Below are 57,671 nucleotides of genomic sequence, written 5' to 3'. Positions count from 1 at the left end.
CCTGGTGCAGCACTCTGGATCGCCAGCCGGCCGATCAGCCGACGCCCGGTCATCAGCCGCATGCGTGCCATGCTCCGGCCGATACGCGGCACGTTTTCACGATCCGGCTCGGCCGGCTCCGCAGAAAGGGTCTTGGTCAGGACGTCGCTCATCACAGGACCATAACAGAGCCGATTCGAAAATTGAATATGCCGATGTCATTAATGTGCCATTGACAACTATATGCCGTTAGCACATAAAAGCATATCAACCCGGAACGATGCCTCCCATGGACATGCAACTCGCGCCTGCGCCGCTCGTGACGGATCCTCGTCGCCGGCTTATCCTCTTCCTTTTCCTGATGACCGCCATGTTCATGGCGACGCTTGATAATCAGATCGTCTCCACGGCTCTGCCGACGATCGTCGGTGAATTCGGCCATCTCGAGCGTTTCGGCTGGATCGGCTCCGCCTATCTCCTGTCGCTGAGCGCCGTCATGCCGCTCTACGGCAAGCTCGGCGACTTGTTCGGCCGCAAATATGTGATGATGACGGCGATCATGATCTTCACCGTCGGCTCGGCGGTCTGCGGCCTTGCGGTCTCGATGAATACGCTGATCGCCGCCCGCGTGCTGCAGGGCCTTGGCGGCGGCGGCATCATGGTGTCGATCTTCGCCGTCAACGCCGATCTGTTCGAACCGCGCGAGCGGGCTCGCTACCAGAGCTATTCCAGCCTCGTGCTGATGGCATCGGGCGCGATCGGCCCTGTGCTTGGCGGCACGATGAGCGATCTCTTCGGCTGGCGCTCGATCTTCCTCGTCAACGTGCCGATCGGCTTCATCGTGCTCACCGGCCTTGCCTTCATGCTGCCGTATCGCAAACCGCATCGCCGCCCCAAGATCGATTATGCCGGTGCGCTCCTGCTTGCCATGACGACGACAAGCATCGTGCTTGCCACCGACAGCAGCGAGCTGTTCGGCGCATTGATCTCGCCGCAGAGCATCGGCATCGTCGCCTTCGGCGTCATCTGCGCCGTCACCTGGGTATTCACAGAGCGCCGCGCGCCGGAGCCGATCGTTCCCCTGCAGCTGTTTCGCAATTCCACCTTCAGCCTGCTCCTGGTCATCTCGATCATGGGCGGCGCCATCGCCATCGGCATGGTCAATTATCTCGCCCTCTTCCTGCAGACCACGACCGGCCTTTCGCCGTCGGCCGCCGGCCTGCTCTTCATCCTCCTGACCGGCGGCCTCGTCTGCGGATCGCTGACAGCAGGCCGGATCATCTCGAAGACGGGGCGCTACAAGCCCTTCGCCATCGCAAGCCTCACCTGCAGCGCCACTGCCTTTGCGTTGATGTCGCAGATCCACGCCGGAACGCCGATCGTCTTCATCGGCGCGATCATGATGCTGCACGGCATCGGCATCGGCCTTGCCCAGCAGGTTCCCGTCATCGGCGTACAGAATGCAGCACCGGCCCGCGACGTCGGCGCCGCCACCGGCTCGGTGACGCTGTCGCGCATGGGCGGCGCCTCGATCGCTATTTCCATCTACGGCGCCATCATCGCCTCTGAGCTCGGCAAGGTCGGCGTCTCCATTCCCGGCGTCGCCGATATCGAGCAGCTGACGCCGAAAATGATGGCCGCCCTTCCCGAAGCGAGCCGCCAGGCCGTTGCCGATACCTATGCCGCCGCCTTCTCACCGCTCTTCATGACTTCCTGCGCCATTGCGCTGATCGGCCTTGCGGCCGCCATCATGCTGAAGCCGGTGCAATTGCCCCGCGCCGGCGAAACGACGAGGCCGCAACCGGCGACAGCGGAAGCTGCCGAATAGTCGAATCGCCCCGCGGAAATGCCTTACCAAGAGGCGTCTCCTCACCAAGAACATATTTCTGGTTGCAATTTTCACGCATGGCTGTCGCTATCGGGCTGGTTAATTCAATCGGCCCGTTCTTTTTCCGCGCTGTCGACGAATCTCCGCTTTGTGACGGAACTTTCGCCATAATTTCATCCGAGCGAAGGGAGGCCTTAATGCCTGAGGCTTGCCAAAATGCAACGGCGCCACATTTAAGCAGAGTCTCGCTATGCAACCGATGCGTAAATCAGCTACAGCAAAGACTTGTATCGGCCGATTGTGCAGCGCGAGATCAGGGGTGCGCACCTGTTGAATTCCCTTTGCCATGGTCGGTCCGAATCTCAGGCAAACCGGCAAAACAGCGACATGATGCGGAGAAACAGACTGGACAGCTTGACGACGTGGAAATCGCCCGCGCTTTCCAGTGATGCCATCTCCGCGCCGCGGCGCTTCGCGCGTCGCCTGATGCTGCTTTCGGCCGTCGCAATGGCGCTGAATGGCTGCCAAACGCTGATCGACCAATCCTATCAGCCGAGTGTCTCACCTTCTTCCAATCCACAGATCGTCGACGAGGTGCAGAAGAACGACCCGCGCGCGGCGATGGGCGCTCGTGAGCATCCGCGCATCGTGGCAAGCTATGGCGGCGAATACAAGGACGCCAAAACCGAGCGCCTCGTCGCCCGCATCGCCGGCGCGCTGACGGCGGTGTCGGAAAATCCGAGCCAGTCCTACCGCATCACCATCCTGAATTCGCCGGCGATCAACGCCTTTGCGCTGCCGGGCGGTTATCTCTACGTCACCCGCGGCCTGCTCGCCCTTGCCAACGACGCTTCGGAAGTTGCCGCCGTGCTGTCGCACGAAATGGGCCATGTGACGGCAAACCACGGCATCGAGCGGCAGAAGCGCGAAGAGGCTGAGGTCATCGCCAGCCGCGTCGTCGCCGAAGTCCTTTCCAGCGACATCGCCGGCAAGCAGGCGCTTGCCCGCGGCAAGCTGCGGCTCGCCGCCTTCTCCCGCCAGCAGGAGCTGCAGGCCGATGTCATCGGTGTGCGCATGCTCGGCGAAGCCGGCTACGACCCCTATGCCGCTGCCCGTTTCCTCGATTCCATGGCCGCTTACAGCCGCTTCATGTCGGTTGATCCCGAAGCCGACCAGAGCCTCGACTTCCTGTCGAGCCATCCGAATTCGGCGCAGCGCATAGAGCTTGCCCGCACCCACGCCCGCGCCTTCGGCCAGGAAGGCTCTGTCGGCGACAAGGGCCGCGATTATTATCTCGACGGCATAGACGGACTGCTCTACGGCGACAGCCCGGAAGAAGGCTATGTGCGCGGCCAGACCTTCCTGCATGGCGGCCTCGGCATCCGCTTCGACGTGCCGCCGGATTTCCACATCGACAACAAGGTCGAGGCGGTGATGGCCACCGGTCCGAACGACATCGCCGTCCGTTTCGACGGCGTCGCCGACAATCAGAACCAGAGCCTCACCAACTATATCTCCAGCGGCTGGGTAACCGGCCTCGACCCGTCAACCATCCAGCCGATCACCATCAACGGCATGGAAGCAGCCACCGCGCGCGCCAGCGCCGACCGCTGGGATTTCGATGTCACCGTGATCCGCAACAATTCGCAGATCTTCCGTTTCCTGACGGCCGTACCGAAAGGCAGCGACGCCCTTGAGCCAACGGCCAATGTGCTACGCGCCAGTTTCCGGCGCATGACGCCGGCAGAGGCGGCATCGCTGAAGCCGCTGCGCATCCGCGTCGTCACCGTCCGGCCGGGTGAGAACATCTCGACGCTCGCCGCCCGCATGATGGGCACCGACCGCAAGCTCGATCTCTTCAAGCTCATCAACGCCCTGCCCACGGGTGCGGCCGTTTCAACGGGCGATCGCGTCAAGATCATTGCCGAATAAAAAAGGCCCGGCTTACGCCGGGCCAGTCTGTGCTGCTGGAGGGGACAAGCATGTCGCGCAAAAGTGGGCAGCGGTTTTGCGATAACGACATGCGTAAAAAAACACCTAAAGCACGACCGGCGAATCTGAAAGATCGCGACGCGCTTTCGGTTCAAGCGTAGGCCGCCATATGCGGATCGGCGCTGACGAGGGCGCTGCGGAGTTTTTCCATCGCCCGGCTTTCGATCTGACGCACACGTTCCTTGGAAATGCCGAGATCGGCACCGAGTTCTTCGAGCGTGGCACCGTCTTCCGCCAGACGCCGGGCGCTGATGATCTTCATCTCGCGTTCGTTGAGATGTTTCAGCGCCGAAGCGAGCCAGACGCGGCGACGCTCCCCGTCGATCATGTTGGAAACCTGCTCGTCCGGCAGGGGATCGTCGCTGACGAGGAAGTCCATCTTCTCCGCGCTCTCGGCATCGCCGGAGACCGAAGGCGCCTGCAGCGAAGCGTCGTTACCGGAAAGCCTGGCATCCATCGTCTGCACATCGGCGAGGCTCACGCCGAGGGCCGCGGCGATTTCCTGGTGAATGGATTGCAGCGTCAGCTGTGTGTCACCCTTGGCGAGCTTGGCGCGCAGACGACGCAGATTGAAGAACAGCGCCTTTTGCGCTGAACTCGTGCCACCACGCACGATCGACCAGTTGCGCAGGATATAATCCTGGATCGAAGCCCGGATCCACCAGCTTGCATAGGTCGAAAAGCGCACGTCGCGTTCCGGCTCGAAGCGTGCGGCGGCCTCCAGCAGGCCGACATAGCCCTCCTGCACGAGATCGCTCATCGGCAGGCCGAAATTGCGGAACTTGCCGGCCATGGATATGACGAGGCGCATATGGGCCATGGCGATCTGGTTGCGCGCGCCGCGGTCGTCGTGATCCTTCCAGCGGGTGGCAAGATCATGCTCTTCCTGACGGGCAAGATAGGGGGCGGCCATCGCGATTTTGATCATGCGCCGATCTGCAGACATGTTCTTCATTTCGATCTCCCAAAGCAGGCCTCTCGCCCTGAAATGAACAATAAAACTCATGTTCCGGAACATCGCTGTCCGGATTGAATGGGTTCTGAATGCATAAAAGCCTCGCCCCTGGACTTTTCAGGGGGAGGCCCTATTTCTCATCATGTGCCGGTAAGACGGCTGGGCTGGACCTGTTTCTTCACTTTGCCGGATGGGCAATATAGAAAAGGCATGATCCGCTCCTCATCGAACATTGACGGAATAGCAGTTCGCTCGTTGAGGCCATTGCCTGACGAGCAGTCCGCAATTACGTGTGATAAACGCGGCAGTCGGGAAAAAGTTCCAATAAAAAAACCCGGCACGAAGGCCGGGTTTTTTGACAGAAAAACGGGGTCGCTTTATGCGGCTTCGTCCTGCGAATCGTCTTCTTCAATCGTCTTGCCGCGCTTCGGACCCTTGTTGAGATTGGTCTCGACGAGACGGACGGCTTCGGTTTCCGACATCTTGTTGACAGCGGCGATTTCGCGCGCCATGCGGTCGAGCGCAGCCTCATAGAGCTGGCGCTCGGAATAGGACTGTTCGGGCTGGTTCTCGGCACGATAGAGATCGCGCACAACTTCAGCGATGGAAATCAGGTCGCCGGAATTGATCTTGGCATCATATTCCTGGGCGCGGCGGGACCACATGGTGCGCTTGACGCGCGCCTTGCCCTGCACGACCTTCAATGCACGCTCGACGAAATCCGTTTCCGAAAGCTTGCGCATACCGATGCTCATGGCCTTCGCAACCGGAACCTTCAGACGCATCTTGTCCTTCTCGAAATCGATAACGAAAAGTTCGAGCTTCATGCCGGCAACTTCTTGCTCTTCGATAGCGGTGATGGTACCGACGCCATGAGCGGGGTAGACGATCGATTCACCGGTCTTGAAGCCGTGACGTGCTGTAGAAGGCTTTTTCTGCTGAGTCGTCATTCTATTCAAAAACTCCCTGTTACGCTTCCGGCGGCGGCCGGAGCCGGGTCAGTCAGGCCCGGGTGAGACGGTAGTATCCGTCGGGTGACTTCACTCTGGTCCCATCGGGCAAAAGCAAAGACTTCTTGCGCGCGATCTTGGGACCCGGCGCTCAAAGCGTTGATATGTCACGGAAACCGCGTACGGATTGGTTTTGCTTTCGTGATGGTTTTGGGCATGCGTCATGCCACAAATGGAACAGTAACCGAAACCTATCATAAAAATATGAGGAAATCAATAATTTGCTTCGCTTGAGTCATGCGGGCAACACATGTCACCCATATGCCTCACGCAGCTTTTACAACGTTTCGGCCCGCGGTCGCCCGAATCCGGCGACCGAATGTGGACACTGTTTCAATCGCCGGAACCAGGCTTCTCGGAAAAATATTTCTCGAATTTTCCGGCCTCGCCATCCATTTCCTTGGCCTCAGGCAACGGCTCCTTCTTGACCGTAATATTCGGCCAGATCGTCGCATATTCGGTGTTGATCTTCAGCCATTTGTCGAGGCCCGGCTCGGTATCGGGCTTAATCGCCTCGGCGGGACATTCCGGTTCGCAGACGCCGCAATCGATGCATTCGTCGGGATGGATGACGAGGAAATTCTCGCCCTCATAGAAGCAGTCGACAGGGCAGACTTCCACGCAATCGGTGTATTTGCACTTGATGCAATTGTCGGTCACGACATAGGTCATGAAGAACTCCAGGATTTCCATGCGGATGGGGCCGGGCAACCTGGAACGTCGCGCCTATCCCCGTGCCGGAGGAAAAGCGTGAGCAGGCTTGGGAGGCAAGCACGCTTCCGGCAGGTTGTCAGTGACGTATCGGCTTTATCGCCGGATTTCAAGGATAAACGATCTGCAAAAGCCGCCGCCGCAGACAGAGTTTTCTAATCCTCGTCCGACATCAGCCTGTCGATTGCACGTCTTTCCTTTTTGGTCGGACGGCCGGTGCCGGTCGCCCGGATTGCCTGCTCGTAGGGCGTGAGACGTTTTGCCTCATCGGGCGGCGGGGATTGGTCGTCGTAAAGCAGGCGCGCCTGCTCGTAAGGCCCCCGCCGCTCGCCGGCAAGGCGCACGACGAGAACGACGTCGCGCCGCTCCAGCGTCAGCTCGATACGGTCACCCGGCTTGACCATCTGGCTCGGCTGGCTGCAGCGCTCGCCGTTGATGCGCACATGGCCTGATTGGATATGGCTCTGCGCCACCGAGCGTGACTTCGCCATGCGCGCGAAGAACAGCCACTTGTCGATGCGCTGGCGCGAACCGCTTGTCGGCTGTGTCTCCCCGCTCATGACTACTTCTTCATCTGCTCCTTGAGGGCCGCGAGCTTGGCGAAAGGCGAATCCGGATCGATCGGCTTCTCCTTGCGCGGCGGCTTGGCCTCAAAGCGCAGCGGCTGCGAGCCGCCGCGATTGTTGTTGCGGTCGTTACGATCGTTGCGGTCACCGCGATCCTTGCGATCGCCACGGTCCTGCCGGTCGCCGCGCGGCTGGTCGCCCCGTGGTTGGTTGTTGCGGTCGCCCCTTGCCTGCTGCGGCCGGCCGCCATCGCGACCGCCGCCTTCCTTGCCGCGGTTCTGGCGATTGTTGTCACGGCCGTCGCCGCCGCGATTGGCCTCGCCGCCTTCACCGCCGCCGGGCCGGCGATTGCGGTCGCCGCGTTCCTGGTTCTGACCGCGCTCCTGGCCCTGGCCGCCACGGCGATCGCCATGCCCGCCGCGCGCCTGGCGCTGATTGTCGTTGCGGCCGCCGAGACGCCACAGAAGAACCGGCTTCGGTTCCACCGGCTCGCTGGCTTCCCCAACTGCAGGTACTGCTTCCCCAGCAGCAGGTGCTGCTTCCTCGGGAACGGACACCGCTTCCCCAGACGCTTCCGCCGGAGCCGATGTCTCGATCGCTTCGACAGGAGCGGGGGTCTGGACCGCTTCGGCTACGGGCGCGTCAGCAACCGCCGGAGCCGTCTCGGTTGCAGACGCTTCGGCAGCAGTCTCTTCCGCCGCTCCGTCGGCATCGTCGTGATCAGCCTTTTCGGCTGTCTCTTCCGCAGGCGTTTCCGCAGTGGCAGCAGGCACTGAGGCCGCATCCTGCGTCGCAAGATGTACTGATGCCTCCTCCGCCTTCACGGCATCGGCGCGATAGCCGAGACCCTTGAGGATTTCTTCCATGTCCTCGAGCGTCGCACCGAGGATCGACAGCATCGCCGTCGTCGTCGTGAAGCGGCGGCCGTCATAGGCGCCCTCCGGACGGTTGTTTTGACCGGGCTTCCATTGCAGCAGCGGCCGGATGATATCGGCAAGCCTTTCCAGAATGTCGATGCGCACGGCACGCTTACCGAGGAAACGGAAGCCGGCGAGCTTGTAGAACATCCGCTCGAAGCTCGGATCGGTGACGACGGAGGTGCGGCCGGCGGCAAGCACCGGAATGAGATCGCCATAACCCGGCTTGTCGAGACCGTCATTCTTCAGCGCCCAGAGCAGCGTGATGAGCTCGGCCGGCGCCGGCTTCAGAAGTGCCGGAACGAAGATATGATAGGCGCCGAAACGCACGCCGTAACGGCGCATGGAGGCACGGGCCTCCTGGTCCAGCGACTTCACCTCCTCGGTCACGTCGCGACGGAAGAGCACACCGAGATTCTCGACGAGCTGGAAGGCAAGCCCCTTGGCGAGGCCCTGCAGGTCCTCGGCGCGCGACAGATCATCGAGCGGCTTCAGCACCGTGCTGATATGATGATTGACGAAGCGCTCGATGCGGGCGGCGACGTGATCACGGGCATTGCCCGTCAATTGTTCGTCGGCCAGCAGGATCACGCGCGGACGCATGATGTGATCGCTGCCCGAAAGCCGCGCCACCGGGTCGCCCAGCCAACGGATCAAACCGTCCGAACCGATCACCAGATCGCTGTTGCCGGCGGCATGCATCCGGGCCGCGCGGGCTTCGAACTCGAGCCCGAGCGCCTTCTGCGACGCAGCCTGAACCGCCTTGGCATCCGGTCCGTCCGTTCCCGCCACCGGCGTGAAACGGAATCCGCTCAACTGCCCTACATGATGTCCTTCAACGAAGACATCGCCATTCACACTGATTTCAGCTTCCAGCATCGCATTCTCTCTCAGGCGCTTCATGAGCACAGATGTCCTGCGATCAACAAAGCGTTTCGTCAACCTTTCATGTAACGCGTCGGACAATCGATCTTCGATTTCCCGCGTCTTTTCCTGCCAGTGTGTCGGATCGGCAAGCCAACCGGGCCGATTCGAAACGTAGGTCCAGGTCCTTATCTGCGCGATTCGCGCCGAAAGCGTGTCAATTTCCCCATCTGTTCGATCGGAGCGATGAACCTGCTCCGCCAGAAACTGCTCGTTCACCGTGCCATAGCGGACGAGATCGGAAAAGAGGGTCGCGATAAGATCGGCATGTTGTGCTGGGGTGATACGCCGATAGTCGGGAAGCGCGCAAGCCTCCCAGAGTTTTTCGACGCGCGCCGGCCTGTCGGCGAGATCGATGACCTCGGGATAGCGCGAAAGCTGTTCCAGCGCCTGCTGGTCGACCGCAGGCAGCGCCCGCGTCAGCCCCGGTACGCGCGGTCCCACCTCAAGGCTGGCGCGCAGCGATGCGATTGAGGAGAAGTCCATCTCCGTCGTCCGCCACTGCAAAACCTTGACGTTGTCGAACTCGTGCCCCTCGATGCGCTGCACCAGCTCATCGTCGAAGGGCGAGACCTGTCCGGTGACGCCGAAGGTCCCGTCCCGCACGTGTCGCCCGGCGCGCCCGGCGACCTGGCCGAGTTCGCCAGGATTGAGATTGCGGAACTGGTAACCGTCGAATTTCCGGTCCTGGGCAAAGGCAACGTGATCGACATCGAGGTTGAGGCCCATGCCGATCGCATCGGTCGCCACCAGATACTCGACGTCGCCCGCCTGATAGAGCGCCACCTGCGCATTGCGGGTGCGCGGGCTAAGCGCGCCAAGCACGACCGCGGCGCCGCCGCGCTGCCGGCGGATGAGCTCGGCGATGGCATAGACCTCGTCGGCAGAGAAGGCGACGATGGCCGAACGCTGCGGCAGCCGGGTGATCTTCTTCTGCCCGGCGTAGAAAAGATGCGAAAGCCGCGGCCGCTCGACGATATTGATGCCGGGCAGGAGCTGCAGCAGGATCGGCCGCATCGTCGCCGCACCGAGCAGCAGCGTCTCCTCGCGGCCGCGAAGATGCAGGATGCGGTCGGTGAAGATATGGCCGCGCTCGAGATCGCCGGCGAGCTGCACCTCGTCGATCGCGACGAAGGCGGCCTTGGTCTCGCGCGGCATCGCTTCGACGGTGCAGACGGAAAAACGCGCATTGGGCGGCGAAATCTTTTCCTCGCCGGTGACCAGCGCCACATTCTGCACGCCGACCTTCTCCACCACCCGCGTATAGACCTCGCGCGCTAGCAGCCGGAGCGGCAGGCCGATCACGCCCGTCCCATGCGCAACCATGCGCTCGATGGCATAATGGGTCTTGCCGGTATTGGTCGGCCCGAGCACCGCGGTCACACCGCGCCCACTCAGAATCATCGGCTGCGAAGTCAGAGTCATGAGTCCATGCAAATGAGGCGGGTGGCCCCAGGAAAATCTCGGCTCCTCGATGGAAGCCAGTGAACACATGGACAGCTGCCGCCGCAAACGCAAGGGCAGATTTCAAAATGCCTCGGGGATTACGACCTTTGCGAGTCCCGTGGAGCGTCCGAATTGCCGATTCGGAACAGCGTGAGAACGAATCAGCGACGAATCGGTGACTCCAGCTGATTCAGCTTTTGTTCACGGCTAAGTATTGATTTTGAATCACTTTTTCCCACTAGATGCTGAATCATGAGACTCTCTCTTGTTCGTATTTTCGCTATCGTGAGTGACCGATTCCCGCCTGATCTTGAACAGGCGAAAATCCGCCCGAAATTAACCTCTCGACCAAAGCCGGAACGAATCGGAGACGAATCGCTGACTCCGTCGTTTTCGCCTTTCGTTCACGGCCACATCTGGTAGCAGCTTCAGGTCCGGGCGCTAGATGCGGATCGGCGGCAGGGGCCTTCGTTCCACCTCATCGCACCGGCATTAATCTTTCGGGAGCCGGATTCAGATCGCGTTAAACTGCGGCAGCCGATACGGGTGCCGAGTGCAGGCGTTGATCAAAGAGGGAACGAATCGCTGACGAATCGGCGACATCACGATTTTCCCGCTTTGTTCACCGCAACATATTGTATTTAAAGGAGTTTTTAACCATACGGGTGATTTCCCGGAATGGTCGAATTCGACCGATGCTGCCGACCGTTCGTGAAAGCGGCCATGCTCCTCAGAAAACCGCAAACAAGGTTTCGTCACATTTCGAGAGCTTAGCCGGGAACAAAAATCGCCAATAAGTGTTTCTCGTCCATTCGAATTGCAGATGAAATGAAGGGAACACACTATGCTCGGCACGATACTTCTTGTTATCCTTATTCTGCTTCTGATCGGAGCCCTGCCGAATTGGGGTTACAGCCGTGGCTGGGGCTATGGACCTTCTGGCGGTTTGGGGCTAGTTCTCGTCATTATCATTATCCTTGTACTCATGGGCCGCGTCTAAAGGCCTACAAACCTGGGGAGTTACGACATGATGAAGAAGATTGTTCTTATTGGTGCGCTCGTCGGCGCTCTGGCATCCTGCACGGCGACCGAGCAAGGTACGGCGATCGGCGCCGGCACCGGTGCGGTCATTGGCGGTGTCGTCACCAACAGCTGGGGCGGCGCAGCCGTCGGCGCCGTTGCAGGCGGTCTGACCGGTGCTCTGATCGGTCATTCGGTCGAACGCCGCGGCTACTGCGTCTATCGCGACCGCTACGGCCGCCGCTACGAGGCTCGTTGCCGCTAATCGGCAAAGGCATATCGGACTCCCGACGGGCGCTTCGGCGCCCGTTTTCTTTGCCGCTCACACCCGTCAACGAGTCGTTGACACTCGGTTGCGAAAGTCAAATCTACCGCCGCCCGACGGGCAGGCCCATATCTCCTTCACGAGCGCAACGGACAGGCAGAGCCGCCCGGCGCACCGGAAAGGAACGTTTCCATGATCCAGATTTTCCTGAATTCCCTCGTCGCCGCTCTCATCGCATCGGCTTTCCTGACGACCGCGATATCAGCCCTCAGCAGCGGAGACCGCTCGCTCGCCAAAGTCCCAGCCAGAGTTCGGAAACAGCGACATCCAAACACCGACCGCCGGTCTTGATCCAGCAAATGAAATAAGCGATGGCGCGTCTCCCGGCGCGTCATCGCTTTGAATCTGCCGATAATCCGTATTACCGACTCGAGGAATGGAATTGCCTAGGCGAAGTATTGCCCACCATTGGCCGTCAGCGTCGAACCGGTGATGAAGCCGGCATCGTCGGAGACGAGGAAGGTGACGCAGCGCGCGATCTCTTCCGGTTCGCCGAGACGGCCGACGGGGATCTGCGGAATAATGCGTTCATTCAGCACCTTCTCCGGCACGGCAAGCACCATTTCCGTTCCGATGTAACCGGGGCAAATGGCGTTGACGGTGATGTTCTTGTTTGCCCCTTCCTGCGCCAGCGCCTTGGTGAAGCCGAGATCGCCCGCCTTGGCCGCCGAATAATTCACCTGGCCCATCTGGCCCTTCTGCCCGTTGATCGACGATATATTGACGATACGGCCGAAGTTGCGGTCACGCATGCCGGTCCAGACCTGATGCGTCATGTTGAACAGGCCGGTGAGGTTGGTATTGATCACCTCGTGCCACTGCTGCTGCGTCATCTTGTGGAACATCGCGTCGCGGGTGATGCCGGCATTGTTGACGAGGATTTCGACAGGCCCGATCTCGCTTTCGATCCTGGCAATTCCCTCGCCGCAGGCGAGGTAATCCGAAACATCCCATTTGAACACCGGAACGCCGGTGACATCATGGAAGGCTTTGGCCTTCTCGTCGTTGCCCGCATAGCTGGCCGCGACCCTGTATCCGGCGTTTTTCAGTGCCATGGATATTGCCGCGCCGATGCCGCGTGTACCCCCAGTGACCACAGCCACTCTGCTCATGTTCCGCTCCCCTTTTGTTTTTCGCCCCGCCGCGTGGCGGGATCTTCAATCAAACATGGATCGTATGCTATTTAAAGCGCTTCAAAGCACATGGCCACACCCATGCCGCCCCCGATGCAAAGCGTGGCAAGACCTTTCTTCGCACCGCGGCGCTTCATTTCGAACAGCAGCGTGTTGAGAACGCGCGCGCCGGAGGCGCCGATCGGGTGGCCGATCGCGATCGCCCCGCCGTTGACGTTGACGATCGACGGATCCCACCCGAGATCCTTGGTGACGGCGCAGGCTTGCGCCGCGAAGGCCTCGTTGGCTTCAACGAGATCGAGATCGTTCACCGACCAGCCGGCCTTCTCGAGCGCCTTGCGCGAAGCCGGGATCGGTCCGGTGCCCATGATCTGCGGATCAACACCTGCCGTTGCCCAGGAAACGATGCGAGCGAGCGGCTGGATGCCGCGCCGGACTGCCTCCGCTTCACTCATCAGCACCGCCACAGCGGCACCATCGTTGAGGCCGGACGCGTTCGCGGCCGTAACCGTGCCGTCCTTGTCGAAGGCCGGGCGCAATTTCCCCATCGCCTCGAGCGTGGCGCCGTGACGGATATATTCGTCAGCATCGACCGTAACGTCGCCCTTACGTGTCTTGATGACGTAAGGGATGATCTCGTCGACAAAGCGGCCGGCCTTCTGCGCTGCCTCCGCCTTGTTCTGCGAGCTGACGGCGAATTGATCCTGGTCGTCGCGCGAAAGCTGCCACTGGCGCGCAACATTCTCGGCGGTGATGCCCATGTGGTAGCCGTGGAAAGCGTCGGTCAAGCCGTCCTTGATCATCGTGTCGATCATCTTCATGTCGCCCATCTTGACGCCGCCGCGCAGATGCGCGGCATGCGGGGCCATCGACATGGATTCTTGGCCGCCGGCAACGATGATCTTGGCGTCGCCGGTGGCGATCTGCTGCATGCCGAGCGCAACCGCGCGCAGCCCCGAGCCGCAAAGCTGATTGACGCCCCAAGCGGTCGCCTCCTTCGGAATGCCGGCCTTCATCGCCGCCTGGCGGGCCGGGTTCTGGCCCTCGCCGGCGGAGAGCACCTGGCCGAGGATCACCTCGTCCACCTCGCCGGGATCGACGCCGGCGCGCTCGAGCGCGCCCTTGACGACGGCCGCCCCGAGCTCATGCGCGAGAACCGTCGCGAAAGCGCCGTTGAAAGCGCCGACTGCTGTTCGCCCTGCACTGGCGATGACGATGGATGGATTGCTCATGGGGACGCTCCTCGTTTTCGTCTCACTTACATAAGTGGAAACTGGCAAAGCTTGGAGCACAAGTCAAACGCGAAGACCGGCTGCCGTCATTTTTCGGCAGCAGCCCGCGAAAGCCCGATTCATCTGCTCTGTGAAAGGTTTGCCGCATCGCACAAAGAGATTGTCACCGGCCTTCTTTTGCGTTTACAGTCTCAACTGGAGGAATATCCATAAATCAGACGGGGGTTCAGGAGACTGATATGGCGAAGCATGAGGGTCAGATTGTTATCAAGAAATACGCCAATCGCCGCCTATACAACACGGGCACCAGCACTTACGTGACGCTGGAAGACCTGGCGGAGATGGTGAAGAAGGGCGAAGAATTTACCGTACAAGATGCAAAAAGCGGAGATGACATCACCCATTCGGTGCTGACCCAGATCATCTTCGAACAGGAATCAAAGACCGGAAACACACTGCTCCCCATCTCCTTCCTGCGCCAGCTCATCACCTATTATGGCGACCAGATGCAGATGGTCGTGCCGAGCTTTCTCGAACATTCGATGCGCTCCTTCACCGAACAACAAGCCCAGATGCGCGAGCAGGTGACCCGCGCTTTCGGCGAAACGCCGCTCGGCAAGAACCTGCAGTTGCCGATGCAGATGGTCGAGGACCATGTTCGCCGCAACACCGAGCTGTTTCAGCAGGCGATGCAGATGTTCTCGCCCTTCATGACGCCGCCTGCCAAGGAAAGCCGCAAGGCCGAGGCCAAGGATATCGACGAGCTGAAGGAACAGCTCCGCGCCCTTCAGAACAAGCTCGACAACCTATAGTCCGATCGAGACATCCCGCCCGGCGCTTCGGATCGACACGGCAAAACCGCCGATGACATCGATCAGAGCGATCGTCATCAAAATGAAGAATACCTGCGTCGCAGCATCCCGGACGAGCAAAAACTCGACCAGGAAGGCGATGAAGACCAGCATCGACAACATGTGGTTGACGAGATTGCCGGGACCGGTCCTGGTCGCTTTGAGGATTTCGAAGAACAGCACGACAAGTGCGATGACGATGAAAAGATCGCCGAGCGCCATGCTCCAGATCGCGCCCGAGATCATCGACAGCACGATGATATCATGCTGCAGTGCCGGAATGCCGCCATCGCCCATCAGGCCCAGCATCGCCAGATTGTAAAGAATAAACGGGATAATCATCAGGGGCATGGCGGCTATCATCGGCAATCTCCCAGCGCATCATGCTTTCCGAAAATCGGATGCGATTTTCGGAAAGCATGATGCGTAGCTTCAAAGTGCTACAGCGTCCTTTGCGCGTCTGAAAAGACGCGCGGCACAGTAGCGCGCAAGAAGAATACTGCCGCAAACCGTTGTCTGACTGCAAGTCATTGCAAATATTATATTGTCGAAATGCAAAAGGCCGGCATGACGCCGGCCTTGAAACTTCGATCGGACAAGCCGGATCGGGAAATTATGCGCTTTCCTTCGGCGTCAGGACCTGGCGGCCGCGATACATGCCGGTCTTCAGGTCGATATGATGCGGGCGGCGCAGTTCGCCGGAATTCTTGTCTTCGACGTAGGTCGGAGCCTTCAGTGCGTCTGCCGAACGGCGCATACCGCGCTTGGACGGGCTTGTTTTTCTCTTCGGTACAGCCATTTCACTTACTCCACTTGCGGGCAAAACATTCCCACGGCCAGACTGGCGGCCGAAACGGACATGTCGCGATTTCGGAATTTGGCGCGCTTATACATGCAAGGGGTGGCCTTGACCAGTCCCCATGCGTATTTTTTGCGAAGCCGATGATTCCAGGCTCAGACTTCGTCTTCCGGCACGATCCAAGGCTCGGCGCGGGCCGCCTCTTCCCATTTCCGCCAGGCCGGATGCGCCTTCATGGTCTCCATATAGGCCAGGATATCGTTTCGGCTGACGAGATCATAGATGTCGAACCGGTTGACGACAGGCGCAAACATCGCATCCGCCCCGCTGAACGCACCAAACAGAAACGGTCCGCCGGATTGCTGCAGCAGGTCGCGCCAGATCGTCTCGATACGGCTGATATCGGCGTCGACACCATCCGGCAGCGCGATCTTGCCCTTCGGCCGGCGGATATTCATCGGGCAGGCGCTACGCAGCGCCCGGAAGCTCGAGAGCATTTCCATCGAAACCGAACGGGCGAGCGCCCGCTCGGCACGATCCCTCGGCAGAAGGCCGGCGTCCGGATAAAGCTCGGCGACATACTCGACGATCGCCAGCGATTCCCAGATCTTCAATGCGCCGTGCTGCAGGATCGGCACCCGCCCGGTCGGCGAAATCGCCTTGATATTGGGATTGCCACTGGGATAGTCGAAGGGGATCAGGACTTCCTCGAAATCGACGCCGGCGCCCGTCAGCGCCATCCAGGGCCGGAACGACCAGGAAGAGTAGTTCTTGTTGGCAATGTACAGCGTCGGTTTATCCATGGGCCTCTCCCGTTCAGGCTTCGAAATCGAAAATCAGCAATTCGTGGAAATGGTTCATATCCTCGAACACGCAGAATGCCGGCGGGGTCAGCTCGAGAACAGGGGCCTTGCGGCGGATATCGTCGGCCACCTCATCGAGCATCGCCTGCCAGCGCGGCAAGGCTTCATCCTCCAGCCGTTCGATCGCATAGCCAAAGGTCATGTGGAACTTGTATTCCTCATGGCTCGGCTGGCGATAGCCCAGAAGATCAGCCAGCGCATTACGCCAGGCGCGCATGACCCTGCGGTCGTTCTCCGTCGCCCCGTCGACGAGCAGGCCCGACGGGCGAGCGTCGACGATGGCGACCTTGAAGGGATCGAACATCGAGAAACCTTCGAGCCTGGCCGCCATCAGCGCGGTCATGTCTTCGATCGGCGTATCGAGTGGGAGGTCGCCCGGCCAGGAATCCTGCCGGCGCCTGGTCTCGATGACACCTTCGAAAAGCGTCATGTGAATGCTTGATATCGGCGTGAAGAGGAACTGCGGGGCCTCGGGCATCGCCAGATATTTCTCACGCGCCTCGATCAGCGCCGTCTGCGTCTGCGAGCCCTTCTCGAGATGGCAGACGATGGTGTTGCCGGCTTCCGGCAGAAAGCCGCCGACCTTGCGATAGCGGCTGCCGAGATGGGCGGGCGGGGTCGGATTATGCCTCTCCGAATAAAGGAGAAGCTCGGGCGAAAACGTCGTGGTGGTCATGGGCGACTCGGGGGCTCTGGTTGGACTGCATTCGCCCATATGGCAGAACCAAGAATGTCAGATGACACTTGCCGCTTCTAGAGCATGATGCCGAAAAGTGTGAGCGGTTTTTGGACGATATCATGCGCTAACTATATAATTTAGAACAGGATTCAGATTTCAGGCAGAACCCGGACTGAAATCTGAATCCTGCTCTAACGACAAGTTCTGATGTCAATCATAAATGCACCTGATGTAATCGCCTGAACCTTGCGCGCGTCTCTCGATGACGCCGGCGAGCCGGCGAAGGCCTCGTCCGGGCTTGCCGGCATTGCGGTCGATCGGGTTTGGCAGCGAGACGGCAAGCAGCGATGCCTGGCGCCGCGTCAGCTTCGAGGCCGGCACCTTGAAATGATGCTGGGCCGCGGCCTCGATGCCGTAGATGCCGGGACCCCATTCAGCAATGTTGAGATAGATTTCCATCAACCGCCGTTTCGACAGGACGAAATCCGTGGTCACCGCGAGCGGAAGTTCCAGCGCCTTGCGCACGAAGGAGCGGCTGTTCCAGAGGAAGAGGTTCTTCGCCGTCTGCATCGGAATGGTACTGCCGCCGCGTGTCGCCTGACCTTTCAGCGTATCCTCGACCAGCATGCGCATTTCCGCCCAGTCGACGCCGCCGTGAAAGCAATATTGCCCGTCCTCCGACATCATCACCGACTGCACCACAACCGGGGCGATATTATCAAGCGACACCCATTGCCTGTCGTAACCACGCAGCAGCACGAGATCACGCAACATCAGCGTCGAGACGGGGTGAATGAAGGGCAGCAGATAGAAAAAGATCAGTGCATAGGGAAGGATCAGCAAGATCAGCACGGCAAGAACAATGCGTTTCAACACACGCCGGTCTTCGAACCATCGCCGACGAGCCGGCATGTCGACGCTGTCCTCTCTCTCTGGCGCTATATCCAATGTCCCCAAGTCCGATTTCGCTCCTGTCGTTCTCATAACGCCTGTGCAGAGCTTATGCCAGAGTGCGCGGCGAATCTTGCTGCCGCCATCGACAATTCCGTTGCAAGCCCGTGGGCGCTCATGCCAAACAGCGCCCATGGACGCGAACCGGAACACTTTCGAGACGAGGCTGAAGAACAACGCCCACGAGATCGAGGCGCTGCTCGACCTATTGCTCTCGCCGAGCACTCTTTCCGATGAAATCGCCAGGCCCGAGACGCTGCGCGATGCCATGCATTATGCCGTGCTGAACGGCGGCAAGCGGCTGCGCCCGTTTCTCGTCGTCGAAAGTGCAGCCCTTCTCGGCGGCGACGCAGAGGCGGCACTTCGCGTCGGCGCCGCCCTTGAATGTGTCCACTGCTATTCTCTCGTGCATGACGACCTGCCGGCCATGGACGATGACGACCTGCGCCGCGGCAAACCGACGGTACACATCAAGTTCGACGAAGCGACGGCAATCCTCGCAGGCGACAGCCTGCTGACCTACGCCTTCGACATCATCGCTGCGCCGGAAACGACCCTTCCCGATACCAGCAAGGCATCGCTGGTGCTGGCCCTTGCCCGCGCAGCCGGTCTCGGCGGCATGGCCGGCGGCCAGGCGCTCGATCTCGCGGCAGAAAAGCAGGCCCCCGACGAAGCCGGCATCATCCGCCTGCAGGCGATGAAAACCGGTGCGCTGATCCGCTTCGCCTGTGAAGCCGGCGCCGTCATCTCGGCAAGCCCGCCGGAAGATCGCCGCCGCCTGCGCGCCTTCGGCGAAAAGATCGGTCTTGCCTTCCAGCTTGCAGACGACATTCTCGACCTGACCTCGGACACCGCGACCATGGGCAAGGCAACCGGCAAGGATGCGGCCCGCGGCAAGGGAACACTTGTAGCTCTTCGCGGCATGGAATGGGCCGAAGCCCAGCTCCGTGAGCATGTCCGCGATGCCGAGGCGCTGCTTGCCCCCTACGGCCCTCGCGCCTCGATCCTCACCGCCGCGGCGCATTTCATCGCCGACCGGAAGAGCTGACATCCCCAGGCCCGCCTCCGGCGTTGGGGAGCTTTGACTGTTCCCCGACGCCGATGATCCGATCGTTCAGGCGCCGGCTAAAACAGGCGCCTGAACCGCAGCGGTTCGCCGCCCCAGGATCGCAACGATCATCAGACCGCCGACGACGCTCAGATGCTCGATCGCAAACAGCATCTCGAGAAAGGCGGCTTGGCCGCTCATCGACCAGAAGGCGTGCGCGATCGGGATCGTCAGCACGGTAAAGACGCCGAGAGCGCCCGCCCCGAGCCAGATATGCCGACCGGAGATGACAAGGGCGGAGCCGGCTAGCTGCACGAATATGACGGCAATCGCAGTCGGCGCAGCAGGCGCAAGGCCGTAGTGCTCCATCTCTGCGATCGCGGTCGGGAAGTCGAAGAGCTTCGCAAGCCCGCTCGACCAGAAGACCAGCGTCAGCAGAATGCGGGCAAAGATCCGAAAGCTGCTCGATGCCAGCAGGCGATCGACATGATGCATTCTCATTGTTGATTCCTCGATAGTCGAAAGGATTGGGATCGGCGTCGCAGCGCTTGCTCCCCGGGGCCGCGGGCTCACGCCTGCGGCGGCGGCGGAATGTCGATGCCGAAACGGGCGGCCGTCGCGACGATCTTCGGAACGTCGGGCGCGCTCATCGGCGGAAAGGCTGTCGTGCCGGGTGCGACCGGCTCGCCGATCGCCATGAAGAACTCCTCATGCAGATCGCCGGGGAAATTGATCAAAAGCAGCATCGAGGGCGTCTCGGCAATATTCCGGAAGGAATGCAGCGTGCCCGGAGAGACGTGGACGAAATCGCCGGGGCCGCAATGCTTGGTCTCGTCGCCGACGACGATCTCGTAACGGCCTTCGAGGATGAGAAAGGCTTCCTGATCCGTCTGCGTGTGCGGCGGCGGGCCGGCGTTCGGAGCCGTATAGGCTTCGATGACGGTGAAGCTGCCTTTGGTATCCGCGTAGCGGGCACGAAAGGTGAGGATATTGCCAAGAAAATGGACGGTCATCGGCGCAGCGGCGTCGGACCGGCCGGAAAGGGGAGCGGAATTCATCGACTTGTGCCTTGATTTGATTGTGATACACTTAACTCTTAATGAGACATCAATCTCATAACGAGGCATGAATGGACAGTCAAGAAAAAAGATTCGAGAGGGTCAATCAAAAGCGTCGCACGCGTGTCGAGTTGCTGCGTGCCGCGCGCGAGATCATAGAGAAAGGCGGCCACCCCTCGGTCGCCGAAGTGGCCGATCTCGCTGGCATTTCGCGCGCGACGGCCTACCGATATTTCTCGACGCCGGATGAAATCATCCGCGAGGCGGTCCTCGATGGCGTTGCGGATGTGATCAAGATCCCGCCAGCGCGGAACGACATGGGCGATGCGGAGGTCGGCCATCGGCTCGACGACCTGGTCTCGCAGATCTTCAAGATGGTCATCGACAATGAGGGCGTCTTTCGCGCGCTTCTCGGCAGCTCGGCTGTCGGCCAAGCGCAGGTCCGCCGCGGTGGCCGCCGCATCGCATGGCTGAAAGAGGCGATGTCACCGCTGCAGGCAACCATGCCGCCGAAGAATTTTCAGCGCCTCGTCCACGCACTGTCGCTGGCGGTTGGCATAGAGGCACTGGTGGTGATGCGTGACATCTGCGAGCTGGAGCCCAAGGAAGCGGAGAAGGTTCTGCGCTGGACCGCAAAGACCTTGCTTGCCGGCGCCATGGCCGAAAGCTGAGGAAATCGGTGGGCTGCTCAGGCCGCCAGCATGTCCTTGAGAGCGGAAACCAGGCGCGCGCACTCCTCGTCCGCGCCGATGCTGATGCGCAGGAAATCCGAAATACGTGGCTTGGCGAAATGCCGGACGAGAATGTTCCGCTCCCGCAAGCCGGCTTGAAGCGCTACACCCGATTGTCTCTCGTGCCTGGCAAAAACGAAATTGGCCTGGGACGGCAGGACCTAGAAGTGCAGCGTTTCGAGTTCGGAGACGAGGCTTTCCCGGCTGGCGATGATTTTCCTCCGGCATGTCTGGAACCACGCCTCATCCTTGATCGCCGCCGTCGCGGCGAGCTGCGCCAGACGATCGAGCGGATAGGAATTGAAACTGTCCTTGACCCGCTCCAGCGCCTCGAACAGCGGCCGCTGTCCCGGCGCGAAGCCGACGCGCAGACCTGCAGGCGAACGGGATTTCGACAGGGTCTGAATGACAAGCAGATTGGGATGCGTGGATATCAGCGGGATGGCGCTTTTACCGCCGAAATCGATATAGGCCTCGTCCATGACGACGACTGCATCCGGATGGGCGGCAAGAAGTGCCTCGATGCCGGCTAGCGGCAGGCCGATCCCGTCGGCGCATTCGGATTGGGGATGATGATTGCGCCGCATGGCCTGTCGTAATCCGCCAGCCGGACCTGGAACCTGCCGTCGACCGGCACCTCGATCGCCCCGACACAGTATAGCAGGCGCTGACGATTGGCGACCAGTACTGGCTCATCCGAACCTATGGGCGCTCATTCCGCCGCCGTCCGCTGGCCGAACCGTTTCTCGATATAGTCGACAACCAGCGCCTCGAAGTCGGCGGCGATATTGGGACCGCGCAGCGTCAGCGCCTTCCGCCCGTCGATGAAGACCGGGGCCGCCGGCGTCTCGCCGGTGCCGGGAAGCGAAATGCCGATATCGGCATGTTTGCTTTCGCCCGGCCCGTTGACGATGCAGCCCATGACGGCGACGTTCAGCGCCTCGACGCCAGGATATTTTTCGCGCCAAACCGGCATGTTCTTGCGGATGTCGTTCTGGATGTTCTGGGCAAGCTCCTGGAACACGGTCGACGTCGTGCGTCCGCACCCCGGACAGGCCGCAACCACGGGTATGAACTGGCGGAAGCCCATGACCTGCAGGATTTCCTGCGCCACCTGGACTTCGCGCGTGCGGTCGCCGTTCGGCTCGGGTGTCAGCGACACGCGGATCGTATCGCCGATGCCGTGCTGCAGCACGAAGCCCATCGCCGCCGACGAGGCGACGATGCCCTTGGTGCCCATGCCGGCTTCGGTCAGGCCGAGATGCAGCGCATGATTGGAGCGTTCGGCGAGCATGGAATTGACGGCGATCAGGTCCTGCACCTGGCTGACCTTGGCCGACAGGATGATGCGGTTGCGCGGCAGGCCGATTTCTTCGGCAAGGGCTGCAGAAAGCAGCGCCGACTGCACGATCGCCTCGCGCATCACCTGCCGGGCCGAAAGCGGCGATCCGGCTTCGGCATTCTGGTCCATCAGCGCCGTCAGCAGATCCTGGTCGAGCGAACCCCAATTCACGCCGATGCGCACCGGCTTGTCATAGCGGATCGCCATCTCGATAATCTCGGCGAACTGCTTGTCCTTCTTGTCCTTGAAGCCGACATTGCCGGGGTTGATGCGGTATTTCGCCAGCGCCGCGGCACAATCAGGATGATCGGCGAGCAGCTTGTGGCCGATATAATGGAAGTCGCCGATCAAGGGCACGTCCATGCCGAGGCGCAGCAGCCGCTCGCGGATCTTCGGCACGGCGGCCGCACTCTCGTCGCGGTCGACGGTGATACGCACCAATTCCGAGCCTGCGCGGAACAGAGCGGCGACCTGCGCGACGGTCGAATCGATATCGGCCGTATCGGTATTCGTCATGGATTGCACGACGACCGGCGCCCCGCCGCCAACGATGACACCGCCGACATCGACGGCAACGGAAGCGCGGCGCGGTTTCGGATCAAAATCGGCGGCTGAAGACATGAAGAGTTCTTGCACCCCTATAAACAGTGCTTTTCAGGTGGATCAAGGCCGGCTGCTTGTCAACCGCCCCTGATATCACTTTTGTTGGGAGGCGGCTCAGTGACCGCCTCCGGAGGTCCCATCGGCATAATGGGCCAGCTTGGAGAGCAGGAGAACGACGAGCAGCAGCACCGGCAGCGCCATGAAAACGACGGCAAAGCCGATATGCTCGGCGACGAAGCCGATCAACGATGGCGCAACCAGCATGCCGGAATAGCCCATGGTCGTGACCACCGAGATGGCGATGCCGGGCTTGAGTCCGGGTATGTTGCCCGCCGCCGAGAAGGCGATCGGCACCATGTTGGAAATGCCGATGCCGCAAAATGCAAAGCCCAGGATGGCAAGCTCGGCATTCGGCGCCAAGCCTGCAAGCAGCATGCCGATAATGGCAAACAGCGTGCAGATGCGCAGCGTCTTGACGCCGCCCAGACGGTCGCGCACCAGGTCGCCGGCAAAGCGCATGATTGCCATGGTCGCCGAAAAGGCTGCGAAACCAAGGCCGGAAAGTGCCACGGATGCATCCATTTCCTGCCGGAGATAGAGCGCGCCCCAGTCCAGAACCGCACCTTCCGGCACCATACTGAACAGCGCCATCAGTCCGAGCAGCCACGGCAGCGGCACCATCGGCAACTTCGTCTTTTCCTTCTTGGTGTCGGGATGCGGCGGATCCGCAAGGACCATCGGCCAGGCGACGGCAACGAAGATTGCCGCCAGCACCGTCGCCAGTTGCGCATGGCCGAGAATGCCGAGCTTGGAGATCACGATGCCGCCGAGACCGGAACCGATCAGCCCGCCAAGGCTCCAGAAAGCGTGGCAGGACGACATGATGGCGCGGCGCATGGATTTCTCGACCGACACCGCATTGGCATTCATCGCCACGTCCATTGCGCCGATGAAGCCGCCGAACAGGAAGAGCGAGATTGCCCCGGTGAGCACATTTGGCGCGAGCGTCAATGCCAGCAGCAACGGCAACACGCAAAGAGCCAGTATCTGGACGACGACACGCGAGCCGTGTTTGGCGATCTGCGCACCGGCGAGCGGCATCATGACCAGCGAGCCGACGCCGAAGACGAGGATCATCAGCCCAAGCTCGAACTTGGTCAGCGCCAGACGCTCGGCAAAATCGGGGATCTTCGGCGCCCAGCAGCCGACGACAAAACCGTTCATGAGAAAGAGCAGAGAAACCGCCGCCCTGCTTCTGGTAACGAAGCCGCTCCGGGCTCCCGGCTTACTCACATGAGTATCCATTTTCCGATCTTTCCTCATTGCCGGGCTTGCTCGCGCCCGGTTTCCCTAAACTCTGTGATGGCGCCTCAGTTCGTTTTCTCGGCCAGAACAGTCCTGCATCCGCGCTCGCGGTAACGAGCGAGAATGGCCGGATCGGCATCGTGCTCAACGACCAGGCATTCGCAATGCGCAACCGGCAGGATGCTATGGGGGGCAGCAGTGCCAAATTTCTCCGAGGTTGCAGCCACCAACACCCTTTTGCTCCTGGACGTCGCAAACCGCTTGAACTCCGCATCCTCGAAGCCGAACACCGTGATGCCGGCCTCGAGATCGACGCCGCAGGCGCCGAGAATGCAGAGATCTGGTGAAATCTGCTCCATATCCCGCAACGCCTTGGCGCCGAGCGCACCGCCCGTCTGTCGATCCACCATTCCGCCGATCAGGATGACGTTGACGGCCGGCTTGTCGATCAGCGCTGCGGCAATCGCCGGCGCATTCGTCGCAGCCGTCAGTGCAAGTTCGGCCGGCAATGCGTTGGCAATCGCCAGATTGGTGCTGCCAGCGTCGAAGAACACGGTCGAGCCGGCGGCAATCTGCTTTGCCGCAGCGCGCGCCAGCGCTTGTTTCCGGTCTGCGGCAAAGCCGATACGCTGCGTCAGGCTTCCATGCGCCGGCGAGACCGGCAATGCACCGCCATAGACCCGCTCGCAGAGCCCTGCCGCTGCCATCTCGCGTAGGTCCCGACGCACCGTATCCTCGGAGACCCCAAATTCGAGCGCAAGCTCCGTCGCCAGTACGCGGCCATTCAGCCGCAGCCTCTCGGAAATCACGCCTTGGCGCTCTCGCAACAGAAAATCCTGCATGTTCCTACCGAGTTCGTAGCTTACAAATTAAAAACGTGCATAAACGCTTATGATCATGCAGGCAATATGCACGGTTACACGTTTTCTGACGTTTGGAAATAAAGCTCCACTACCGGAAGGAATAAGCCCTATTGACCGGTCCGAGAGGCGGGAATATCGATTGGTCATTCCCGATTCCCGCCGGCATATCCGCCACCTGGTGCGTTCTCCCCGTGAAAAACTCCGTCAGCCTGGGCATCCTGCTCACGACCGTCGCCTATATGGCGTTCACCTTCCATGACGCGATCATCAAGATCCTGGCTTCCAGCATTCCCGTCTGGCAGATCCTGTTTTTCCGCAGTCTCACCATCCTCGTCGGTTGTCTTGCCTATGGCCGCGGCAAGCTCGTCCATCAGACGATGACATCGCCGATCATCAAGCCGATGATCGCCCGCAGTATCCTTCTGCTCTGCGCCTGGCTTTCCTATTATTCCGCCGCAAGCCGCCTGCAGCTTGCCGAAGTGACCACGCTTTATTACGCCGCCCCTGTCGTCGGCACCTTACTGGCTTGGCTTATCCTGAAGGAGAAAGTCACGCCGACACGTTGGCTGGCCGTCGGCGTCGGTTTCGTCGGCGTCCTTATCGCCTGCAATCCGATCGGCCTCACCATCTCCTGGCCGGTCTATCTGGCGCTGCAGGCGGCCGTGCTCTGGGCCTCTGCCATGGTGCTGCTGCGCAAGACCTCGCTGCACGAGAAGACCATTATCCAGCTCACCGTTTCCAACGTCTTTTTTCTTGCCATGACCGGCATTGCCGTGATCTGGACATGGCAGACCCCCGATATGACGCAGCTCGCGCTCCTCATTGCCACCGGCGTCGTTGCCGGCTGCGCGCAGTTCGCCCTTTTCGAAGGCATGCGTCAGGCGCCCGTCTCCGTGCTTGCGCCATTCGAATATACGTCTCTCGTCTGGGCCTTCCTCTTGGGTTATCTGATCTGGGCCGACATCCCCACGCCCAATGTGGTTGTCGGCGCAGCGATGATCCTCGGCGCCGGATTGATCATCATCGTCAGCGAAAAACTGCGCCGCCGCATCACCGCCTGATGACTGTTTCTGCAGGATTCACGGTTCGAGCGGCCGTTTGAGAAAAATATTTGCAGTTGCTGCTTTTATTCGCAGTTTTCTACGCTTCCGGCGCCATCATTTTCTGCCAACTATCCCCATCCGAAACACCTCCCAAGGATGGATGAACAATGAACTGGTTGAAAACCGTCGCCGCCGCCGCCCTCATTCAGGCTGCGGCCCTCCTGCCTGCCCATGCCGGTGAAAACCTCGCCGCCATCAAATCGGCCGGCGTCTTCAAGATCGGTACCGAAGGCACCTATGCGCCCTTCACCTATCATGACGAAAGCGGCAAGCTCGTCGGCTTCGACGTCGAGATCGGCGAAGCGATCGCCGCCAAGCTCGGCGTCAAAGCCGAGTTCGTCGAAGGCAAGTGGGACGGCCTGATCGCCGGCCTCGACGCCAAGCGCTACGACACCGTCATCAATCAGGTCGGCATCACCGAAACCCGCAAGCAGAAGTATGATTTCTCCGAGCCCTATATCGCCTCCAAGGCCGTGCTGATCGCCCGCGACGGCGACGACAGCATCAAATCCTTCGCCGATCTGAAGGGCAAGAAAGCCGCCCAGTCGCTGACCAGCAACTTCGGTAAGCTCGCAACCGAAGCCGGCGCCGAGCTCGTCGGCACCGATGGTTTCGATCAATCGATCCAGCTCGTATTGACCAAGCGCGCCGACGCCACGATCAACGACAGCCTCTCCTTCCTCGATTTCAAGAAGCACAAGCCGGACGCGCCGGTGAAGATCGTCGCCGAGCAGGAAAATGCCGATTACTCCGGCGTCATCATCCGCAAGAACGAACCGGAGCTTCTCGCCGAAATCAACAAGGCGCTTGCCGACATCAAGGCCGACGGCACCTATAAGAAGATCGCCGACAAGTATTTCGGCCAGGACGTTTCCAAGTAATTTGAACTGAAGAAAAGTCCCCTCCCCAACCCCTCCCCACAAGGGGGAGGGGCTTAGCCGGCGGACCGACTCATCTCCAAATAATCGCGTCGGCCTGCCGCTCGGTCGCTATTTCTTGCGAGGCGACACCTAGATAAGTCCCTCCCCCTTGTGGGGAGGGGTTGGGGAGGGGTATTTCGAGTATCACGACCCAACCGACGAGAGAGAACTCCCTTGGCGCACTGGCTCCAACTGATGGCGGAATCACTGCCCTCGCTCCTGTGGGCGGGGCTGATCTTCACCATTCCTCTGACCCTGCTATCCTTCGTCTTCGGCCTGGCCCTCGGGCTCGCCACCGCAATCGCCCGGCTCTTCGGGCCGATGCCGCTTTCGGCCATCGCGCGCTTCTATGTCTGGGTCATCCGCGGCACGCCGCTGCTCGTGCAGCTCTTCGTCATCTTCTACGGCCTGCCGAGCCTCGGCATCCTGCTCGATGCCTTTCCGGCCGCCCTCATCGGCTTCACGCTGAATATCGGTGCCTATAGCTCCGAGATCATCCGCGCGGTCATTTCCTCAGTACCGAAGGGCCAGTGGGAAGCCGCCTATTCGATCGGCATGAGCTGGCGCCAGGCGATGAGCCGCACCATCCTGCCGCAGGCAGCCCGCGTCGCAGTGCCGCCTTTGTCGAACACCTTCATCTCGCTGGTCAAGGATACCTCGCTTGCCGCCGCCATCACCGTGCCCGAGCTCTTCCAGGCGGCGCAGCGCATCGTCGCCACCACTTATGAGCCCTTGATCCTCTATATTGAGGCGGCGCTGATCTATCTCGTCCTGAGCTCCGTCCTCTCGCAGCTGCAGGTGCGGCTGGAACGCCGCTTCGCGCGTTATGGCGGCATGCTGGAGGCAAACGCATGATCGAGCTTTCCAATATCGAAAAGCGCTTCGGCGATGCGGTCATCCTCAAGGATATCAGTATCCGCATCCCCGAAGGCAGCGTCACCGCGCTGGTCGGGCCTTCGGGCGGCGGCAAGAGCACGCTTCTGCGCTGCATCAACCTGCTCGAAATTCCGACCGCCGGTTCCATCCGCCTCGGAGAGGAAAGGCTGGCCTTCGCACCGGGCAAACGAACAAGCTGGCCGGCGATCCAGAAGATCCGCCGCCAGACCGGCATGGTCTTCCAGAATTTCCAGCTCTTCCCGCATCAGACCGCGATCGAGAATGTCATGGAAGGCCTGGTAACCGTACTGAGATGGCCGAGGGAAAAGGCACGCGAGCGTGCGATGGAATTGCTGACCAAGGTCGGCATGACCCATAAGGCCGATGCCTGGCCTTCGACACTGTCGGGCGGCCAGCAGCAGCGCGTCGCGATCGCCCGCGCACTGGCGCCGTCGCCGCGCGTGCTTCTCTGTGACGAGCCGACATCCGCCCTCGATCCCGAGCTTTCGGCCGAAGTGGTCGATGTGCTGGGCCAACTTGCCAGCGAAGGCACGACGATGGTGATGGCGACCCACGATCTCCGGCTCGCCTCGAAGATCGCCAATGACGTGGTTTTCCTGGAAGCCGGGAGCGTCGTCGAAACGGGCAGCGCCAGAGCGATCTTCAGTGCACCGGAGCGCGAACGCACCAAACGTTTCATTTCGACGATCAACGCCGCCCATACTTACGATATCTGAGCCAATGCCGAGATGCGAACATCCCGGCATTGCTGGAACTCCAATCAGGAGGCCGTGACGACCGAGCGCGCCGCCTTCAGCGCATTGCCCCACCAGGTGAGCTGGTCGAGCTGGTTCTTCGCCGCTTCGTTGAGATGCGCGTAGTCGCTGAGGCTCTTGCCTTCCTTCAGGACGCCGAGATATTCGCCGAGCGCGATATGCACGCCCGTTTTCACCGACGCCGCACCCATTTCCACGAAGATCAGGCGAAGATGCTCGACCGCACGTGCGCCGCCGACGCCGCCGTAACCGACGAAACCGACCGGCTTCTGGATGAACTCGCCGAGGTCGATGGCGTTCTTCAGAACCGCCGTCGGAGCGTGATTGTACTCGGCAGCGGTGAAGATGAAGCCGTCGAATTCACGCAGCTTCTTTTTCCAGCGCTCTGCCGTTTCGCTTTCAGCGGTCGTCGCACGCTGCTCACCGAAAAAATGCATGGGGTAGTCGAGCAGGTCGAGAACCTCGACCTCGATGTCCTGGCGCTCGGCGGCGATAGCGGCAATCCACTTGGCCGGATGCTCGGCAAAACGGCCGATACGCGTGCTGCCGACGATGACGGCAATCTTCAATTTGCTCATGGAGATGATTTCCTGATGGGTCTTGGGGGCAGGTGGTAAGAGTGCAAGTCTATGAGAAAGCCTCCGCGCCGGGCAAGGCGCGAAGGCTGCGGACATTCGAAAAATCAACTTTTTGACAGGCCGATCGTACACAATCGAGTGAATGGAGTCGGCTCGCAAAGTCGGCTGATGGGCGTCTTTGCGAGGACGGCAGCCATTCAACCTGCGTAAACGACGAGCAGGTCCTTGGCGTCGATCTGGTCGCCGGCGCGCACCAGCACCTCGGAAATGGTGCCGTCCTTTTCCGCATGCAGCGCCGTTTCCATCTTCATCGCCTCGATCGAGACGAGCACGTCGCCGGCATTGACGGCCTGGCCGGGTGAGACGAAGACACGGCTGATGACACCCGGCATCGGCGCGCCGACATGAACGGCATTGCCCGGCTCCGCCTTACGGCGGACGGCCGCACCCGTCGCCCCATGCGCCCGGTCCGGCACCTTGATACGGCGCGGCTGGCCGTTGAGCTCGAAGAAGATGGTCACCATGCCCTGGCTGTCGGTGGCGCTCATCGCCTGATTGACGATGACGAGCGTCTTGCCGCGCTCGATATCGGCAAACAGTTCCTCGCCGTCCTTTAGACCGTAGAAATAGGCGGGTGTCGGCAGCACCGAGACCGGGCCGTAGGTATCGGAGGCGAGCGCGAAGTCGGTGAAGACCTTCGGATACATCAGGTAGGAAGCGAATTCGAAGTCGCTGATCTCGCGCTCCAGCTTCGTCTCGATGACTTTACGCTCCGCATCGAGATCGGCCTCCTTGAGCAGCGAGCCGGGACGCACGGTATAGGGCTTGTCGCCCTTCAGCGCCTTCTTCTGCAGCGCCTCGGGCCATCCTGAAGGCGGCTGACCGAGATCGCCCTTCAGCATCGAGACCACCGATTCCGGGAAGGAGACTTCCTTCTCGGGGCTGACGACGTCGGCAACCGTCAGGTCCTGGGACACCATCATCAGCGCCATGTCGCCGACGACCTTGGAAGACGGCGTCACCTTGACGATATCGCCGAACATCTGGTTGGCGTCGGCATAGGCCTGCGCCACCTGATGCCAGCGGGTTTCGAGGCCGAGCGAGCGGGCCTGTTCCTTGAGGTTGGTGAACTGGCCACCCGGCATTTCGTGCAGATAGACTTCGGATGCTGGTCCCTTCAGATCGCTTTCGAAGGCGGCATATTGGTTACGCGCCGCTTCCCAATAGAAGGAAATACGGCGGATCCATTCCGGATCGAGGCCCGGATCACGCTCCGTACCGCGCAACGCCTCGACGATCGAACCGAGACAGGGCTGCGAGGTATTGCCGGAAAGCGCATCCATGGCGGCATCGACGGCATCGACGCCGGCATCGACAGCGGCAAGGACGGTTGCGGCTGCAATGCCCGATGTATCATGCGTGTGGAAATGGATCGGCAGGCTGGTCGCCTCACGCAGCGCCTTGAACAGAACCTTCGCAGCCGCAGGCTTGAGGAGACCTGCCATATCCTTCAGCGCAATGATATGCGCGCCCGCCTTCTCGAGCTCGACCGCAAGGTCGGTATAATATTTCAGATCGTATTTCGGACGGGCCGAGTTCAGGATGTCGCCGGTGTAGCAGATCGCCGCCTCGCAGAGCTTGTTCTCCTCGGCAATGGCATCCATCGAGACACGCATGTTCTCGACCCAATTCAGACAATCGAACACGCGGAAGAGATCAATACCGCCCCTGGCCGCCTGGCGGACAAAATATTTGACGACATTGTCGGGATAATTGGTGTAGCCGACGCCGTTGGCGCCGCGCAACAGCATCTGCAGCAGAAGGTTCGGCGCGCCCTCGCGGATCAGCGCCAGGCGCTCCCACGGGTCCTCGGTCAGAAAGCGCATGGAGACGTCGAAGGTCGCGCCCCCCCAGCATTCGAGCGACAAAAGCCCTGGCAGCGCATGTGCATAGGTGCCGGCGATGCGGGCGATATCATAGGTGCGCATGCGGGTGGCGAGCAGCGACTGGTGGCCGTCGCGCATCGTCGTATCGGTCAAAAGCACGCGCTTCTCGTTACGCATCCATTCGCCGAACTTCTTCGGGCCGAGCGTGTCGAGGAGCTGCTTCGTGCCATCCTTGACCGTATTGCCATTGGCGTAGGGAACCACCGGCTCGGCAGCATTTTCCAACGGCTTCGGCCTGTCCTTGGCCTCGGGATGGCCATTGACGGTGACGTCGGCGAGATAGGTCAGGAGCTTCGTGGCGCGATCCTGGCGCTTCACCTGCTGGAAGAGCTCCGGCGTGGTGTCGATGAAGCGTGTCGTGTAGCTGTTATCCCGGAACTTCGGATGGCCGATGATCGCTTCGAGGAAGGTCAGGTTGGTGGCCACGCCGCGAATACGGAATTCGCGCAACGCACGATCCATGCGGGCGATCGCTTCGGACGGATTGGGCGCCCATGCCGTGACCTTGACGAGAAGGGGATCATAAAAACGGGTGATGATGGCGCCCGAATAGGAGGTGCCGCCATCGAGGCGGATGCCGAAACCGGATGCCGAGCGATAGGCGGTGATGCGGCCGTAATCCGGAATGAAATTATGCTCCGGATCCTCCGTGGTGATGCGGCACTGCAGCGCATGGCCGTTGAGGCGGATATCCTCCTGGCGCGGCACGCCCGATTCCGCGGTGCCGATCGCAAAGCCGTCGAGGATGTGGATCTGCGCCTTGACGATGTCGATGCCGGTGACGACTTCGGTCACCGTATGCTCGACCTGGATGCGGGGATTGACTTCGATGAAATAGAATTTCCCGGTATCGGCATCCATCAGATATTCGACAGTACCGGCGCCGATATAATTGGTCGCGGCGGCGATCTTCAGCGAGTAGGCGGCGAGTTCCTGGCGCTGCGCCTCCGAGAGATAGGGTGCCGGCGCGCGCTCGACGACTTTCTGGTTGCGGCGCTGGATCGAGCAGTCACGCTCGAAGAGATGCACGACATTGCCGTGCGTATCGCCGAGAACCTGGCTTTCGACATGACGGGCGCGCTCGACGAGCTTTTCCAGATAGACCTCGTCCTTGCCGAATGCGGCCATCGCCTCGCGTTTGGCTTCCGTCACCTCGCGAGCAAGATCCTTTGGATCGCGGATCGCGCGCATGCCGCGCCCGCCGCCACCCCAGGAAGCCTTCAGCATGACGGGGTAGCCGATTTCTTCCGCCATCTTCGCCACTTCGGCCATGTCCTCGGGCAGAGGTCCGGTGGCCGGGACTACAGGGACGCCGACCGAAATCGCCAGGTTGCGCGCCGCGACCTTGTTGCCGAGCTGGCGCATCGTATCGGCCTTCGGGCCGATGAAGATGATGCCGGCCTTGTTGCAGGCATCGACAAATTCGGGGCTTTCCGACAGCAGGCCATAGCCGGGATGGATGGCATCGGCGCCGGAGAGTTTCGCGACGCGGATCACCTCCTCGATCGACAGATAACTCTCGATCGGACCCATGTCCTTGGAAAGATGCGGGCCGCGACCGACCTGGTAGCTCTCGTCCGCCTTGAAGCGGTGCAGCGCCAGCTTGTCCTCTTCCGCCCAGATCGCCACGGTTTTTATTCCAAGCTCGTTGGCCGCGCGGAACACGCGAATGGCAATTTCGGAGCGATTGGCAACGAGAATCTTGGAAATGGGCAAAACGGTCTCCTCAGACGTTCAGGCGCGGGCAATGCTGCACCCGCGAAGAAAATTCTTAACTTCTTGTTACAGAAAGTTCAATTTCTCTTGCGACTGCGAAATGCAATTTCTCGCCATGCTGGAGCAACTCCAGGAAAAGTGCGAAGCGGTTTTCCGTCTGGAGTTGCGTAAAAGTAAAAACCAGAGCGTTTCGCTTCGATGAGATGTAGAATTGCTCTAACTTATCAGGCCGTGGCGGAAGGCAAGCGCCACCGCCTGCTGCCTGTTTTTCGCCTTCAGTTTATCCTGCAGACCGTTCATATACCAATCGACCGTGTGGTTTGAGATCTTCAGCATCTTGCTGATCTCCATCGAAGTCATGCCTTCGGCGAGATAATGCAGGATTTCCATCTCTCGCCGCGTCAGCGGCGTGTCTGCCGGCAGGACGGTTTCCAGCGCCGGCGCCTCGCCTTTCAGATCGAGCAACCGCCAGAAGGCCTTGCGCGCCACCGCCTCCAACAATGCGATCTCCACCGGCGACAACTCGATCGGCTTGCCGGCGAGACTGAGGCTGGCGAGAGTACCGTTGCGTCCGTGGATCGGAAAGATGTAGCCGTCCTCCAGTCCGTGGCCGAAGGCATCGACCATCATCTGCTCCATGCGGCGCTGATGCGCATCCTTGTGGAAGGCCGCCATCGCCTCCCGCCAGCGGAAAGGCCGCTGCGCGTGGCCGAGATAGCGCACCATCGGATCGATCAGAGCATATTTTTTCGCGGCATATATCCGCGGCCAATGCTCCGGCCAGCGGCCGGCCAGCGCCGCAGCCCAGGACTCTGGATTCTGCTGCACCGGTTTCTGTGGCAAATGACGCAGCAGGCCGTAATATTCGAAACCGCAACCGTGGAGGATCTGCTCCAGCTCGGTGACGACAGCTTCAGGATTTGAGCATTCTTCCAGAATTACAAGCAATTGAATTAACGAATCAATATTCACAAAAATGCCCCTTGCCCGGACCTGTTGCCCGCATGAGGCCGTCGGCGGCTGGTCAAACTGGTCGCGAAACGGTCTTCTTTAATAAATGCAGTCTGTAATTTAATGCTGTGCTAAACATTTAATAAAATGCAAGCGCAAATTGTTGCGAGATATGGCCAGGCGGCAATTTCGGCGTCATGGCCACTCGTCGCATCCTGCGATAATACGATCGCGGCAATCATCACACGATCGAACCCTGACTACTCCGTTAATCGCCCGTTCAGGTAGGCTTTTGTAGCATCGCATCATCCCGTTTTCGCAGATGCACAAGAGGTTCGACGTGACGCTATTCAAGGTCTATGCAAGAGCTCTGCGCTATCTTGGCGCCTACAAGCTGCGCGTATCCCTGGTCGTTGTCGCAAACATTGTTCTTGCGACGATCACCATCGCGGAGCCGATCCTGTTCGGTCGCATTATCGATGCGATTTCGGGCAAGGGTGAGGTCAAGCCCATCCTCTTCATGTGGGCGACTTTCGCCGTCTTCAACACCATTGCCTTCGTCCTGGTGGCCCGCGAGGCCGACAGACTGGCCCATGGCCGGCGAGCGACGCTGTTGACGGAAGCCTTCGGCCGCATCATTTCCATGCCGCTCGGCTGGCACCATCAGCGCGGCACCTCCAACGCGCTGCATACATTGCTGCGCGCCTGCGAGACGCTATTCGGCCTCTGGCTGGAATTCATGCGCAACCATCTGTCGACGGTCATCGCGCTTGCCCTTCTGATACCGACCGCAATGTCGATGGACCTGCGCCTTTCCGCCGTACTCATGGTGCTCGCCATCGCCTACTGGCTGATCGGCCGCGTCGTCATGAGCCGCACCAAGGACGGCCAGGCTTCGGTCGAGAACCATTATCACACCGTCTTCTCGCATGTCAGCGACTCGATCAGCAACGTTTCTGTCCTGCACAGCTATAACCGCATCGAGGCCGAAACCAGGGCGCTGAAATCCTTCGCTGACCGTCTGCTCGAAGCGCAGTATCCGGTGCTCGACTGGTGGGCGATCGCCAGTGCACTGAACCGTATGGCGTCGACCATCGCGATGATGGTGGTCCTGATCATTGGCACCATGCTCGTCCAGGCCGGCCAGCTGCGCGTCGGCGACGTCATCGCCTTTATCGGCTTCGCCAACCTGTTGATCGGCCGCCTCGACCTGATGCGCCAGTTCGCTACGCAGATTTTCGAGGCCCGTTCCAAGCTCGAGGAATTCTATGCGCTGGAAGACTCGGTGCGTGAACGTGAAGAGCCGGCCGGCAACGGCGAAATCAAGGACGTCAGGGGTTCGATCGAATTCCGCGACGTCTCCTTCGGCTTCGGCAACAGCTCGCAGGGCCTGCATAACGTCTCCTTCTCGGTGAAGGCAGGCCAGACGGTTGCGATCGTCGGCCCGACCGGCGCCGGCAAGACGACGCTCGTCAACCTGCTGCAGCGTGTCTATGATGCCCAGGGCGGCAAGATTCTCATCGACGGCACCGATATTACCAAGGTGACCCGCAAGTCGCTGCGTCGCCACATCGCCACCGTCTTCCAGGATGCGGGCCTGCTGAACCGTTCGATCAGCGACAATATCCGCCTTGGTCGCGAAGGCGCCAGCGAAGAGGAAATGCGCCGTGCGGCCGAAGCCGCCGCCGCCGCCGACTTCATCGAGACCCGTGAGGAGCGCTACGATACGCATGTCGGTGAACGCGGCAACAAGCTCTCCGGCGGCGAGCGCCAGCGTATCGCGATTGCCCGCGCCATTCTGAAGGACGCGCCAATCCTGGTGCTCGACGAGGCGACCTCGGCGCTCGACGTCGAAACCGAAGCCCGCGTCAAGGCCGCAATCGACAACCTGCGCCAGAACCGCACCACCTTCATCATCGCCCACCGCCTGTCGACGGTCCGCGAAGCCGATATGGTGCTCTTCCTGGATGACGGCCGTGTCGTCGAACAGGGCAGCTTCGACGAACTCAGCCACAGCAACGGCCGCTTCGCCGCCCTGCTGCGCGCCAGCGGCATCCTGACGGACGAAGAAGTCCGCAAGGCCCATACCACCGAAGCCGCCTGATCGGTTCGGGTTTCAAGATAAAGGCCGGAAGGGTAACTCCTTCCGGCCTTTTTGTTTGCTCTGGGACCTGGCAGGCTTTTCTGTTCAGATTGAAGTATTCTGTTGGTCCAAAAGGAGCCGGATGATTGAGCGGCCGACGCCCGTCGCCGACGGCGGCAAAGGTCCAGAGATCCTGCGGCCGGCGGGCGATCTTGCGAGCCCCCAGACCGGATGCTCGTCACAGATATCAAGCAACCGTATGTTCGAGATCGGCTCCCGTGCGCCATGGGCTGGCATGCGGCCGGCGGGAGCAGTCCTCCACCGGCTCGCCCGCCCGCAGGCGCCGCAGCCAGACGTAGCCGGTCTGTCGGCTGATGCAGTGGCGCTGGCAAAGCTCAGATACGTTCTCCCCCTCAAGCTCTGCCAGCCGGCAGAATTCCAAATATTCGTCCGCAATCGACCTCGGCCGCTAGAGCCTTTCCTGGTCAGATTGAAGCATTCTGCCGGAGCAGATTTCGTCAGGGCAGAGGCGATTGGCGATGGGCATACCCCTTGGTACGTCCGAGCCGATCGCCTCTGATCCTGGCGGAAAGATGCCCGGCCCTTCGGGTTGGCTCAAACGGAGTCGGAATGCTTTAATCTAACCCGGAAAGGATCTAACCTCCGCCAGTCGAAGAGCAACGGGGAGCGAAGCCATGAAGGTCCTGCGCATCGTCGCCAATATTCAGGCACCGGATATCACTCTGGCCCGGCGCTTCTATCAGGATATCCTCGGTCTCGACGTCATCATGGATCACGGCTGGATCACGACGTTCGGCGCTCCGCGCTCGATGAACGTTCAGCTCAGCATCGCCAGCGAAGGCGGTTCCGGAACGGAGGTGCCCGCCCTCTCCATCGAGGTCGACGACCTCGATGCTGCTTTCGCGGCGATGTCGGCCTCAGGCTTCCCGATCGAGTACGGCCCGGCCGACGAGCCTTGGGGCGTCAGGCGCTTCTATGTGCGCGATCCCTTCGGCAAGCTGGTGAATATCCTCGTTCATAAAAATTGAGCCGGCGACCATCGGCCGCCGGCTCCTTCATGTCGGGCAAATCCGAGCTCTATTTCCGATCGTTCTGGCGATAGGCATTTGCCGTTCTGCCAATGCGGACAGGAACGGGGATGGTGGCGGTATCGGCGACAAGTTTCCCCTTGAGCCTGCCCTGCTGGCGCTTGCGTTCGAGATAATAGGCATAGGCGAATTGTGTCGCGACCCCAGCGATCACGAAGAGCGGACCGATCAGTTGGTCCTTGTTGGTGATGTAGAGCACCACCTGACCGATCATGGCGAGGATCGTGCCGGCAACGAAGATGTTCAGCGAGTGGCGGCCGAGGATCGTCAACGGATGGTCCGCAGGACGGCGCAGGATACGCGACAGTGCCGGGATGCTGATAACGAGATAGGTCAGCGCCAGCACATGCAGCAGCCGCGGCAGCGACAGGAAGGTCTTGTCGAAACCGGTGATGACAGGCGGCAGGCCAAGTGCTGCCAGCGAGTTGCCGAAAATCCAGAGATGGCCGGTCACCCAGATGAAGGACAGCATGACGTAACCGGCAGCAACCGTCAGCAGCAGCGGATGCTGCGGGATCGTGCCGCCGCGCTTGATATGCAGCATCGAGACGATGCCGATCGTAAACAGGAACTGCCAGGAGAGCGGATTGAGGAACCAATAGCCCTCGATCAGCATGTTGTGCGGCGCCACTTCGTAGATGCCCGCAAGCAGCCAGACCGTGCCCGAGACACCGAGCGCCAGCCAAGGGCTTCGCGCATTCAAGAGCAGGATGACCGGCACCATCAGCATCAGCGCCCCGTACATCGGCAGGATATTATTGTAGCCGATCTGGTGGCCGAGCAGCAGCAGCGCTGGAATGCCTTCCTTCAGGTTCATCAAAACCGCCAGGATATTGATCTCGACCAGCAACCCCGGCCTATGAAACAGCCACGCACCGCAGAGAAAGAGCGCCAGCGTCATGAAGGTGGTGATCATATGGGCGAGATAGAGCGTGAAGGCGCGCTTTGCCGACTTGATCGCCACCGTGAGCCGGTTGCCCGGCTGGAAGCGGCCCCCATAGGCAAGGCCGACGGCAATGCCGGAGATCAGCACGAAGGCCTCGGCGGCATCGGAGAAACCGAAATTCTTCGTCGTCACATATTCGAAAATCTGTCCGGGAACATGATTGATGAAGATCATGATCAGGGCCACGCCACGCAAGACGTCGAGCCTCGTGTCACGCACTGACGCAGCTGCGGATAGGGAACTGCGCCCCGTGACGATGGCTTGGGTCGGCGTGCTTGCCATTGGTCTCTCCTTATTATCCGATTTGCAAACGCGACGACGGCCAAAAGGGTTCCCTTTTGGCCGTCGCGAATCGCCGTCTTTTTCAGCGTGGAGAACGCTGTTATCCGAGCGGATATCCCTCTTCGGGATCGGTGACTTCGCAGCCGTTGATTGACAGAGTGTAGCCGCTGTCATTGGACGCTTTTGAGACCGAAATGCGGTATTTGCCGCCGCCTTGCTCCACCTCTGCCGCAAAACCGTCCCATTCCGACGGGAGCGACGGGCGCACGTAAATCCGGCCGTCCTTCAGCCGGATACCGAGGATGCCCTCGACGGCGGCGCGATAGAGCCAGCCGGCTGACCCGGTATACCAAGTCCAGCCGCCGCGCGACGTATAAGGCTCGTTTCCGTAGACGTCGGCCGCCACGACATAGGGTTCGACGCGGTATTGCTCCGCTGAAGCCTTGTCGAGCGCATGGGTGATCGGGTTGAGGATCTGGAAGCAGCGGAAGGCATCGTCGCCCCGCTTCAGCTCCGCCAGCGCCATCACGACCCAGGTCGCGGCATGGGTATATTGCCCGCCGTTTTCGCGCACGCCCGGCGGATAGGCCTTGATATAGCCGGGATCCCTGGCGGAATTGACGAAAGGCGGCGTGAACAGCCGGATGATGCGGGCATCCTCGTCGACTAGCTGATCGAGCACCGCATCCATCGCCGTGACCGCGCGGGCCGGATCGCCCTCGCCCGACAGCACGCTCCAGGACTGCGCGATCGAATCGATCCGGCATTCGGGGCTTTCCCTGGAGCCGAGCAGCGCACCGTCGTCGAACGTGCCGCGGCGATAGTAGCCGCCATCCCAGGCCGCAGTTTCCAGCGCCTTCTTCAGCTCGGTGAGATGCGCCGACCAGCGCTCTGCACGGGCCGTGTCGCCGCGCTCTTCGGCATAGGGAATGAAGGAGCGCAATGCCCCTGCCAGGAACCAGCCGAGCCAGACACTGGTGCCGCGCCCGCCGACGCCGACGCGGTTCATGCCGTCGTTCCAGTCGCCGCCAAGGAATAGCGGCAGGCCGTTGGCCCCCTTGCGAGCGATGGCGAGATCGAGCGCCAGCGCCGCGTGTTCGTAGACGCTCGCCTTGTTCTCGGAGATCTCCGGCTTGTAGAACGAGTCGTGCTGGCCTTCGAGCAGTGCCGGCCCTTCCAGGAAGGCGATCTCCTCGTCGAGCACGTTTTTGTCGCCGGTGACGCTGCAATAGTGGTGGATCGCGTAAGCGAGCCAGACGACGTCGTCGGAGATCAGCGTACGCACGCCCGCACCCGTTCCCGGCAGCCACCAATGCTGTACATCGCCTTCGCGGAATTGCCGCGAAGCGGCATTCAGGATCTGGCGGCGGGCAAGCGAGGGCTCGTGTAGCACGAAGGCCAGCGTGTCCTGCAGCTGGTCGCGGAAGCCGAAGGCGCCGCTTGCCTGGTAGAAGGCGGTGCGGGCCATGATGCGGCAGCCGAGGCTCTGATAGGGCAGCCAGGTGTTGACGAGATTGTTCATCCCGCGATCTGGAGTCGATATCTGCAGCCTGCCGGTGAAATCCCGCCAGAAGGCGCGGTTTGCCTCGACGGTCTCGTCGAACGAAACCTTGCGGATATCGGCGATGACAGTGCGCGCTTCTTCTTCCGTCGGCGTATCGCCGAGGAAGAATGTGAAGTCGCGCTCTTCGCCGGCGCCGAGCTCGATGTCGATTGCAAGCGCCGCGGCCGGATCACCATCTAGTTCCGTCGCGCCGGAAAGAGCGGCGGCGGAAGTGACGGCCTGCGGTGCCTGGATCGTCCCCGCCTTACCGATGAATTCGCGCCGGCTTGCCGAGAAACTCGAAAGTGTCTCGCTCGCAGCGAAGAATGCAGTGCGGTTCGAAAAATCGATGCTGTAGGGATTGGTGGCAAACAGCGCCCCCGTCTCCTCATCATGGCTCGACAGGATGAAAGGCACCGTGCGTCCCGGATTGCTGCCGAGAATCCATTCGACATAACCGTAGAGACGCAGCTTGCGGCCAGTCGAACCGGTGTTGCGCAGGCGCAGGCGTTGCAGTTTCACCGGCTTTTCGCGGTCGATCGTCTGCGTCAGCTCAAGCGCGATATCGTGCTGAACGCTGGAGAAGACGGAATAACCGAGCCCGTGGCGGGCTTCGAAACGGATGTCCGGCCGGCGGGAAAGTGCTGCGAACGGCGTCATGACGGCACCGCTGTCCAGATCGGTGAGATAGAATGCCTCGCTCGAACGGTTGACCACCGCATCGTTCGACCAGGAGGTCAGCTGATAGTCGCGCGAATTGACGCTCCAGGTGAAACCCGAGCCCTCGGCCGAAACGTGGAATCCGAAGCTGTCGTTGGAAATGACATTGATCCAGGGCTGCGGCGTCGCATGACCTCCAGGCAGCCGAACGACATATTCGCGTCCGTCGCGGGCAAAGCCGCCGATGCCGTTCCAGAAGTCGAGATCGCCTTCCTCCTCGATGATGACGGCGGGCACGACAGGTGGCGGCACCGGCGCAACACGCTTGACGGGGGCCTTGTTGCGCTCGACCCGTTCCATCTCCTGCAGTTCCTCCTTGGAGGGTGCAAACAGCGCGACGGCGCGGTTGATCTGGTCGACCACCTTGCCGTTCTTGGTGTGTAGCGTGACGCGGGAAGCCGCGATCAGCGCATGATAAGTGGCTTCTTCCATCAGGTCCTTGCGAACCGCAAAGATATGCTGGCGCAACCCGTCGGCCTGGCCCATGCGGCGCACGTTTTCGCACATGGCGTCGAGCGCATGCTGCATGTCCTGCGCATAGGACGAAGCGCGTTCGTTCATGATGACGAGATCGGCGGTGACGCCGCGCGAGCGCAGATATTCCTGCGCCAGCAGCGCCTCGCGGGCGATGTCGAGATCCATGTCGTCGTTGATGCGCAGCGTGAAGATCGGGAAGTCGCCGGAGATCGCCAGCGGCCAGAGCGCCGATTGCGACTGTAGGCCGGCCTCGACGGTCGCCTCGTCCTTGCGCAGTTGCATGTCGGGATAGACGAGGTAGCGTCCGAGATGCTGGAAGGCGGCCGCCTGCTGGGAGGTGACGCCGACATGGCGCATCTGCACCTGCGTGCGTGTCCAGGCCTGGACGAGTTCGTGGGTGAAGGCATCGGGATGACGGTAGCGATTGACCGCCTTGTCGACTTCCTCGCGGCTTGGCGCCGCAATCGTCCAGAAGATCACGCTGACCTTCTTGCCGGCCGGCACGCGGACGGTGCGACGCAGCGACATGACGGCATCGAGCATGAAGCCATCGCTGCCGGAAAGCGTGGCACCCGGATCGAAGGCCGCCGCATCGGCAAGGCTGCGGCCACGGCCGATGAACTTGCGCCGGTCGGTCTCGAATTCGGTATGGCGGGTGTCGCCGGCATTGTCGACGATCAGATGTGCGATGCTGATATTAGGCTCGTTCGGGTCGCGCTTGTTGCGTTCGGCGCGGATGACGTCGCCGCGCTTGCCGATCTCGGTCTTGACGAACATGCGGGCGAATGCCGGATGCGCATTGTCAGTATCGTCGGAGGTAATCACTGGTTCGAGATAGGAGGTGACCTCGATGAAACGGTCTTCCGTGCCCATGTTGAGCAGCGTGACGCGACGGGCCTCGGCATCATGCTCGGTTGCGACGATGCATTCCACCTCGCTTGTGAGGTCGCCGACCATCTTGGTGAACTGCGCCTTCTCGTCGGCGAATTCGACCTTGATCTTTTCGCCTTCGACACCCTTCGGCTCTGATGTCGCCGACCACCATTCATTGGTGGCGGTATCGCGCAGGAAGATGAAGCTGCCCCAGCGGTCTTCAGTCGGATCAGGCTTCCAGCGGGAAACGGAAAGATTGTTCCAGCGGGAATAACCCGCGCCCGTCGCCGTCAGCATCACCGAATAATGACCGTTCGACAGGAAGACCAGTTCGCGGTCACGCGAAGCCGGATCGTTGATCTTCCGGAGCTCCGGCCGCAGGAGATCGTCCTGGATGCTGGCCGGTGTGTCGGATTCATGCTTGCCGCTCATGACAGGAATATCGCGCGGCGCCTTTTCCTGCAGCAGCAACTCCGCCGCCTCGATGACGGGATCGGCGTGGAAGAGCTCGCGCAGATGACCGTTGAAGGCGACGTTGGCGACCGCCGCGATCGACATGCCGTGATGATGTGCATAATAATTGTAGACCACCGCGCATTTCTTGCCTTCCGGCACGCGCGTCGGCGTGAAATCGACGGCGTCGTGGAAGCCGAACTTGCCGAGTGCGCCGAGCTTGCGCAGCTTCTGCAGGTTTTCCAGCGCGGCCGGCGGATCGTACTGGCTGGCAAGCAGCGAGGCATAGGGCGCGATGACGGCATTGTGGCCGAGGCCGCGCTTCAGGCCGAGCGTGGGCACGCCGAAATTCGTGTACTGATAATTGAGGTTATGGTCGCGGGCATTGAAGGCCGCTTCCGAAATGCCCCAGGGAATACCGAGCTTGCGGGCGTAATTCATCTGCTCGACGACGACCAGATTGTTGGTCTGGTTGAGAATACCCCCGCCGCGCTCCTGCATGACGAGCGGCGGCATCAGATATTCGAACATCGAGCCGGACCAGGAAACCAGCGCACCGCGCGACCCCACAGGCACGACCTGGCGGCCGAGGCGGTACCAGTGTTCCGTCGGCAGGTCGCCCTTGGCGATGCCGAAGAGGCTGGTCAGGCGGCATTCCGAGGCGAGAAGGTCATAACAGGCCTGGTCGAGTTCACCGCTTTCGACGCGATAGCCGATCGACAGCAGACGCCGTTCCGGCCGGAACAGGAAGCCGAAATCCATCGAGAAGGCGAGATCGCGCGCCTTGTCGCGCAGCGCCACCAGGCGCGGCCTCAGCGCATCGACTTTGGAAAGGTCGAAGGTGCTGTCGGAAATATGCGCCTCGCAGACCTTCACCAGGGATGCCGCCCATTGGGTGACCTCTTCACTCTGCTTCGACTTGACCTCATGGTCGAGATTGGCAGCGAGCTTCTCGATGTCGCGCGCGAGAACCGCAAGGTTGATGATGCGGATCGAGGCGAATTCGTGCTCGCGTTTGACGGCGGCAAGCGCGTTCTGGAAGCCGACGATGCGCTCCTCCAGGCGCCGGCGCAGCGGGCGCACGGTCTTGCGGTCATCGGGCAGGTCCGCCAGCACTTCTCGGAGAATGCCGGCCGTGTCGCCGACGCCGTCGAGATTACCCTGCATATGGGCGGACGGCGCCTCGGCCCAGTTGCGGCAGGCCGACGAAATGGCGATCAGATGGCCGGCGAGATTGCCGCTGTCGACGGCCGAGACGTAACGGGGGCCCAGCGTCTGCAGCGTATCGGTGTGATACCAGTTGAACAGATGGCCGCGGAATTTCTCCATTCTATCGATCGTCGCGATCGTCTGCTCCAGCCGTTCGAGCGTCTCCTCGAAGGAGAACCAGCCGAAATGCCGGCCGGAAACGACGGAAAGCAGATAGACGCCGATATTGGTCGGCGAGGTGCGCGCCGCCACAATCACATGCGGCGTTTCCTGGATATTGTCCGGCGGCAGATAGTTCTGCTCGGCCGTCGTGAAGGTCTCGAAATAACGCCAGGTGCGCCGGGCGATCTTGCGCAGTTCGCTCGACACGGAATCGGCGACCTCGAGCCGGTCCTCGGTCTCCGCCGACTGGCTGACATACCAGGCGACGACAGGCGAGAGGATCCACAGCAGCGCGAAGGGAATGCCGACAAGGAAGGCGTTGTCGCCGGGAAGAGCTGCGAAACCGAGCGCCAGCAGCGCCAACGCCGGTGCATGCCACATCGCCTTGTAATAGGAGATCAACGTGCCCTGGCCGCCGGCCTGAACGCTGGCAGCGGTCCGCCACTGCAGCATCAGCTTGCGGCTGACGAACAGGCGATAGAGCGAACGGCCGATCGCATCAGCCATCATGCAAGCCGAATCGGCGATGAAGACGATGCGCAGCGCAACCTGGGCATTGGCGGCCGTGATATCGGACCAGACCGTATAGAGATGGGCGCGGGCGATGATATCGCTGGTGCGCGGGATGATGCCGTTGATGAGCGACAGCGTCGGCGCGACGAAGAGGCAGAAGATCAGCAGAATCTGCCAGATGAGCGCGCCGAGCGGACCCATGAAATACCAGCCGAGCACGGAGGCGAAGAACCAGGCGATCGGCGTCAGCGAGCGGCGCAGATTGTCGAACATCTTCCAACGGCCGAGTGCCGTGACGCCGTATTTCGGATTGAACATGTAGGGGAGAAGCTGCCAGTCGCCGCGTGCCCAGCGATGCTGGCGCGAGGTTTCCACCTCGTAGCGGATCGGGAAATCCTCCACCAGTTCGAGATCGGTGACGAGCGCGCAACGCGCCATCGAGCCCTCGAGAAGATCGTGGCTGAGCACGGAGTTCTCGTCGATCCGGCCCTTCAACGACGCTTCGAAGGCATCGACATGGTAAAGGCCCTTGCCGGTGAAGGTGCCTTCGCCGGCGAGATCCTGATAGACGTCGGAAACGGTGAAGACGTAAGGATCGAGGCCACGGTTGATGGAAAAGACGCGCTGGAAGACCGACGCGTCCTTGCCTGTCGTCAGCGACGGCGTGACACGCGGCTGCAAGACGCCATAGCCGCTTTCGACGCGGCCGGTTTTCGGATTGATGACCGGGCGGTTGATCGGATGATAGAGCTTGCCGACGAGCTTGGTGACGGCATCGCGCATCAGGCGCGTATCGGCATCGAGCGTCATGACATATTGCACGTTGGCCGGCACGGTATTGGCGCCCGGCAGATAGGTCGTGTCGCGGTCGCCGCGCAGCAGCATGTTCAGTTCGTGCAGCTTGCCGCGCTTGCGCTCCCAGCCCATCCAGACGCCTTCCGCGGGATTGTAGAGGCGGCGGCGATGCAACAGATAGAAACGCGTCTTGCCGTCATAGGCATAGCGGGCGGAGAGATTGGCGATCTCGCGCCTGGCATAATCGAGAACCTCGAGATCGGCAGGCGTTTCTTCGACCTCGCTGTCCGGCCAGTCGCTGAGCATCGCGAAATAGATCTCGCCGCGCGGATTGGCGAGATAATGAACCTCGAGATTGCGCACGTGATCGTCGACGCTGTCACGGTTCGAGATCAGGCAGGGCACGACGAGCAGCGTGCGCGCATCTTCCGGAATGCCTTCCTTGAACTCGTAGCCGACGAGGCGTGCCGGCGTCACGAAGAAGGATAGCAAGGTGTTGAAGAGACCTGTCGCCCCCTCCGACGCCGGCACTGAGAACATGATCAGCAGCAGGGCGATTTCAAACGCACCCATGCCGGCATTCGCCATGAACTTGCCGACGATCGCCATGGCGATGATGGTCAGCAGCATGACGGGCACGGCAATTGCCAGCCAGTTGAACCGGCGCACGGCGCGCACGAAAAGCTGGATGATCGTCGGGCGATAGTTCGCCCGTGCTTCGAGCTTCGGCCGCTGCGCGCCCGACAGGAAGCCGCCGACATTCGGTTCGTGCGGCTGCGGCTCGTCGGAGGCCTTGGCGGCGTCAGTCATGTCAAGCGCCAGCTGGGCGATTTCCATTTCCGTCAGCGGCGAGCGCTTGGCCAGCTTCTCGATCTGTTTGCGATATTTGTTGCGCGAGCCGGAATCGAGGATGCCGTAATCCGAATGCTCCCAGAGCAGCTTGTCGACATGGCTGACCTGCTCGACCCAGACCGACCATTCGGCATCATCGATCTCGCGAAGGCTGCGGATGATGTTGCCCATCGTCACGTTGCCGGAAGAGAGTCGGCTGTGTTCGGCTGTCGTCGTCTCTTCGGTGTTGCGGCCGAGCTCTTCCAGCCGCGCGTCGAGCCAGGTGATCGCCAGGCTCGACGTCTGCGAGCCGTCGCGCAGGCGATAGAGGAACTGCGTCGAGAAGGTATTGTCCTCGGCAAGCGATTCCAGCGTCTTCAGATAGGCGGTCGCCCCGGCTGGGTCCGTCAGGCGCACCAATTCATCGGCCGCCTCGTTGGCGCGGCGGCGCAGGCGGCGGCTAGCTTCGACACGGCTCGAAATGCGGCGAAGGTTTTCGACGAGCACATAGCGCACGAGGGAGGGCAACGCCCAGAGTTCGCCGATCCTGAGCGTCTCGCTGGCCTGGAAGCCATCGACCAGCGCCGTCAGGCTTTCCTGCGAGATCGTGCTATGGGTATGAGCGACATAGAGCCAGGCAAGCACGAGGGTGCGTGGCACCTCGACGCCGCCGACGACCATGGTCGGCAATTCGCGATAGAAGCGGCGAGGGAAGTCGCGCCGCACCTCCTGGATCGCCTCTTCGACGATATAGTGATTGTCCAGCAGCCATTCTGCCGCCGGCGTGATCGTCTCGCCGGCTTCGACGTCGGTCGCCGTGGTCCGGTAGACGCGCAGAATTTCCTTCTCGTTTTCCTTATGGCGGGCGAAGAAATCGAAGGGAGCGAAAGCCGGCAGCTTGTCGACGCCGTTGCGGGCGACCGCATCGCCCATCGCCTTGATGTCCTCGATGGAAAGATAGGTCGAGCGGATCGAATCGTTATGATCGATCTGCTTCGTCTCGGGTTCGCGCGAAAGGCTCGGAGAAAGATTGGAAATAGACATGGGTTCGGTTCTGGATCCAAACGAAGTTATGGCTGTTTTGCTCAGCCTTTTGCACTGCTTATCATGACTGCTACATGAACGGAGCCCTATTCTTCAAAGATCGATGAAGTGGGGGGCGAACGACACTTGGCAAGCGATGCAGACGGGCTAAGCCCTGGTTCAGGACGCGGCCCGACAGGATCGCGACCATCGATACCCTCTCTGCGAAAGCCATGTCGAAAATTTGGACACTATCGGGATAATTCAAGTCAAGAGGCGTTCGCCGCTTGCCCGGCGAGCTTGTCTGGGCGGTGGGAATGACGAAAATGCCGGCCCCTGGTCCCGGCGATCAACAGCTTGGATTTCAGAAAAAGAACAGAAGACGATCGCCAAATCATACGCCTGACAGCGCTTTGGGTGAGCTTGCACCCCGCGCATGAGCAAGTTCGCCGTGGCGCGCTTTGGATGGCGTGAAAAGAATAGAAGAATGATGATGAGTGGGAAAGCCGAGACAAATTAATGTTCGGAATTCAATAAGGGTGGAAACCGCCGCAGCGCCGGCACCTGCCGACGCTTAATCATCCACCGGATTACCCGACGACGCCGCAAACCATGGCCACGACGAACAGGAACGCCGCGGTGAAGATCGCTCCATGGAGCACCGTCTGAAGCCTGTGGCGCGTGGTGAGCGGCTTCTTGGTCGGTACGGAACCATACTGGTTCACGTGAGCATGCGAAATACCCAGATCTGCCATATGTCGCCTCCGTTGTTCTCGTGCGGCCGGTTGTGCGGCTCGCGCTTATATTCTTATTTTCTCTATCAAGTAGGTAGAGATAAAATTCCGTCTAGAGCGAACGGAAGAGAAAATTCAACCAGCCCTTTTAGCAGAGCGTGCGCCATGCCCAGATCAACGAGCGCTCGACGGCACTCTCCTTCTCAGGCGGGTTGGAGGAAGTCTCGATCAGCCGACGGTCCTTTTCCGCGGGAAGGGATACCGAAATCTGTTCCCGGCGATCGGTTTTCACCGGAGGATCGAGGTAGCCCATGGTCATCCCACCGAGAAAGAACATGCTTCAACCTCCATCGATCACGAAAGCTAACAAACGTTAACGGGATCATGACAGAAGCAAGGCAGCTGTCAATAGTCTAGTCGAATGGTCGTCTTTTAGGAAAACATTATCCTTAACAGCGCCGCCGATCTTTTCTTTTCAAAGGTTTGAAAAGATTGGCTTTCAGGCTTTGACGAAACCCTTGCTCGCGATCATCAAATTTCTCGTATAGTCCTCATGAACCGCACCCGTCGCCAGCTCTTGCGAGCTCAACCGCTCGACGACGGCGCCGTTGCGCATCACGGCGAGCCGCTCACACATATGGGTGACGACACCGAGATCGTGGCTCACCATCACGAAGGTGAGCTTGCGGTCGCGTCGGATCTGCTCCAGCAGGTTCAGCACCTCGGCCTGCACCGAGGCGTCGAGTGCCGATGTCGGCTCGTCGAGCAGCAGGATTGACGGTTCCACGATCAGCGCCCGGGCGATCGCCACGCGCTGGCGCTGGCCGCCGGAGAGCTGGTGCGGGTAGCGGAAACGGAAACCATTGCCGAGGCCGACCTCGTCGAGCGCCCGGGCGATGCGCTTGTCGCTGTCGGCGATGCCGTGGATTGCAAGCGGTTCGAGCAGAAGCCGGTCGATGGTCTGGCGCGGATGCAGCGAACCATAAGGATCCTGGAAGACCATTTGCACGCGCCGGTAGAAGACTTTGCTGCGCTTCGAACCTTTCAACACTTCGTCGTCGATGTGGATCGCGCCGCCGCTGATCGGCGCAAGCCCGGCAACGGCCCGCAGCAAGGTCGATTTTCCCGAGCCGGACTCACCGACGAGGCCAAAGGATTCGCCGTGTTGGACGGCGATGCTGACATCCTTCAGCGCATGAAAATGGTCGTAGACGACGCTGAGATTGTCGACTTGGAGAGCTGCACTCATGCCGCCCACTCCGGCTTGCGGTCGAGCACCGGCAGCGGATGGCGGTTTGCACCGATCTCGGGCATGCAATTCAGCAGTCCTTGCGTATAGGGATGCTGCGCATGTTTGAGATCGGCCGCCGCCAGTTCCTCGACGATCTTTCCGGCATACATGACGATGACGCGGTCGCAGAAGGAAGAGACCAGCCTCAGATCGTGGGAGACGAAGATCAGCCCCATGCCGCGCTCGGACACCAGCTTGTCCATGATCCTCAGCACGTCGAGTTGCACCGTCACGTCGAGCGCCGAGGTCGGCTCGTCGGCAATCAGCAGCTCAGGCCCGGCAATGAGCATCATGGCGATCATCGCCCGCTGCCCCATGCCGCCCGAAACTTCGTGCGGATGCAGGTCGAAGACACGCTTCGGATCGCGGATCTGCACCGCTTCCAGCATGGCGAGCGCGCGCTCGCGCGCCTCCGCCTTGCCGACCTTCTCATGTGTGCGCAGTGTCTCGCAGATCTGCCGTCCGATCGACATGACGGGATCGAGCGAATATTTCGGATCCTGCAGGATCATGGCGATGCGCTTGCCCCGCAGCCTGCGCCTTTCGCCGGCAGACGCATTGATCAGATCGATGCCGTTGAAATTAAGCCTGTCGGCCGTGACGATGCCGTGTTTCGGCGTCAGGCCCATGATCGCCCGTCCGGTCTGCGACTTGCCGGAACCGGATTCGCCGACGATGCCGAGCCTTTCCTTGCCGAGCGTGAAGGAGACGCCGCGCACGGCCTCGATCACGCCCGTGCGCGTGGGGTAGCTGACCTTGAGCTTGTCCACCGTCAGAAGTGTCGTCATTGGCCGCTCTCCTTCGGATCGAGCGCGTCGCGCAGGCCGTCGCCGAGGAGATTGAAGCCGAGGCTGACGATGAGGATGGCGATGCCGGGCATCGCCGCGACCCACCATTGATCGAGGATGAAGCGCCGGCCCGAGGCGATCATCGCACCCCACTCCGGCAATGGTGGCTGCGCGCCCAGGCCGAGGAAACCCAGACCGGCCGCCGTCAGGATGATGCCCGCCATGTCGAGCGTCACGCGCACGATCAGCGAGGAAATGCAGAGCGGCATGACATGGCGCACGACAATGCGAAGCGGCGAGGCGCCCATCAGCTTCACCGCCGAAATATAGTCGGAACGCCGGACCGCCAGCGTCTCGGCACGGGCGATGCGCGCATAGGGCGGCCAGGAGGTGATGGCGATGGCGATGATCGCATTCTGGATGCCGGGACCGAGAGCGGCGACAAAGGCAAGTGCCAGCACCAGCTTCGGAAAGGCAAGGAAGATATCGGTGATGCGCATCAGCGTCGCATCCACCCAGCCTCCGGCATAGCCGGAGACGGTGCCGACGATCAACCCGATCGGCGCCGAGATGACGGCAACGAGCGCGACGACAAGGAGCGTCAATCGCGATCCGTAGATCAGCCGGGAATAAATATCACGGCCCTGGTCATCCGAACCGAGCCAGAATTCCCCGGTGCCGGGCGGCAGCAGGCGGGCGTTGCGCAGATCGCCGACAACGGGATTATGCGTGGCGATCACATCGGCAAAGGCGGCGATAAAAAGCAGCGCCACGATGATCAGCAGGCCGACGACGGCGAGCCTGTTTGCCGTGAACTGCCGCCAGGTGACATAGGTGCGGCCGAGGCGGGCCTGCATGCGCGATTGCGGCCGGTCGGAGAGCAGCCATTCGCGGCGGCTCATCGCAGGAGATGGGCTGGCATTGGCCGTCATCGGTTTCGCGTCCTCGGGTCGAGCGTCCGGTAGAGAAGATCGGACAGAAGATTGATACCGATGAAGACCGTACCGATGACGATCGTGCCGCCGAGCACGGCGTTCATGTCGGCGTTCTGCAGCGAATTGGTGATGTACAGCCCGATGCCTGGCCACGAAAAGACGGTCTCGGTCAGCACCGATCCCTCGAGCAGGCCGGCATAGGAAAGCGCAATGACGGTAACGAGCGGCACGGCGGCATTGCGCAGCGCATGGCCCCAGATCACCCGCGTTTCCGAAAGCCCCTTGGCACGTACGGCGACGATATATTCCTGGGAAAGCTCGTTCAGCATGAAGCTGCGCGTCATCCGGCTGATATAGGCAAGCGAGAAGTAGCCGAGCAGGGATGCGGGCAGGATGATGTGGCGGAACACATCGTAGAACACATCCCATTGCCCCTGCCAGGCACTGTCCAGCAGGTAGAAGCCGGTGATCGGCGTGAACGTGTATTCGAAGACGATGTCGATGCGGCCGGGAAAGGCCACCCAGCGCAGTTGCGCATAGAAGATCACAAGCGAGATCAGCGCCAGCCAGAAGATCGGCACCGAATAACCGATCAAGCCAATGACCCGCACCACCTGGTCGACGATGCTGCCGCGGCGCACCGCGGCGAGAACCCCGAGCGGCACGCCGACGAAAGCGCCGATCAGCGTTCCGAGCGTCGCGAGCTCCACTGTCGCCGGAAATGCACGGCGAATATCGACCATTACCGGATTGGTCGTCAGGACCGAATTGCCGAAATCGCCGGACAGGATGCCTTTGATATAGATGAAGAACTGCTGGTAGAGCGGCAGGTTGAAGCCCATCTCCTGGCGCACGCGCTCGACGACATGGTTGGGCGCGCGATCGCCAAGGATGGCGAGCACGGGATCGATCGGCACGACGCGGCCGATGAAGAAGGTGACGGCCAGCAGGCCGAGATAGGTGGTGACGGCGGCAAACAAAAACCGCCCTAACGCCTTTGCAAAGGCGCCGGCACGGCCCTTTCGGGGCCGCGCCTCCTGCGTTGTTTCGACGGTGCTCAAGTCACTCAATCCTGCCGGATTATTCCTTGGCGATCGGACCGACGAAATTGGTGTCGAAGCTCGGACCCAGTTTGAAGTCCTTCAGGCTCTTGCGGTAGCCGGCCACTTCGATCTGCTGGAAGATGAAGACGAAGGGGCTGTTTGCCAGGTACTTCTTCTGGATATCCTGGTACATGGCGGCGCGCTTGGCGCCGTCGCGTTCCAGAAGTGCGGCCTTCGCTTGCTTGTCGAGTTCCGGCGCTTCCCAGGTGTTGCGCCATGCGAGCGTCTTCACCGTGCCGGCATCAGAATTGTCGGGGTTGCCGGTGAATGTGTCGGCATTGGAATTCGGGTCGAAATAATCAGAACCCCAGTTGCCGATATACATATCGTGGGTGCGGGCACGATATTTGGTCAGCGTCTGCTTGCCGTCGCCGGGGATGATTTCCATCTTGACGCCGGCCTGTGCCAGCGTCTGCTGCATGGATTCGGCAATGCCGGTCACCGGCTGCGTGTTGCGCACGTCCATGGTGATCGAGAAACCATCGGGTACGCCGGCCTTGGCGAGCAGTTCCTTGGCCTTGGCGACATCGAGCTTGTAGGGATTCTCGTCGAGCTCACCGAGCTGTCCCTTCGGCAGGAAAGTCTGGTGGATTTCGCCGATCCCTTTGATCAATGTCGCACCGATCGCGTCGTAGTCGACCAGATACTTAAAAGCTTCCTGGACTTCCGGCTTCTTCAGGTTCTCGTTCTTGTTGTTCAGGCTGACATAATAGATCGTGCTTTTCGGCGCACTCGTCGTGGCCAGATCGGCATTCTTCGCAACGGCATCGAGGTCGCCCGGCTCGAGATTGCGGGCGATATCGATGTCGCCAGCTTCGAGTGCCAGCCGCTGCGCCGAACTTTCCTTCATGTAGCGGTAGATGACGCGGTTGAGCTTTGGCTTGTCGCCGTAATAATTGTCATTGCGCTCCAGCACGACGACTTCGTTGGCGCGCCATTCGCGCATCTTATAGGCGCCGGAACCGGCATAGCCGGTCTTCAACCACTCATTGCCGAAATCATTGTCGTATTTGTGCTCGGCATCCGGCGTCACCGCCTTCGTATGCTCCAGCACCAGCTTCTTGTCGACGACGGACGCGACGGTTGCCGTCAGGCAGTTGAGCACGAAGCTCGGCGCATAGGCCTTGTCGACCGTGAAGACGAAAGTGCCGGCATCGGCAGCCTTGGCTTTTTCCGTGACATTGTCGCCGGTCAGGCCGAACTGGGTGAGGATAAAGGCCGGGCTCTTGTCGAGCTTGACGGCGCGTTCGAACGACCAGGCGACGTCTTCGGCGGTGACCGGGTTGCCGGAGGCGAATTTCAGGCCTGACTTCAGCTTGAACGTATAGGTGAGGCCATCATCGGAAACGCTCCAGCTCTCGGCCAGATCGCCCTTCACCTTCGACGTATCGTCCATGTCGAGACGAACAAGCAGGCTGTAGCTGTTGGTGGTGATTTCAGCCGTCGAAAGCTCGAAAGCCTCGCCAGGATCCATCGTGATGATATCGTCGATGGCGAATCCTTCGACCAGCGTATCCTTCGGTGTCTCGGCGAAGGCGGCGGGTGCCGCCATCATCAGAAGCGAAAGCGCGGCTCCGGCGGAAAGCATGCGAAAATTGCGGCTGAGTTTGGTCATCATCATGGTCTGTTCCCCTGTTTTTTGATTGGATTAGGAAAGGCTTAGGCGCGGTCCTCCCGCCAAGCTTGGGCCAGAATGCGAAGCCAGTTTTCACGGGCAAGTTTTGCGAGGTCGGCATCAGCATAGCCAACCTCCTTGAGAGCGGCAATCAGCTTCTGATTGCCAGCCGCATCACCGATTTCCTCTGGAATGGTGGCCCCGTCGAAATCCGATCCGAGCGCCACGCAATCGATGCCGATGCGGTTCACGAGATAGTCAATATGGCGGATCATGTCGGTAAGCGGCGTATCGCTGTCCGAGCGGCCGTCGGCACGCAGCATGGCGGTGGCATAATTGATGCCGACGAGCCCTCGGCTTTCGCGGATCGCATCGAGCTGCCTGTCTGTCAGGTTGCGCGCGACCGGCGTCAGGACGTGGGCATTGGAATGAGTGGCGACCAACGGCTGATCCGTCGTCTTCGCCACGTCCCAGAAACCCTTCTCGGTGATATGAGCAAGGTCGATCAGGACGCCGAGGCGATTGCATTCCCTGACAAGCGCGAAGCCGGCATCGGTCAGGCCGGGCGCCGTGTCCGGCGACATTGGGAAGGCGAAGGGCACGCCGTGACCGAAGACATTGTGCCGGCTCCAGACCGGCCCGAGCGACCGCAGCCCCGCCGCGTAGAATACCTCGAGCGCCGAGAGATCGGCGCCGATCGCCTCGCAACCTTCCATATGCATGACGGCGGCAAAAATGTTATCCGCCATGGCGCCGCGGATATCTTTCACCGTCCGGCAGAGCCGCCAGGCGCCAGCCTGGTCGAGCCGCAGCGCGATCGCCGCCATTTCATTGGCGATGGCAAGGGAAGGCAACGGATCAAGAGGTGCCGCCATCGGCGTGATATAGCGACCGTTAGCATCCGGATCGGCAAAGACGAGATCGCCCGAGGGAATGTAGATGGCGCAGAGACCGCCTGAAAGACCGCCCTCTCTGGCGCGACGCGCATCGATATGGCCGACCGTCGTGCCGTCTGCGAATTCCGCGATCGGGTCGCTGCCGTCTTTTGAATGTGTCCAGAGTCGAAGGAGAACGTCGTTGTGACCGTCAAATACGAATTGCATCTGTCTTCCTGCGCTGCCCGAGCGGGCGAATGAAGCGGCAGAATAGAAAAGCTGACGGAATTCGCCACTTCTTTTTTTAAAAATCCGTCATCGACGCTGGAACAGGATGATTTTCGGCCAGACCGGCTTAAAATCTGAATGCTCTTCTAAGTTAAATAGTTAGAGCGTGATGTCGTCCGAAAACCGCTCACACTCTTCGGCATCATGCTCTCAAAACGGAACGGGGGCCGAGGCCCCCGCAAAACTATCGGATCACGCTGCCGGAAATTAGTGCTTGCGGCGTTTCTTCTGTCTGTAGACGTCGATGACAACAGCCGCGACGATGATGAGGCCCTTGACGATCTCCTGGTAGTAGGCGTCGATCCTGAGGAAGGTGAAGCCGGAGGTCATAACGCCGAGAATGATGGTGCCGATGACTGTGCCGGTAATGCGCCCGACACCGCCGGTGAGCGAAGTGCCGCCGATGACGGTCGCGGCGATCGCGTCAAGTTCATATCCGACACCCATGCTGGCCTGTGCGGTTTCCGCACGTGCCGCAGTGACGATACCGGCAAGGCCGGCAAGCAATCCCGCAATCACATAGACCTTGACGAGATGAGCCTCGATGTTGATGCCGGAAACACGCGCGGCCTGCGGATTCGCGCCGATGGCATAGGTGAACTTGCCGTAGCGGGTGTAGCGCAGTGCGATATGAAAGATCAGTGCAACGACCAGGAAGACGACAACCGGCCAGGCTTTCGTTCCGATGAAATGAAACTGCTCGGTGATCCCGGAAACCGGCTGTCCCTTCGTATACCACTTCGCCACGCCTCTGGCCGAAACGAACATGCCAAGTGTGGCAATGAACGGCGGGATCTTCGTGTAGGCGATGAGCGCGCCGTTCGCGAGGCCGGCCGCCGCCCCGATCAGCAGACCGACGACGATGGGCACGAAAGCCGGCAGGTCGGTCAGCGAGGGAAAGACGGCCCGTCCCCAGGTCGAGGACTGGGCAAAGCTCGTTGCGATCATCGCCGTCATGCCGACGACCGAACCCGACGAAAGGTCGATGCCGCCGGTGATGATGACCTGCGTGACGCCGACGGCGATGATGCCGATGACGGAGACCTGCAGGATCATGATCGTCAGACGCTGCGAATTCATCAGGAAGCTTTGGCCGATGAACATCCAGCCGAGCACTTCGTAGATGAGTGCGATGCCGACGAGCACGAGGAAAATGCTGAGTTCCGTCGGTATGCGCCGCCGCCTTTGCCGGGTTGCGAGCGGAGCCGCGCTCTCTGCTGCCTTGGTAGTCATGTCAAACCTCCCTTGGACGATCGCCGTCGACGCATCACTGCGCAGCCAGCTCCATCACCTTTATCTGCGTTGCTTCGTCGCGATTGAGGAAACCGGTCACGCGTCCCTCGTGCATGACCATGATGCGGTCGCTCATGCCGAGAACCTCGGGCATCTCGGACGAGATCATCACCACCGCCACGCCGTTTCGCGCCATCTCCACGACCAACCGGTGGATTTCCGCCTTGGCGCCGACATCGATGCCGCGCGTCGGCTCGTCAAGGATGAGGATGCGCGGATTGGTGAGCAGCCAGCGGCCGATCAGCACCTTCTGTTGATTGCCGCCCGAAAGATTTTCCACCCGCTCGTAAAGATTGGGCGTTTTCACGCGCAGCTTTTTTGCCATGTCTTCGCAGGTTGCCTCGACTGCGCCCTGCTGCACGAAGCCGCCCTTGACGTATCTGTCCTGCAGAACGGCGATCTGCATGTTCTCGAGAATATCGAGGATCAACAGGCAGCCGGTATCTTTCCGGTCTTCGGTCAGGAACGCCATGCGATTGCGGATGGCCTCGGTCGGCGAAGAAATGGTCACCGGCTTGCCGTAGAGCTCGATCGAGCCGGAACTTGCCGGCGTCACGCCAAACAGCGTTTCGGCGACGTTCGACCGGCCGGAGCCGACCAGGCCGGCCACACCGAGGATTTCGCCGGCCCTGACCTCGAAGGAGACGTTCTTGAAAACGCCGTTGAGACACAGATCCTTGACGGAGAGCATGACCTCGCCGATCGGCACCTCTTCCTTGGGAAACATCTGGGTGATCTCGCGCCCGACCATCATCCGGATGATATCGTCGCGGGTGACGTCGGTTGAGGCATGCGTGCCGATATATCGGCCGTCGCGGAAGACGGAAAACTCGTCGGCAATCTCGAAGAGCTCGTTCATCTTGTGGGTGATGTAGACGATGCCGATGCCTTGGGCCCTGAGGTCGCGGATGATACGGAAAAGATGCTCGACCTCGCGCTCCGTCAGCGCCGAAGTCGGCTCGTCCATGATCAACACGTCGGAATTATAGGAAACCGCCTTGGCGATCTCGACCATCTGCCGGTTGGCGACAGACAGGAACCGGACCTCGATATCAGGATCAATTGCGATATTGAGCCGGGTAAACAACTCCTCGGTCATGCGGTGCATCACGCCGTGATCGATGAAACCGAGGCGGTTCTTCGGTTCGCGGCGAATCCAGATATTTTCGGCAACCGTCATGAACGGCATCAGGTTCAGTTCCTGATGGATCATGGCAATGCCGTTCTCCAGCGCGTCGAGCGGAGATTTCAGCTGGATTTCGATCCCCTTCAGGCGAATATCGCCCTTGTCGGGCGTGTAGATACCGGCGAGGATCTTCATCAACGTCGATTTGCCGGCGCCGTTTTCGCCCATCAGCGCATGCACGGAGGCGCGCTTCAGTCGGAACTGCACGTCGTCGAGGGCGACGACACCGGGAAATTCCTTGCGGACACCCTCGGCGCTCAAGAGATATTCCGCATTCGGAACTGCGCCGCTCGCGCGCACGGCGGCCATGGTTGTCGGGCTGACGGCCATATCATCTCCTCCGGATACGGGTAGGCGAAAAGGATGCGGGCTTTGCCCGCATCCTGCTTGGCCTTCGCCTCAGTTCTTGGTGACGAAGTCCTTGACGTTGGCGGGCGTCACGAGCTGGAAGGGAATGTAGACCTTCTTGTCGATCTTTTCGCCCTTGGCGAGCTTGAGCGCTGCATCGAGCGAGCCCTTGCCCTGGCCGGCGGCATCCTGGAACACC

General features: G+C 60.8%; 48 protein-coding genes and 2 pseudogenes (1 of these 50 running past the window's edge). 14 read left to right on the top strand and 36 right to left on the bottom strand.

The window, feature by feature from the left end; all coding sequences use genetic code 11:
• Positions 1–152, bottom strand: partial view of a MarR family winged helix-turn-helix transcriptional regulator gene (locus tag AC1D2N_RS24875; RefSeq protein ID WP_130653281.1) — the 5' end (the start) only. It extends 376 nt beyond the left edge of the window; 152 of the gene's 528 nt are visible here — the first part of the coding sequence; the start codon lies at positions 150–152; its stop codon lies off the left edge, out of view.
• 116 nt (positions 153–268) lie between these two features.
• Here AC1D2N_RS24875 and AC1D2N_RS24870 point away from each other — a divergent pair, with 116 nt between their 5' ends.
• Together AC1D2N_RS24870 and AC1D2N_RS24865 are read left to right on the top strand one after the other, a co-directional pair.
• Positions 269–1,807 (top strand): MDR family MFS transporter, encoded by a 1,539-nt coding sequence (locus AC1D2N_RS24870; RefSeq protein WP_018448325.1) that lies wholly within the window; start codon positions 269–271, stop codon positions 1,805–1,807.
• A 387-nt stretch (positions 1,808–2,194) separates the two neighbouring features.
• A complete protein-coding gene (locus AC1D2N_RS24865) occupies positions 2,195–3,739 on the top strand; it encodes a M48 family metalloprotease (RefSeq protein WP_047620233.1) in 1,545 nt (514 codons plus the stop codon).
• A gap of 151 nt (positions 3,740–3,890) precedes the next feature.
• Here the strand turns inward: AC1D2N_RS24865 and AC1D2N_RS24860 are convergent, their stop codons facing one another.
• The 5 genes from AC1D2N_RS24860 to AC1D2N_RS24840 all read right to left on the bottom strand — a co-directional run bounded on the left by AC1D2N_RS24860 (position 3,891) and on the right by AC1D2N_RS24840 (position 10,307).
• On the bottom strand, positions 3,891–4,754 hold the full coding sequence (locus AC1D2N_RS24860) for an RNA polymerase factor sigma-32 (RefSeq protein ID WP_018244054.1): 864 nt from the start codon (positions 4,752–4,754) through the stop codon (positions 3,891–3,893).
• A 377-nt stretch (positions 4,755–5,131) separates the two neighbouring features.
• Positions 5,132–5,704 (bottom strand): CarD family transcriptional regulator, encoded by a 573-nt coding sequence (locus AC1D2N_RS24855; RefSeq protein ID WP_113542539.1) that lies wholly within the window; start codon positions 5,702–5,704, stop codon positions 5,132–5,134.
• A gap of 393 nt (positions 5,705–6,097) precedes the next feature.
• Positions 6,098–6,436: a ferredoxin FdxA gene (gene fdxA, locus AC1D2N_RS24850; RefSeq protein ID WP_130653283.1), complete on the bottom strand. Its 339-nt coding sequence runs from the start codon at positions 6,434–6,436 to the stop codon at positions 6,098–6,100.
• A gap of 194 nt (positions 6,437–6,630) precedes the next feature.
• Positions 6,631–7,035 carry an RNA-binding S4 domain-containing protein gene (locus AC1D2N_RS24845; protein WP_012759434.1) on the bottom strand — a complete coding sequence of 135 codons (405 nt, stop codon included), beginning with the start codon at positions 7,033–7,035 and terminating at the stop codon, positions 6,631–6,633.
• Between the two features lie 2 nt (positions 7,036–7,037).
• On the bottom strand, positions 7,038–10,307 hold the full coding sequence (locus AC1D2N_RS24840; RefSeq protein WP_130729449.1) for a helicase-related protein: 3,270 nt from the start codon (positions 10,305–10,307) through the stop codon (positions 7,038–7,040).
• A gap of 865 nt (positions 10,308–11,172) precedes the next feature.
• On the opposite strand from AC1D2N_RS24840, the gene AC1D2N_RS24835 reads away from it, so the two are divergent.
• From AC1D2N_RS24835 to AC1D2N_RS24825, 3 genes are all read left to right on the top strand, one after another.
• Entirely contained in the window at positions 11,173–11,328 is a 156-nt protein-coding gene (locus AC1D2N_RS24835) for a DUF3309 family protein (RefSeq protein ID WP_007632343.1), read from the top strand.
• Between the two features lie 27 nt (positions 11,329–11,355).
• Positions 11,356–11,613: a YMGG-like glycine zipper-containing protein gene (locus AC1D2N_RS24830; RefSeq protein ID WP_018244057.1), complete on the top strand. Its 258-nt coding sequence runs from the start codon at positions 11,356–11,358 to the stop codon at positions 11,611–11,613.
• A 192-nt stretch (positions 11,614–11,805) separates the two neighbouring features.
• Positions 11,806–11,964 carry a hypothetical protein gene (locus AC1D2N_RS24825; protein WP_165418676.1) on the top strand — a complete coding sequence of 53 codons (159 nt, stop codon included), beginning with the start codon at positions 11,806–11,808 and terminating at the stop codon, positions 11,962–11,964.
• Between the two features lie 95 nt (positions 11,965–12,059).
• On the opposite strand, the gene phbB is transcribed toward AC1D2N_RS24825, so the two are convergent.
• Both phbB and AC1D2N_RS24815 read right to left on the bottom strand, forming a co-directional pair.
• Positions 12,060–12,785 (bottom strand): beta-ketoacyl-ACP reductase, encoded by a 726-nt coding sequence (gene phbB / locus AC1D2N_RS24820; RefSeq protein ID WP_026230971.1) that lies wholly within the window; start codon positions 12,783–12,785, stop codon positions 12,060–12,062.
• A 71-nt stretch (positions 12,786–12,856) separates the two neighbouring features.
• Complete coding sequence (locus tag AC1D2N_RS24815; RefSeq protein WP_018244060.1) at positions 12,857–14,038, bottom strand: acetyl-CoA C-acetyltransferase; 1,182 nt, start codon at positions 14,036–14,038, stop codon at positions 12,857–12,859.
• Between the two features lie 239 nt (positions 14,039–14,277).
• On the opposite strand from AC1D2N_RS24815, the gene phaR reads away from it, so the two are divergent.
• On the top strand, positions 14,278–14,850 hold the full coding sequence (phaR, locus tag AC1D2N_RS24810; RefSeq protein ID WP_003543798.1) for a polyhydroxyalkanoate synthesis repressor PhaR: 573 nt from the start codon (positions 14,278–14,280) through the stop codon (positions 14,848–14,850).
• On the opposite strand, the gene AC1D2N_RS24805 is transcribed toward phaR, so the two are convergent.
• The 5 genes from AC1D2N_RS24805 to mtgA form a co-directional block, all read right to left on the bottom strand.
• Positions 14,845–15,252, bottom strand: a complete 408-nt coding sequence (locus AC1D2N_RS24805; RefSeq protein ID WP_003543801.1) for a hypothetical protein — start codon at positions 15,250–15,252, stop codon at positions 14,845–14,847. The genes phaR and AC1D2N_RS24805 overlap by 6 nt on opposite strands.
• A 250-nt stretch (positions 15,253–15,502) precedes the next feature.
• The gene (rpmF, locus tag AC1D2N_RS24800) at positions 15,503–15,688 is read right to left on the bottom strand and encodes a 50S ribosomal protein L32 (protein WP_003543812.1); all 186 of its coding nucleotides are present in this window, start codon (positions 15,686–15,688) and stop codon (positions 15,503–15,505) included.
• A 155-nt stretch (positions 15,689–15,843) separates the two neighbouring features.
• Complete coding sequence (locus AC1D2N_RS24795) at positions 15,844–16,491, bottom strand: glutathione S-transferase family protein (protein ID WP_130653285.1); 648 nt, start codon at positions 16,489–16,491, stop codon at positions 15,844–15,846.
• Between the two features lie 13 nt (positions 16,492–16,504).
• Positions 16,505–17,227 carry a DUF1868 domain-containing protein gene (locus AC1D2N_RS24790; RefSeq protein ID WP_130653286.1) on the bottom strand — a complete coding sequence of 241 codons (723 nt, stop codon included), beginning with the start codon at positions 17,225–17,227 and terminating at the stop codon, positions 16,505–16,507.
• A gap of 213 nt (positions 17,228–17,440) precedes the next feature.
• On the bottom strand, positions 17,441–18,178 hold the full coding sequence (gene mtgA / locus AC1D2N_RS24785) for a monofunctional biosynthetic peptidoglycan transglycosylase (protein ID WP_026230972.1): 738 nt from the start codon (positions 18,176–18,178) through the stop codon (positions 17,441–17,443).
• Between the two features lie 136 nt (positions 18,179–18,314).
• Between mtgA and AC1D2N_RS24780 the strand changes: the two genes are divergently transcribed.
• Positions 18,315–19,229: a polyprenyl synthetase family protein gene (locus AC1D2N_RS24780; protein ID WP_130653287.1), complete on the top strand. Its 915-nt coding sequence runs from the start codon at positions 18,315–18,317 to the stop codon at positions 19,227–19,229.
• A 66-nt stretch (positions 19,230–19,295) separates the two neighbouring features.
• Here the strand turns inward: AC1D2N_RS24780 and AC1D2N_RS24775 are convergent, their stop codons facing one another.
• Both AC1D2N_RS24775 and AC1D2N_RS24770 read right to left on the bottom strand, forming a co-directional pair.
• The gene (locus AC1D2N_RS24775; protein ID WP_018244065.1) at positions 19,296–19,730 is read right to left on the bottom strand and encodes a DoxX family protein; all 435 of its coding nucleotides are present in this window, start codon (positions 19,728–19,730) and stop codon (positions 19,296–19,298) included.
• A 68-nt stretch (positions 19,731–19,798) separates the two neighbouring features.
• The gene (locus AC1D2N_RS24770; protein ID WP_130653288.1) at positions 19,799–20,287 is read right to left on the bottom strand and encodes a cupin domain-containing protein; all 489 of its coding nucleotides are present in this window, start codon (positions 20,285–20,287) and stop codon (positions 19,799–19,801) included.
• A gap of 71 nt (positions 20,288–20,358) precedes the next feature.
• Between AC1D2N_RS24770 and AC1D2N_RS24765 the strand changes: the two genes are divergently transcribed.
• The gene (locus tag AC1D2N_RS24765) at positions 20,359–20,958 is read left to right on the top strand and encodes a TetR/AcrR family transcriptional regulator (RefSeq protein ID WP_112905535.1); all 600 of its coding nucleotides are present in this window, start codon (positions 20,359–20,361) and stop codon (positions 20,956–20,958) included.
• Between the two features lie 17 nt (positions 20,959–20,975).
• On the opposite strand, the pseudogene AC1D2N_RS24760 reads toward AC1D2N_RS24765, so the two are convergent.
• The 4 genes and pseudogenes from AC1D2N_RS24760 to AC1D2N_RS24745 all read right to left on the bottom strand — a co-directional run.
• A pseudogene (locus AC1D2N_RS24760) lies at positions 20,976–21,682 on the bottom strand (pyridoxal phosphate-dependent aminotransferase); the annotation flags it as partial.
• Positions 21,683–21,730: 48 nt separating this feature from the next.
• Complete coding sequence (gene ispG / locus AC1D2N_RS24755; protein ID WP_130653289.1) at positions 21,731–22,981, bottom strand: flavodoxin-dependent (E)-4-hydroxy-3-methylbut-2-enyl-diphosphate synthase; 1,251 nt, start codon at positions 22,979–22,981, stop codon at positions 21,731–21,733.
• Positions 22,982–23,077: 96 nt separating this feature from the next.
• A complete protein-coding gene (locus tag AC1D2N_RS24750; protein WP_130653290.1) occupies positions 23,078–24,268 on the bottom strand; it encodes an MFS transporter in 1,191 nt (396 codons plus the stop codon).
• Positions 24,269–24,333: 65 nt separating this feature from the next.
• Complete coding sequence (locus tag AC1D2N_RS24745) at positions 24,334–25,110, bottom strand: DeoR/GlpR family DNA-binding transcription regulator (RefSeq protein ID WP_027682417.1); 777 nt, start codon at positions 25,108–25,110, stop codon at positions 24,334–24,336.
• Between the two features lie 131 nt (positions 25,111–25,241).
• Between AC1D2N_RS24745 and AC1D2N_RS24740 the strand changes: the two genes are divergently transcribed.
• The 4 genes from AC1D2N_RS24740 (at position 25,242) to AC1D2N_RS24725 (ending at position 28,767) form a co-directional block, all read left to right on the top strand.
• Positions 25,242–26,192 carry a DMT family transporter gene (locus AC1D2N_RS24740; protein WP_197728272.1) on the top strand — a complete coding sequence of 317 codons (951 nt, stop codon included), beginning with the start codon at positions 25,242–25,244 and terminating at the stop codon, positions 26,190–26,192.
• A 149-nt stretch (positions 26,193–26,341) separates the two neighbouring features.
• Complete coding sequence (locus AC1D2N_RS24735; RefSeq protein ID WP_017995516.1) at positions 26,342–27,115, top strand: amino acid ABC transporter substrate-binding protein; 774 nt, start codon at positions 26,342–26,344, stop codon at positions 27,113–27,115.
• 213 nt (positions 27,116–27,328) lie between these two features.
• Positions 27,329–28,009 (top strand): amino acid ABC transporter permease, encoded by a 681-nt coding sequence (locus AC1D2N_RS24730; protein ID WP_018244073.1) that lies wholly within the window; start codon positions 27,329–27,331, stop codon positions 28,007–28,009.
• On the top strand, positions 28,006–28,767 hold the full coding sequence (locus AC1D2N_RS24725) for an amino acid ABC transporter ATP-binding protein (protein WP_018244074.1): 762 nt from the start codon (positions 28,006–28,008) through the stop codon (positions 28,765–28,767). Before AC1D2N_RS24730 ends, AC1D2N_RS24725 begins: the two co-directional genes overlap by 4 nt.
• Positions 28,768–28,811: 44 nt before the next feature.
• On the opposite strand, the gene AC1D2N_RS24720 is transcribed toward AC1D2N_RS24725, so the two are convergent.
• From AC1D2N_RS24720 to AC1D2N_RS24710, 3 genes are all read right to left on the bottom strand, one after another.
• Complete coding sequence (locus tag AC1D2N_RS24720) at positions 28,812–29,384, bottom strand: NADPH-dependent FMN reductase (protein ID WP_130653291.1); 573 nt, start codon at positions 29,382–29,384, stop codon at positions 28,812–28,814.
• 197 nt (positions 29,385–29,581) lie between these two features.
• The gene (pyc, locus tag AC1D2N_RS24715; RefSeq protein WP_018244076.1) at positions 29,582–33,046 is read right to left on the bottom strand and encodes a pyruvate carboxylase; all 3,465 of its coding nucleotides are present in this window, start codon (positions 33,044–33,046) and stop codon (positions 29,582–29,584) included.
• A 216-nt stretch (positions 33,047–33,262) separates the two neighbouring features.
• A complete protein-coding gene (locus AC1D2N_RS24710; RefSeq protein WP_047620222.1) occupies positions 33,263–34,018 on the bottom strand; it encodes a helix-turn-helix transcriptional regulator in 756 nt (251 codons plus the stop codon).
• 319 nt (positions 34,019–34,337) lie between these two features.
• On the opposite strand from AC1D2N_RS24710, the gene AC1D2N_RS24705 reads away from it, so the two are divergent.
• Entirely contained in the window at positions 34,338–36,101 is a 1,764-nt protein-coding gene (locus AC1D2N_RS24705) for a glucan ABC transporter ATP-binding protein/ permease (RefSeq protein WP_130653292.1), read from the top strand.
• 226 nt (positions 36,102–36,327) lie between these two features.
• Here the strand turns inward: AC1D2N_RS24705 and AC1D2N_RS24700 are convergent, their stop codons facing one another.
• Positions 36,328–36,522 carry a helix-turn-helix domain-containing protein gene (locus AC1D2N_RS24700; RefSeq protein WP_157213745.1) on the bottom strand — a complete coding sequence of 65 codons (195 nt, stop codon included), beginning with the start codon at positions 36,520–36,522 and terminating at the stop codon, positions 36,328–36,330.
• A 253-nt stretch (positions 36,523–36,775) separates the two neighbouring features.
• On the opposite strand from AC1D2N_RS24700, the gene AC1D2N_RS24695 reads away from it, so the two are divergent.
• On the top strand, positions 36,776–37,129 hold the full coding sequence (locus AC1D2N_RS24695; protein WP_026230974.1) for a VOC family protein: 354 nt from the start codon (positions 36,776–36,778) through the stop codon (positions 37,127–37,129).
• 49 nt (positions 37,130–37,178) lie between these two features.
• On the opposite strand, the gene AC1D2N_RS24690 is transcribed toward AC1D2N_RS24695, so the two are convergent.
• The 13 genes and pseudogenes from AC1D2N_RS24690 to AC1D2N_RS24630 all read right to left on the bottom strand — a co-directional run.
• Positions 37,179–38,417 (bottom strand): OpgC family protein, encoded by a 1,239-nt coding sequence (locus tag AC1D2N_RS24690; RefSeq protein ID WP_047620221.1) that lies wholly within the window; start codon positions 38,415–38,417, stop codon positions 37,179–37,181.
• Between the two features lie 100 nt (positions 38,418–38,517).
• Positions 38,518–47,037 (bottom strand): glycoside hydrolase family 94 protein, encoded by an 8,520-nt coding sequence (locus AC1D2N_RS24685; RefSeq protein WP_130653293.1) that lies wholly within the window; start codon positions 47,035–47,037, stop codon positions 38,518–38,520.
• 569 nt (positions 47,038–47,606) lie between these two features.
• Positions 47,607–47,771 carry a hypothetical protein gene (locus AC1D2N_RS24680; protein ID WP_018244083.1) on the bottom strand — a complete coding sequence of 55 codons (165 nt, stop codon included), beginning with the start codon at positions 47,769–47,771 and terminating at the stop codon, positions 47,607–47,609.
• Positions 47,772–47,898: 127 nt separating this feature from the next.
• On the bottom strand, positions 47,899–48,087 hold the full coding sequence (locus tag AC1D2N_RS24675) for a hypothetical protein (protein ID WP_028733602.1): 189 nt from the start codon (positions 48,085–48,087) through the stop codon (positions 47,899–47,901).
• Between the two features lie 162 nt (positions 48,088–48,249).
• Positions 48,250–48,999 carry an ABC transporter ATP-binding protein gene (locus AC1D2N_RS24670; RefSeq protein ID WP_028733603.1) on the bottom strand — a complete coding sequence of 250 codons (750 nt, stop codon included), beginning with the start codon at positions 48,997–48,999 and terminating at the stop codon, positions 48,250–48,252.
• Positions 48,996–49,829 carry an ABC transporter ATP-binding protein gene (locus AC1D2N_RS24665; RefSeq protein WP_018244086.1) on the bottom strand — a complete coding sequence of 278 codons (834 nt, stop codon included), beginning with the start codon at positions 49,827–49,829 and terminating at the stop codon, positions 48,996–48,998. The genes AC1D2N_RS24670 and AC1D2N_RS24665 overlap by 4 nt, the downstream gene beginning before the upstream one ends.
• Complete coding sequence (locus tag AC1D2N_RS24660; RefSeq protein ID WP_112905542.1) at positions 49,826–50,761, bottom strand: ABC transporter permease; 936 nt, start codon at positions 50,759–50,761, stop codon at positions 49,826–49,828. The genes AC1D2N_RS24665 and AC1D2N_RS24660 overlap by 4 nt, the downstream gene beginning before the upstream one ends.
• Positions 50,758–51,825, bottom strand: a complete 1,068-nt coding sequence (locus AC1D2N_RS24655) for an ABC transporter permease (RefSeq protein ID WP_018244088.1) — start codon at positions 51,823–51,825, stop codon at positions 50,758–50,760. Before AC1D2N_RS24655 ends, AC1D2N_RS24660 begins: the two co-directional genes overlap by 4 nt.
• 19 nt (positions 51,826–51,844) lie before the next feature.
• Positions 51,845–53,488: an ABC transporter substrate-binding protein gene (locus AC1D2N_RS24650; protein WP_018244089.1), complete on the bottom strand. Its 1,644-nt coding sequence runs from the start codon at positions 53,486–53,488 to the stop codon at positions 51,845–51,847.
• A 38-nt stretch (positions 53,489–53,526) separates the two neighbouring features.
• Complete coding sequence (locus AC1D2N_RS24645; RefSeq protein ID WP_130653294.1) at positions 53,527–54,585, bottom strand: dipeptidase; 1,059 nt, start codon at positions 54,583–54,585, stop codon at positions 53,527–53,529.
• A 267-nt stretch (positions 54,586–54,852) separates the two neighbouring features.
• On the bottom strand, positions 54,853–55,878 hold the full coding sequence (locus AC1D2N_RS24640) for an ABC transporter permease (protein ID WP_018244091.1): 1,026 nt from the start codon (positions 55,876–55,878) through the stop codon (positions 54,853–54,855).
• A gap of 34 nt (positions 55,879–55,912) precedes the next feature.
• Positions 55,913–57,454 (bottom strand): sugar ABC transporter ATP-binding protein, encoded by a 1,542-nt coding sequence (locus AC1D2N_RS24635; protein WP_130653295.1) that lies wholly within the window; start codon positions 57,452–57,454, stop codon positions 55,913–55,915.
• Positions 57,455–57,523: 69 nt separating this feature from the next.
• Positions 57,524–57,671: pseudogene (locus AC1D2N_RS24630) on the bottom strand (rhizopine-binding protein); the annotation flags it as partial.

Source organism: Rhizobium sp. P1_B8 (genome assembly GCF_056406515.1).
The sequence above is the reverse complement of the archived record's forward strand: the minus strand, read 5'-3'. Positions and strand labels throughout refer to the sequence as shown.

Coding starts and splice junctions, on each gene's coding strand:
- AC1D2N_RS24650 (WP_018244089.1), bottom strand. CDS start 53,488: ATGATGATGACCAAACTCAGCCGCAATTTTCGCATGCTTTCCGCCGGA.
- AC1D2N_RS24780 (WP_130653287.1), top strand. CDS start 18,315: ATGGACGCGAACCGGAACACTTTCGAGACGAGGCTGAAGAACAACGCC.
- AC1D2N_RS24845 (WP_012759434.1), bottom strand. CDS start 7,035: ATGAGCGGGGAGACACAGCCGACAAGCGGTTCGCGCCAGCGCATCGAC.
- AC1D2N_RS24640 (WP_018244091.1), bottom strand. CDS start 55,878: ATGACTACCAAGGCAGCAGAGAGCGCGGCTCCGCTCGCAACCCGGCAA.
- AC1D2N_RS24635 (WP_130653295.1), bottom strand. CDS start 57,454: ATGGCCGTCAGCCCGACAACCATGGCCGCCGTGCGCGCGAGCGGCGCA.
- fdxA (WP_130653283.1), bottom strand. CDS start 6,436: ATGACCTATGTCGTGACCGACAATTGCATCAAGTGCAAATACACCGAT.
- AC1D2N_RS24860 (WP_018244054.1), bottom strand. CDS start 4,754: ATGAAGAACATGTCTGCAGATCGGCGCATGATCAAAATCGCGATGGCC.
- AC1D2N_RS24830 (WP_018244057.1), top strand. CDS start 11,356: ATGATGAAGAAGATTGTTCTTATTGGTGCGCTCGTCGGCGCTCTGGCA.
- AC1D2N_RS24660 (WP_112905542.1), bottom strand. CDS start 50,761: ATGACGGCCAATGCCAGCCCATCTCCTGCGATGAGCCGCCGCGAATGG.
- AC1D2N_RS24680 (WP_018244083.1), bottom strand. CDS start 47,771: ATGGCAGATCTGGGTATTTCGCATGCTCACGTGAACCAGTATGGTTCC.
- rpmF (WP_003543812.1), bottom strand. CDS start 15,688: ATGGCTGTACCGAAGAGAAAAACAAGCCCGTCCAAGCGCGGTATGCGC.
- AC1D2N_RS24805 (WP_003543801.1), bottom strand. CDS start 15,252: ATGATAGCCGCCATGCCCCTGATGATTATCCCGTTTATTCTTTACAAT.
- AC1D2N_RS24690 (WP_047620221.1), bottom strand. CDS start 38,417: ATGGCAAGCACGCCGACCCAAGCCATCGTCACGGGGCGCAGTTCCCTA.
- AC1D2N_RS24695 (WP_026230974.1), top strand. CDS start 36,776: ATGAAGGTCCTGCGCATCGTCGCCAATATTCAGGCACCGGATATCACT.
- AC1D2N_RS24735 (WP_017995516.1), top strand. CDS start 26,342: ATGAACTGGTTGAAAACCGTCGCCGCCGCCGCCCTCATTCAGGCTGCG.
- AC1D2N_RS24840 (WP_130729449.1), bottom strand. CDS start 10,307: ATGACTCTGACTTCGCAGCCGATGATTCTGAGTGGGCGCGGTGTGACC.
- AC1D2N_RS24865 (WP_047620233.1), top strand. CDS start 2,195: ATGATGCGGAGAAACAGACTGGACAGCTTGACGACGTGGAAATCGCCC.
- AC1D2N_RS24815 (WP_018244060.1), bottom strand. CDS start 14,038: ATGAGCAATCCATCCATCGTCATCGCCAGTGCAGGGCGAACAGCAGTC.
- phaR (WP_003543798.1), top strand. CDS start 14,278: ATGGCGAAGCATGAGGGTCAGATTGTTATCAAGAAATACGCCAATCGC.
- ispG (WP_130653289.1), bottom strand. CDS start 22,981: ATGTCTTCAGCCGCCGATTTTGATCCGAAACCGCGCCGCGCTTCCGTT.
- AC1D2N_RS24685 (WP_130653293.1), bottom strand. CDS start 47,037: ATGTCTATTTCCAATCTTTCTCCGAGCCTTTCGCGCGAACCCGAGACG.
- AC1D2N_RS24775 (WP_018244065.1), bottom strand. CDS start 19,730: ATGAGAATGCATCATGTCGATCGCCTGCTGGCATCGAGCAGCTTTCGG.
- AC1D2N_RS24670 (WP_028733603.1), bottom strand. CDS start 48,999: ATGAGTGCAGCTCTCCAAGTCGACAATCTCAGCGTCGTCTACGACCAT.
- AC1D2N_RS24790 (WP_130653286.1), bottom strand. CDS start 17,227: ATGACCACCACGACGTTTTCGCCCGAGCTTCTCCTTTATTCGGAGAGG.
- AC1D2N_RS24835 (WP_007632343.1), top strand. CDS start 11,173: ATGCTCGGCACGATACTTCTTGTTATCCTTATTCTGCTTCTGATCGGA.
- AC1D2N_RS24675 (WP_028733602.1), bottom strand. CDS start 48,087: ATGTTCTTTCTCGGTGGGATGACCATGGGCTACCTCGATCCTCCGGTG.
- AC1D2N_RS24795 (WP_130653285.1), bottom strand. CDS start 16,491: ATGGATAAACCGACGCTGTACATTGCCAACAAGAACTACTCTTCCTGG.
- phbB (WP_026230971.1), bottom strand. CDS start 12,785: ATGAGCAGAGTGGCTGTGGTCACTGGGGGTACACGCGGCATCGGCGCG.
- AC1D2N_RS24750 (WP_130653290.1), bottom strand. CDS start 24,268: ATGGATACTCATGTGAGTAAGCCGGGAGCCCGGAGCGGCTTCGTTACC.
- AC1D2N_RS24645 (WP_130653294.1), bottom strand. CDS start 54,585: ATGCAATTCGTATTTGACGGTCACAACGACGTTCTCCTTCGACTCTGG.
- AC1D2N_RS24770 (WP_130653288.1), bottom strand. CDS start 20,287: ATGAATTCCGCTCCCCTTTCCGGCCGGTCCGACGCCGCTGCGCCGATG.
- AC1D2N_RS24870 (WP_018448325.1), top strand. CDS start 269: ATGGACATGCAACTCGCGCCTGCGCCGCTCGTGACGGATCCTCGTCGC.
- AC1D2N_RS24720 (WP_130653291.1), bottom strand. CDS start 29,384: ATGAGCAAATTGAAGATTGCCGTCATCGTCGGCAGCACGCGTATCGGC.
- AC1D2N_RS24855 (WP_113542539.1), bottom strand. CDS start 5,704: ATGACGACTCAGCAGAAAAAGCCTTCTACAGCACGTCACGGCTTCAAG.
- AC1D2N_RS24745 (WP_027682417.1), bottom strand. CDS start 25,110: ATGCAGGATTTTCTGTTGCGAGAGCGCCAAGGCGTGATTTCCGAGAGG.
- AC1D2N_RS24665 (WP_018244086.1), bottom strand. CDS start 49,829: ATGACGACACTTCTGACGGTGGACAAGCTCAAGGTCAGCTACCCCACG.
- AC1D2N_RS24825 (WP_165418676.1), top strand. CDS start 11,806: ATGATCCAGATTTTCCTGAATTCCCTCGTCGCCGCTCTCATCGCATCG.
- AC1D2N_RS24725 (WP_018244074.1), top strand. CDS start 28,006: ATGATCGAGCTTTCCAATATCGAAAAGCGCTTCGGCGATGCGGTCATC.
- AC1D2N_RS24765 (WP_112905535.1), top strand. CDS start 20,359: ATGGACAGTCAAGAAAAAAGATTCGAGAGGGTCAATCAAAAGCGTCGC.